This is a genomic window from Devosia aurantiaca (genome assembly GCF_011058215.1).
In the GTDB taxonomy this organism is placed as follows: Bacteria; Pseudomonadota; Alphaproteobacteria; order Rhizobiales; family Devosiaceae; genus Devosia; species Devosia aurantiaca.
Genome location: NZ_JAALFG010000001.1, coordinates 963,052 through 1,019,244, shown reverse-complemented (window position 1 = coordinate 1,019,244; position 56,193 = coordinate 963,052). Strand labels below are relative to the sequence as shown.

General features: G+C 62.6%; 47 protein-coding genes and 9 pseudogenes (2 of these 56 cut by a window edge). 20 read left to right on the top strand and 36 right to left on the bottom strand.

Features of this window, described 5'->3' with window-relative positions; genetic code table 11:
* Together G5575_RS05245 and G5575_RS05240 are read right to left on the bottom strand one after the other, a co-directional pair.
* Nucleotides 1-703: the 5' portion of an SDR family NAD(P)-dependent oxidoreductase gene (locus G5575_RS05245; RefSeq protein WP_164533373.1), read on the bottom strand. It extends 92 nt beyond the left edge of the window; only the first 703 of its 795 coding nucleotides appear in the window; its start codon is at nucleotides 701-703; its stop codon lies beyond the left edge, outside the window.
* A gap of 72 nt (nucleotides 704-775) precedes the next feature.
* Complete coding sequence (locus G5575_RS05240) at nucleotides 776-2,239, bottom strand: glycosyltransferase family 2 protein (RefSeq protein ID WP_235935603.1); 1,464 nt, start codon at nucleotides 2,237-2,239, stop codon at nucleotides 776-778.
* 35 nt (nucleotides 2,240-2,274) lie between these two features.
* On the opposite strand from G5575_RS05240, the gene G5575_RS05235 reads away from it, so the two are divergent.
* Entirely contained in the window at nucleotides 2,275-2,685 is a 411-nt protein-coding gene (locus G5575_RS05235; RefSeq protein ID WP_164533371.1) for a hypothetical protein, read from the top strand.
* Between the two features lie 161 nt (nucleotides 2,686-2,846).
* Here the strand turns inward: G5575_RS05235 and G5575_RS05230 are convergent.
* From G5575_RS05230 to G5575_RS05220, 3 genes and pseudogenes are all read right to left on the bottom strand, one after another.
* Nucleotides 2,847-3,847 (bottom strand): annotated as a pseudogene (locus tag G5575_RS05230) (Hsp33 family molecular chaperone).
* 131 nt (nucleotides 3,848-3,978) lie between these two features.
* Nucleotides 3,979-4,908, bottom strand: a complete 930-nt coding sequence (gene argF / locus G5575_RS05225) for an ornithine carbamoyltransferase (protein WP_164533370.1) — start codon at nucleotides 4,906-4,908, stop codon at nucleotides 3,979-3,981.
* Between the two features lie 122 nt (nucleotides 4,909-5,030).
* Nucleotides 5,031-6,231, bottom strand: a pseudogene (locus tag G5575_RS05220) (acetylornithine transaminase).
* Between the two features lie 374 nt (nucleotides 6,232-6,605).
* Here G5575_RS05220 and G5575_RS05215 point away from each other — a divergent pair.
* Nucleotides 6,606-7,156, top strand: a pseudogene (locus G5575_RS05215) (GcrA family cell cycle regulator).
* A 178-nt stretch (nucleotides 7,157-7,334) separates the two neighbouring features.
* Here the strand turns inward: G5575_RS05215 and G5575_RS05210 are convergent.
* Nucleotides 7,335-8,630, bottom strand: a complete 1,296-nt coding sequence (locus tag G5575_RS05210) for a sensor histidine kinase (protein WP_164533368.1) — start codon at nucleotides 8,628-8,630, stop codon at nucleotides 7,335-7,337.
* A 69-nt stretch (nucleotides 8,631-8,699) separates the two neighbouring features.
* On the opposite strand from G5575_RS05210, the gene ppk2 reads away from it, so the two are divergent.
* Nucleotides 8,700-9,599, top strand: coding sequence for a polyphosphate kinase 2 (gene ppk2, locus G5575_RS05205; RefSeq protein WP_164533367.1), 900 nt, complete (start codon nucleotides 8,700-8,702; stop codon nucleotides 9,597-9,599).
* 181 nt (nucleotides 9,600-9,780) lie between these two features.
* Here the strand turns inward: ppk2 and G5575_RS05200 are convergent, their stop codons facing one another.
* Entirely contained in the window at nucleotides 9,781-11,028 is a 1,248-nt protein-coding gene (locus G5575_RS05200; protein ID WP_164533366.1) for an aminopeptidase, read from the bottom strand.
* A gap of 522 nt (nucleotides 11,029-11,550) precedes the next feature.
* On the opposite strand from G5575_RS05200, the gene G5575_RS05195 reads away from it, so the two are divergent.
* Entirely contained in the window at nucleotides 11,551-13,353 is a 1,803-nt protein-coding gene (locus G5575_RS05195; protein ID WP_164533365.1) for an ABC transporter ATP-binding protein, read from the top strand.
* A gap of 29 nt (nucleotides 13,354-13,382) precedes the next feature.
* On the opposite strand, the gene G5575_RS05190 is transcribed toward G5575_RS05195, so the two are convergent.
* The 3 genes from G5575_RS05190 to G5575_RS05180 form a co-directional block, all read right to left on the bottom strand.
* Nucleotides 13,383-13,559: a hypothetical protein gene (locus G5575_RS05190; RefSeq protein ID WP_164533364.1), complete on the bottom strand. Its 177-nt coding sequence runs from the start codon at nucleotides 13,557-13,559 to the stop codon at nucleotides 13,383-13,385.
* A gap of 49 nt (nucleotides 13,560-13,608) precedes the next feature.
* A complete protein-coding gene (locus tag G5575_RS05185; protein WP_164533363.1) occupies nucleotides 13,609-14,154 on the bottom strand; it encodes a DUF924 family protein in 546 nt (181 codons plus the stop codon).
* A 150-nt stretch (nucleotides 14,155-14,304) separates the two neighbouring features.
* Complete coding sequence (locus G5575_RS05180) at nucleotides 14,305-15,228, bottom strand: VOC family protein (protein WP_164533362.1); 924 nt, start codon at nucleotides 15,226-15,228, stop codon at nucleotides 14,305-14,307.
* Between the two features lie 96 nt (nucleotides 15,229-15,324).
* On the opposite strand from G5575_RS05180, the gene G5575_RS05175 reads away from it, so the two are divergent.
* The 3 genes from G5575_RS05175 (at nucleotide 15,325) to G5575_RS05165 (ending at nucleotide 17,288) form a co-directional block, all read left to right on the top strand.
* Nucleotides 15,325-15,882 (top strand): DNA-3-methyladenine glycosylase, encoded by a 558-nt coding sequence (locus tag G5575_RS05175; RefSeq protein WP_164533361.1) that lies wholly within the window; start codon nucleotides 15,325-15,327, stop codon nucleotides 15,880-15,882.
* Nucleotides 15,883-16,078: 196 nt separating this feature from the next.
* Nucleotides 16,079-16,393 (top strand): plasmid stabilization protein, encoded by a 315-nt coding sequence (locus G5575_RS05170; protein WP_164533360.1) that lies wholly within the window; start codon nucleotides 16,079-16,081, stop codon nucleotides 16,391-16,393.
* Nucleotides 16,394-16,436: 43 nt separating this feature from the next.
* Entirely contained in the window at nucleotides 16,437-17,288 is an 852-nt protein-coding gene (locus tag G5575_RS05165; protein ID WP_164533359.1) for an SDR family oxidoreductase, read from the top strand.
* A 123-nt stretch (nucleotides 17,289-17,411) separates the two neighbouring features.
* On the opposite strand, the gene G5575_RS05160 is transcribed toward G5575_RS05165, so the two are convergent.
* The 7 genes from G5575_RS05160 to G5575_RS05130 all read right to left on the bottom strand — a co-directional run bounded on the left by G5575_RS05160 (nucleotide 17,412) and on the right by G5575_RS05130 (nucleotide 25,874).
* The gene (locus G5575_RS05160) at nucleotides 17,412-19,226 is read right to left on the bottom strand and encodes a beta-N-acetylhexosaminidase (protein ID WP_235935600.1); all 1,815 of its coding nucleotides are present in this window, start codon (nucleotides 19,224-19,226) and stop codon (nucleotides 17,412-17,414) included.
* 308 nt (nucleotides 19,227-19,534) lie between these two features.
* Nucleotides 19,535-20,401, bottom strand: a complete 867-nt coding sequence (locus G5575_RS05155) for a MurR/RpiR family transcriptional regulator (RefSeq protein WP_164533358.1) — start codon at nucleotides 20,399-20,401, stop codon at nucleotides 19,535-19,537.
* Between the two features lie 24 nt (nucleotides 20,402-20,425).
* Nucleotides 20,426-21,502, bottom strand: coding sequence for an ABC transporter ATP-binding protein (locus tag G5575_RS05150; RefSeq protein WP_164533357.1), 1,077 nt, complete (start codon nucleotides 21,500-21,502; stop codon nucleotides 20,426-20,428).
* Between the two features lie 69 nt (nucleotides 21,503-21,571).
* Nucleotides 21,572-22,792: an ABC transporter substrate-binding protein gene (locus G5575_RS05145; protein ID WP_164533356.1), complete on the bottom strand. Its 1,221-nt coding sequence runs from the start codon at nucleotides 22,790-22,792 to the stop codon at nucleotides 21,572-21,574.
* A gap of 93 nt (nucleotides 22,793-22,885) precedes the next feature.
* Nucleotides 22,886-23,728 (bottom strand): carbohydrate ABC transporter permease, encoded by an 843-nt coding sequence (locus tag G5575_RS05140; RefSeq protein ID WP_164533746.1) that lies wholly within the window; start codon nucleotides 23,726-23,728, stop codon nucleotides 22,886-22,888.
* A gap of 92 nt (nucleotides 23,729-23,820) precedes the next feature.
* Entirely contained in the window at nucleotides 23,821-24,708 is an 888-nt protein-coding gene (locus G5575_RS05135) for a carbohydrate ABC transporter permease (protein WP_164533355.1), read from the bottom strand.
* Between the two features lie 11 nt (nucleotides 24,709-24,719).
* Nucleotides 24,720-25,874 (bottom strand): Gfo/Idh/MocA family protein, encoded by a 1,155-nt coding sequence (locus tag G5575_RS05130; protein WP_164533354.1) that lies wholly within the window; start codon nucleotides 25,872-25,874, stop codon nucleotides 24,720-24,722.
* A 344-nt stretch (nucleotides 25,875-26,218) separates the two neighbouring features.
* Between G5575_RS05130 and G5575_RS05125 the strand changes: the two genes are divergently transcribed.
* From G5575_RS05125 to G5575_RS05115, 4 genes are all read left to right on the top strand, one after another.
* Nucleotides 26,219-26,728 (top strand): hypothetical protein, encoded by a 510-nt coding sequence (locus tag G5575_RS05125; protein ID WP_328765853.1) that lies wholly within the window; start codon nucleotides 26,219-26,221, stop codon nucleotides 26,726-26,728.
* A 406-nt stretch (nucleotides 26,729-27,134) separates the two neighbouring features.
* Nucleotides 27,135-27,371: a hypothetical protein gene (locus G5575_RS21525; RefSeq protein WP_328765852.1), complete on the top strand. Its 237-nt coding sequence runs from the start codon at nucleotides 27,135-27,137 to the stop codon at nucleotides 27,369-27,371.
* The gene (locus tag G5575_RS05120; RefSeq protein ID WP_328765851.1) at nucleotides 27,356-28,120 is read left to right on the top strand and encodes an MFS transporter; all 765 of its coding nucleotides are present in this window, start codon (nucleotides 27,356-27,358) and stop codon (nucleotides 28,118-28,120) included. Before G5575_RS21525 ends, G5575_RS05120 begins: the two co-directional genes overlap by 16 nt.
* Nucleotides 28,120-29,553 carry a M81 family metallopeptidase gene (locus tag G5575_RS05115; RefSeq protein WP_164533353.1) on the top strand — a complete coding sequence of 478 codons (1,434 nt, stop codon included), beginning with the start codon at nucleotides 28,120-28,122 and terminating at the stop codon, nucleotides 29,551-29,553. Before G5575_RS05120 ends, G5575_RS05115 begins: the two co-directional genes overlap by 1 nt.
* Here the strand turns inward: G5575_RS05115 and G5575_RS05110 are convergent.
* The 6 genes and pseudogenes from G5575_RS05110 to G5575_RS20080 all read right to left on the bottom strand — a co-directional run bounded on the left by G5575_RS05110 (nucleotide 29,550) and on the right by G5575_RS20080 (nucleotide 35,661).
* A complete protein-coding gene (locus tag G5575_RS05110) occupies nucleotides 29,550-30,263 on the bottom strand; it encodes a copper homeostasis protein CutC (RefSeq protein WP_164533352.1) in 714 nt (237 codons plus the stop codon). The two genes, G5575_RS05115 and G5575_RS05110, sit on opposite strands and share 4 nt — an antisense overlap.
* Nucleotides 30,260-31,157: pseudogene (locus G5575_RS05105) on the bottom strand (ROK family protein). The gene G5575_RS05110 and the pseudogene G5575_RS05105 overlap by 4 nt, the downstream one beginning before the upstream one ends.
* Before the next feature lie 89 nt (nucleotides 31,158-31,246).
* Nucleotides 31,247-31,973, bottom strand: a pseudogene (locus G5575_RS21520) (ATP-binding cassette domain-containing protein).
* Nucleotides 31,970-32,914, bottom strand: coding sequence for an ABC transporter permease (locus tag G5575_RS05095; RefSeq protein ID WP_164533744.1), 945 nt, complete (start codon nucleotides 32,912-32,914; stop codon nucleotides 31,970-31,972). Before G5575_RS05095 ends, G5575_RS21520 begins: the two are co-directional and overlap by 4 nt.
* 221 nt (nucleotides 32,915-33,135) lie before the next feature.
* The gene (locus G5575_RS05090) at nucleotides 33,136-34,092 is read right to left on the bottom strand and encodes a sugar ABC transporter substrate-binding protein (protein ID WP_164533351.1); all 957 of its coding nucleotides are present in this window, start codon (nucleotides 34,090-34,092) and stop codon (nucleotides 33,136-33,138) included.
* Between the two features lie 121 nt (nucleotides 34,093-34,213).
* A pseudogene (locus tag G5575_RS20080) lies at nucleotides 34,214-35,661 on the bottom strand (aldehyde dehydrogenase family protein).
* Between the two features lie 209 nt (nucleotides 35,662-35,870).
* Here G5575_RS20080 and G5575_RS05080 point away from each other — a divergent pair.
* Entirely contained in the window at nucleotides 35,871-36,554 is a 684-nt protein-coding gene (locus G5575_RS05080; RefSeq protein ID WP_235935599.1) for a GntR family transcriptional regulator, read from the top strand.
* Between the two features lie 19 nt (nucleotides 36,555-36,573).
* Nucleotides 36,574-37,328, top strand: a pseudogene (locus G5575_RS05075) (SDR family NAD(P)-dependent oxidoreductase).
* Here the strand turns inward: G5575_RS05075 and G5575_RS05070 are convergent.
* From G5575_RS05070 to coxB, 4 genes are read right to left on the bottom strand one after another with little or no spacing between them, the layout of a single operon-like run.
* Nucleotides 37,325-38,359 carry a c-type cytochrome gene (locus G5575_RS05070; protein WP_164533349.1) on the bottom strand — a complete coding sequence of 345 codons (1,035 nt, stop codon included), beginning with the start codon at nucleotides 38,357-38,359 and terminating at the stop codon, nucleotides 37,325-37,327. The pseudogene G5575_RS05075 and the gene G5575_RS05070 overlap by 4 nt on opposite strands.
* Nucleotides 38,356-38,763, bottom strand: coding sequence for a hypothetical protein (locus tag G5575_RS05065; RefSeq protein WP_164533348.1), 408 nt, complete (start codon nucleotides 38,761-38,763; stop codon nucleotides 38,356-38,358). The genes G5575_RS05070 and G5575_RS05065 overlap by 4 nt, the downstream gene beginning before the upstream one ends.
* Nucleotides 38,760-41,246: a cytochrome c oxidase subunit I gene (gene ctaD / locus G5575_RS05060; protein WP_164533347.1), complete on the bottom strand. Its 2,487-nt coding sequence runs from the start codon at nucleotides 41,244-41,246 to the stop codon at nucleotides 38,760-38,762. Before ctaD ends, G5575_RS05065 begins: the two co-directional genes overlap by 4 nt.
* On the bottom strand, nucleotides 41,243-42,217 hold the full coding sequence (coxB, locus tag G5575_RS05055; protein WP_164533346.1) for a cytochrome c oxidase subunit II: 975 nt from the start codon (nucleotides 42,215-42,217) through the stop codon (nucleotides 41,243-41,245). The genes ctaD and coxB overlap by 4 nt, the downstream gene beginning before the upstream one ends.
* A 73-nt stretch (nucleotides 42,218-42,290) precedes the next feature.
* Here coxB and G5575_RS05050 point away from each other — a divergent pair, with 73 nt between their 5' ends.
* Both G5575_RS05050 and G5575_RS05045 read left to right on the top strand, forming a co-directional pair.
* Entirely contained in the window at nucleotides 42,291-42,746 is a 456-nt protein-coding gene (locus G5575_RS05050) for a cytochrome b (protein ID WP_164533345.1), read from the top strand.
* Nucleotides 42,747-42,847: 101 nt separating this feature from the next.
* Complete coding sequence (locus G5575_RS05045; RefSeq protein WP_164533344.1) at nucleotides 42,848-43,051, top strand: CsbD family protein; 204 nt, start codon at nucleotides 42,848-42,850, stop codon at nucleotides 43,049-43,051.
* A 56-nt stretch (nucleotides 43,052-43,107) separates the two neighbouring features.
* On the opposite strand, the gene G5575_RS22130 is transcribed toward G5575_RS05045, so the two are convergent.
* The 8 genes and pseudogenes from G5575_RS22130 to G5575_RS05010 all read right to left on the bottom strand — a co-directional run bounded on the left by G5575_RS22130 (nucleotide 43,108) and on the right by G5575_RS05010 (nucleotide 50,717).
* Entirely contained in the window at nucleotides 43,108-43,335 is a 228-nt protein-coding gene (locus G5575_RS22130; RefSeq protein WP_235935811.1) for a DUF3459 domain-containing protein, read from the bottom strand.
* 566 nt (nucleotides 43,336-43,901) lie between these two features.
* A complete protein-coding gene (locus G5575_RS05035) occupies nucleotides 43,902-44,867 on the bottom strand; it encodes an alpha-amylase family glycosyl hydrolase (RefSeq protein WP_235935809.1) in 966 nt (321 codons plus the stop codon).
* A 272-nt stretch (nucleotides 44,868-45,139) separates the two neighbouring features.
* A pseudogene (nrdF, locus tag G5575_RS05030) lies at nucleotides 45,140-46,113 on the bottom strand (class 1b ribonucleoside-diphosphate reductase subunit beta).
* Between the two features lie 19 nt (nucleotides 46,114-46,132).
* Entirely contained in the window at nucleotides 46,133-47,782 is a 1,650-nt protein-coding gene (gene nrdE, locus G5575_RS05025; RefSeq protein ID WP_235935598.1) for a class 1b ribonucleoside-diphosphate reductase subunit alpha, read from the bottom strand.
* Nucleotides 47,694-48,299: a ribonucleotide reductase N-terminal alpha domain-containing protein gene (locus tag G5575_RS20070; protein ID WP_235935597.1), complete on the bottom strand. Its 606-nt coding sequence runs from the start codon at nucleotides 48,297-48,299 to the stop codon at nucleotides 47,694-47,696. The genes nrdE and G5575_RS20070 overlap by 89 nt, the downstream gene beginning before the upstream one ends.
* Nucleotides 48,300-48,334: 35 nt before the next feature.
* Nucleotides 48,335-48,556 (bottom strand): glutaredoxin-like protein NrdH, encoded by a 222-nt coding sequence (nrdH, locus tag G5575_RS05020; protein WP_164533341.1) that lies wholly within the window; start codon nucleotides 48,554-48,556, stop codon nucleotides 48,335-48,337.
* A 236-nt stretch (nucleotides 48,557-48,792) separates the two neighbouring features.
* A complete protein-coding gene (locus G5575_RS05015) occupies nucleotides 48,793-49,707 on the bottom strand; it encodes an SDR family oxidoreductase (RefSeq protein ID WP_164533340.1) in 915 nt (304 codons plus the stop codon).
* Nucleotides 49,708-49,808: 101 nt separating this feature from the next.
* The gene (locus G5575_RS05010) at nucleotides 49,809-50,717 is read right to left on the bottom strand and encodes an AraC family transcriptional regulator (RefSeq protein WP_164533339.1); all 909 of its coding nucleotides are present in this window, start codon (nucleotides 50,715-50,717) and stop codon (nucleotides 49,809-49,811) included.
* Nucleotides 50,718-50,860: 143 nt separating this feature from the next.
* On the opposite strand from G5575_RS05010, the gene G5575_RS05005 reads away from it, so the two are divergent.
* The 5 genes and pseudogenes from G5575_RS05005 (at nucleotide 50,861) to G5575_RS04985 (ending at nucleotide 54,963) form a co-directional block, all read left to right on the top strand.
* Nucleotides 50,861-51,475 carry a DNA-3-methyladenine glycosylase I gene (locus tag G5575_RS05005; RefSeq protein WP_164533338.1) on the top strand — a complete coding sequence of 205 codons (615 nt, stop codon included), beginning with the start codon at nucleotides 50,861-50,863 and terminating at the stop codon, nucleotides 51,473-51,475.
* A 57-nt stretch (nucleotides 51,476-51,532) separates the two neighbouring features.
* A pseudogene (gene kaiC / locus G5575_RS05000) lies at nucleotides 51,533-53,211 on the top strand (circadian clock protein KaiC).
* Between the two features lie 23 nt (nucleotides 53,212-53,234).
* Nucleotides 53,235-53,525 (top strand): circadian clock KaiB family protein, encoded by a 291-nt coding sequence (locus G5575_RS04995; RefSeq protein ID WP_164533337.1) that lies wholly within the window; start codon nucleotides 53,235-53,237, stop codon nucleotides 53,523-53,525.
* Nucleotides 53,522-53,962, top strand: a complete 441-nt coding sequence (locus tag G5575_RS20065) for a PAS domain-containing protein (RefSeq protein ID WP_164533336.1) — start codon at nucleotides 53,522-53,524, stop codon at nucleotides 53,960-53,962. Before G5575_RS04995 ends, G5575_RS20065 begins: the two co-directional genes overlap by 4 nt.
* Nucleotides 53,929-54,963: a sensor histidine kinase gene (locus tag G5575_RS04985; protein WP_164533335.1), complete on the top strand. Its 1,035-nt coding sequence runs from the start codon at nucleotides 53,929-53,931 to the stop codon at nucleotides 54,961-54,963. Before G5575_RS20065 ends, G5575_RS04985 begins: the two co-directional genes overlap by 34 nt.
* Before the next feature lie 52 nt (nucleotides 54,964-55,015).
* On the opposite strand, the gene G5575_RS04980 is transcribed toward G5575_RS04985, so the two are convergent.
* Nucleotides 55,016-56,193 carry the 3' portion of a glucose/sorbosone family PQQ-dependent dehydrogenase gene (locus tag G5575_RS04980; RefSeq protein WP_164533334.1) on the bottom strand. The gene runs 739 nt beyond the window's last position, so the window shows 1,178 of its 1,917 coding nt (coding positions 740-1,917); the start codon falls outside the window, past its right edge; it ends in the stop codon at nucleotides 55,016-55,018.

Below are 56,193 nucleotides of genomic sequence, written 5' to 3'. Positions count from 1 at the left end.
TGTTGCCAAAGCCTGCCACTTCATGGGCATCGCCGCGCATCAGCGCATCGTAGCCTTGGCGGGCAACATCGGCGGCACTGTCCTTCTTGCCCTGCCCGACCTTGGTATCGAGCATGTCGGCGGTTTCGAAAAAGTCGGTCTCCGTCGGTCCCGGCATCAGCACACTGATCACCACTTCGGTATCCTTGAGCTCGTTGCGGAGCGCATAGGCGAAGCTATCGATATAGGCTTTGGTGGCGTTGTAGACGGCCTGGAAACTGCCCGGCATGAGGCCGGCGATCGAGCCTGTGATCAGCACCCTTCCGGCATCGAGCTCGCGCATGTCGCGTACGAAGCGCTGCAAGAGATAGGTCGTGCCGGTGACATTGGTGTCGATAACGCGCTGGATGTCCTCAAAATCCTGGTCGAGAAAACCTTTGCCGAGGCCGCGGCCGGCATTGGCGTAAAGCGCATCGACAGTCTGGCCGTTCTGGCGGGCCCGTTCATAGAGCTCGTCGACACCCTCTCGGGTGGAAAGGTCCGCCTGGACGACATCGACTTCGACGCCAAGGTTGCGCAGCTCTTGCGCTGCGGTATGAATCTCGGGGCCATCGGCCGCAATCAAGAGGTTCGAGCCTTCCTGTGCGGCGATACGCGCGAGCTCGAGACCGATGCCGGACGAGGCGCCGGTCACGACCGAGAATGAGGGTTTGGGTTGTTTCATAGGGCAAGCCTCCTGGAGAGGTTGCCAATCCTTCGACCCGGCATGAGTTCCGGGAGGCTTAACGCAACATCGTTACTCGGCCGCAGCAGGGCGGCGGAAACCGCCCAGTCGCCGACGCTTGCTGGCAAGGTGTGGCGTCTTGAACCAATGGAAGGGCCGGAACAAAAATTCACGCAAGGCAAGCAGCGTCGCCCAGGTGATCAGCAGCCAGTAAAGCGGCAGAAGCAGCTGTTGCGCCCAGAAGCGATTGCGGCCGATACGGGCAAGTCCCACCATGTTGACGACCATCGCCGTGCCATGGCCGAGCACCAGCACGAGCAAGCAGGCCAGCCACCAGGGGTTCCAGCTGTCGAAACTGTTGGATTGATCGAACTGCATCCAGACCAGCATTGGAAACATGCCAAGGTGAAGGATCGGCGCCAGAAGCATGGACAAGATTGTGACCTGGAACATGGCAAATCCGGCCGGGCCAAGGTCGGCGTAAAGGCGCCGCGCGCGCCGGTTGTGGACGACAAAGGTCTGCATCCAGCCCTTCATCCAGCGCGTGCGCTGCCCAAGCCAGGGTTTAAACCGAACCGGAGCCTCTTCGAGCGTGACACTGACCGACGTCGCGGTGCGCAGGTTGCGGCGTGCCAGGCGGACGCCGAGATCGGCGTCTTCGGTGACGTTATAGGCATCCCATCCGCCCAGGCGCCGAAGCGTTTCGAGCCGAAAATGGTTGGAAGTGCCGCCCAGCGGCATCACCGTACCCCAGCGCGCGAAGGCGGGCAGCAGCACGGCGAAAAGACCGGCATATTCACCGGCGAAAAGCGCCGGCAGCGGCCCCTGATCGGCATTGTCGATGCAGAGCCGCGCCTGGATGCATTCGACCTCGGGCGAGCGGCGAAACTGGGCTGCGACGCTGCGCAGCTGCTTGGGGTCGGGACGATCCTCAGCATCGTAGACGACGACGAATTCACCGCGGCAAAGGGGAGCGCAAAGCCCAAGGCCTTGGGCTTGGTGCGCGGCAGTGCATCTGGCACGACGACGAGGCTCATGCGCGCATCGCCCAAGTGCCGTTCCACGGCAGCGATGGTTTCGGGCGAGCGGCTCTCGACCACGAAGATGATTTCGAGCTTTTCGGGTGGATAGTCGAGCCGACCCAGATGCTGACTCAGCTGGTCGACCATATTGGCCTCGTCGCGCAGCGGCACCAGCACAGAATATTGGGCAAGGTCGCTGTCCTCTTCGCGCGTGAGCCTGAAGCTTGGCTGCGCCGGCACCATTAAGGCGGCAAAGCGCATTGCGGTGGGCAAGAGCATGATCACCATCCAAACGGGCAGAAGCCAGAGATTTCCCGAGAGCGGCGCAAGCATCAGCGCCAGGCTGAGAACAAGGAGGCCTGCCGCAAAGAGCCAGCGCAATGGCAGGATAAGGTCGAGCTGGGCTGCGGCATAAGGCCAGAACCGCGCCAACGTCTGGCGAGCGCCATCGATCAGCGCGGCTTCTGAGTTGGAGACGAGATAGGCGCGCAACGAGCCGGGCGGGACGAGGCATACGCGGTTGCGGATGCCATTGTCTGCCATGCGCGCTTGCCGCAGGCGCAAGATGCCGAAAAAGTCCGGCGCCGCAAAGGCGACGTCCTTGTCGATGACCTTGAGCCGGCACATGCGAACTTCGGCCAGCATTTCGATGCGCGGCGCAGCCGTATCAGACGGTGGAAGAGCAGGCACCTTGTCGAAAAAGGCAAGGTCTGCCCATTCGGCGGCCCGCCGCATGGCCTCGCCCTGGCTGATGCCGAGATAAAGACAGGCCCAGTGCAAGGGATCAGCTTCGCGTTCGAGCGCCTGATCGAGTGCGGCCCGAGCTTCCCCAGAGGTCGTGGGGTGGCCCATGATGGCCTGCATCAGCAGCGCTGCGTCACCCGACATATCGAGGCGCCAGGCAGCGGTCACATTGCGGCAGATCAGTTCCCGCAGTGGCCTGACAATACCCAACTATAGGTAAAAATACCGGGTATCGACTTTCTATATAGGTATAAAGTGCAGGTAATACATTCATTCCGGCGCGCCCCACTTGCCGATTGAATGCTTATACTGTGCAGCGCCAAGTCTTGGCTGGCAAGCTGCGGCGCCAGAGATTCTGACGCCGCCATTGCTTTAGGTTAATTCTGCGAGCCGAACTGATGTGGGTTGAAGCGGTACGCCGTGGAGCAGAATTCGCACACGACTTCGATCTCGCCGTCGACCGCCATCTCCTCACGATCCTCATCGGTAAAGGAAGTAGCGAGCATGTCCTCGATGCGCTCGGCAGAGCAGGTGCAACGCTCTTCGAGAGGCTGCGGCGGGAAAACCCGCACGCCGGTCTCGTGGAAGAGCCGGAACAGCAAGCGCTCGGGGAAAGATCGGGATCAGCCAATTCGAGATCGGCCACCGTGCCCAAGAGTGCCTTGCTCTCAGACCAGCCGTCGGCTTCGACGAAGTCTGGGTCGGCGGTTTCCGGATTGTCGTAATTGCCGTCACCCGGCAGATCCGCCATCACCGAAATGCCGTTAGCCGGCAAGTGCTGGATCAGCATGCCACCAGCGCGCCAACGTGGACGATGGTCGCCGCGCGTGGTCATCTGCGCCACGGCCAGCCGTACCTGGGTCGGAATCTGCTCGGACTGCATGAAATAGGTATGCGCCACTTGTTCCAGCGAATTGCCTTCCAGTGCGACGATGCCCTGATAGCGTTCGGTATGGGATCCCTGGTCGATGGTCATGGCCAGATGCCCCTTGCCGAGCAGCTCGGCAGGGCTGGTCTTGCCCTGTTCGGAGGCCTTGAGCAGCGCGTCATGGTCATAGCGGGCATAGCCGCGCATGCCATCGGGCGCGTCGAAGTCGACAACGATCAGGTTCACCGGCCCGTCGGTCTGGGTCTGGAGAATGAAACGGCCTTCGAACTTGAGCGACGAGCCGATCAGCGCCGACAGCACCACGGCTTCGCCGAGGAGGCGCGCCACCGGCAGCGGGTAATCGTGCCGGCTGAGGATGGTATCGAGGGCCTCGCCCAGCCGGACGACGCGGCCGCGGGTGTCGAGCTTGTCGAGGGTGAAGGGCACGACGGCGTCGTCGCCCGATTCCGGACGGTCGAGGCCCAGGGAGGACAGGAGGTTCTCGGTCATATTGGTTTCCGGAGTCATGGTCGGTCTTTCGCAAGGCTAAGCCTTCGCGCGCCGACATCCAACCCATACGCACAAGCCGCCTCCGGAGATCTTCGCCTCGGCAAAGACCGCTCCGGCGGCGGCGCATGCAATCAGTTCGCGTCTACACCAAAGGCCCAGCACAGAATGGCTTTTTGGGCATGGAGGCGGTTTTCGGCCTCGTCGAACACTACCGACTGGGGACCGTCGATCACTTCGTCGGTCACCTCATCGCCGCGATGGGCGGGCAGGCAGTGCATGAACAAGGCGTCTTTGTTCGCCAAGGCCATTAGAGTGGTGTTGACCTGATAGGGTTTCAAGACCCGGCGGCGCTCGGCGGCATCGACGTCGCCCATAGACACCCAGGTGTCGGTGATGACGAGGTCGACACCCTCGACGGCCTCGCGCGGATCCTCGATCAGCCTGACCGCCGAACCGGCGCGGCGGATGTCGTCCATCAGGTCCTTTTCGGGGCTATATTCTTCGGGCGTCGCGATGGTCAGCTCGCATTCAAAGAGCTCGGCCGCGTTGACCCAGGAATGGAGCACGTTGTTGCTGTCGCCAACCCAGGCGATCTTGGCGCCCTTTATGGGGCCTCGGTGTTCCTCGAAGGTCAAGAGATCGGCCATGATCTGGCAGGGATGCGCCCGGCGGGTGAGGCCGTTGATCACCGGCACGGTAGCGCCTGCCGCCAGTTCCAGCAGATCCTGGTGCGACAGGATGCGGATCATGATGGCATCGACATAACGGCTCATCACCTTGGCCGTATCTTCCAGCGTTTCCTCGCGCGAAAGCTGCATGTCCTGACCGGACAGCATGATGGTTTGCCCGCCCAGCTGGCGCATGGCGACATCGAAGCTGACGCGGGTGCGGGTAGACTGGCGCTCGAAGATCATGGCCAGCACCTTGTCGTTGAGGAGCTGGGGGCGGTCGCCATCCTTGAGGCGCGCCTTGAGCGCGCTTGCCTGGTTCAGCATGCCGCGCAGTTCGGCCTGGGTGAAATCGTCGATCGAAAGAAAATGCCTTGGGGTGCCGGTCGTCATGGGCCGGGTTCCTTTGTAACGCTGTGCGTGAGGAGGGCTGAACCGTCACCATGCATGATGACGGCTAACAATTGATGTCAGAAGCCTCGGCGGCGCCCAAAGTGGTAGAAGGTCAAGAACATTCAGGAGCCCGTCGCCGGCGCGGCGTTGACGGCGTCGATCGCGTCGAAGGCGGCGCCGATCTTGGTCATGGCCTCTTCGATATCGGCTTCGGTGACGATCAGCGGCGGCAGGAGGCGCAGGACGTTTTCGCCGGCGCCAATGGTGAGGAGCTGATGATCGTCGCGCAGGCGGGTGACCATGTCGCGCACCGGGGTCGCGATCTTAATGCCGGCAAGAAGGCCTTTGCCGCGCAGTTCGAGCACGTGGTCGGGGTACTTTTGCGCCAGCTGCTGGAGGTGCCAGGCGAGGCGCTGGCCCATCGTATTGACCTGGTCGAGGAAGCCGGGCGCAAGGATGCGATCGAGCACGGCATTGCCGATCGCGGTCGCCAGCGGATTGCCGCCATAGGTCGAGCCATGGGTGCCCGGCACCATGGAGGCCGCAACATCGCCCTTGGCAAGGCAGGCGCCCAGCGGGAAGCCGCCGCCGATGGCCTTGGCAACCGCGACGATATCCGGGGTGATGCCGCTCCATTCATGGGCAAAAAAGCGCCCGGTGCGGCCAAAACCGCACTGCACTTCGTCAAGAATAAGCAGCATGCCGTGCTCGTCGCAAAGGGCGCGCAGGCCCTGCATGAACTCGGCGCTCATGGCGGTGACGCCGCCTTCGCCTTGAACGGGCTCGATCAGGATAGCGCAGGTCTGCGGGGTGATCAGCGCGCGAACGGCATCGAGGTCACCGGGCTTGGTGTGCTTGAAGCCGGGCGCCGCTGGGCCGAAGCCTTCGAGGTAATCGGGATTGCCGCCAGCCGCGATCGTGCCGAGCGTGCGGCCATGGAAAGCGCCGGTGAAGGCGATGATGTCGCTGCGATCCGTTTCGCCCTTGGCCCAGAAATAATGGCGCGCCGTCTTGATGGCGCATTCGAGCGCTTCGGCGCCGGAGTTGGTAAAGAACACGGCATCGGCAAAGGTCGCATCGACCAGTCGCTGGCCAAGCCGTTCCTGCTCGGGAATGGTGAAGGTATTTGCCGTGTGCCAGACCTTTTCCGCCGCGGCCTTGAGGGCACTGACCAGATGCGGATCGCCATGCCCAAGGGCGTTGACGGCGACGCCGGCGTGGAAGTCGAGAAATTCTCGGCCGTGCTGGTCATACAGGCGCATACCCTCGCCCCGCTCGAAAGGCGAGATCGGACCGGGCATAAGTGCCGTAGAGCGCAGACATGGCAAAATCCTCTTTAAACAGGCGATTGATCGGGAGCGTGGCAAAGACGCCACAAAAAGCAAAAACGCGCCGGTTCGGCAGCGCGTTTGGCCACGAGAATTAGGCGAAAATCGCGAGCTAAGTCAATCCGATCCGGGCAAGTCCCTGAAATGACTCATGGTTTGTTAAGGCAAAATTAACCAAGGAATAAACGGGGAAAATCACCCCGACTCTTGATCCCGATTCCAGCGATGTCGTAATCTCCTCCTCGTTGGGGACACGATATCTCGTGTGGCGGACCCGCTCAACATACGAGCAGTAGAGTTGCAGGCTGACAGCCACTTGTCGGCACAATGAAGGATTCTGTTTTGACGATGGTTTCAGGAACACAATCGCTGGGTTGGACTGACGAGCGCGTCGAACTTTTGAAAAAGCTCTGGATGGAAGGGCTGAGCGCCAGCCAGATCGCCAGCGAACTGGGTGACGGCGTGACTCGCAATGCGGCGTGATCGGCAAGGTGCATCGCCTCAAGCTTTCCGCCCGTGCCAAGCCGACCAACACGGCGCCGCGCAGCCGGCCGGCGCCACGTCCGGCACCGCGCCGCGTCGCCAGCCCGGTTTCCTCCGGCATCCCGTCGCATTTGAGCCAGAAGCCGCGTCCGGCGCAGACCATGTCGCGCCCGCAGGTGATGGGCGCCACCGCCCTCGCCATGACGCCGGAACTGCAGACCGAAGTTTATGTTGCGCCGCAGACGGCAGAGCTCTTCATCCCCGAAGACAAGCGCCTGAGCCTGCTGCAGCTCAACGAGCAGACCTGCAAGTGGCCGATCGGCGATCCGTTGACCAAGGACTTTTATTTCTGCGGCGGCCACGCCCAGGAATCCGGTCCCTATTGCGAGTTCCACTCGCGCAAGGCCTATCACCAGCTGGACAAAAAGCGCCGCTGAGGCGGGGTTTTATGGAATGAGCAAAAGGGCGCTTCGGGCGCCCTTTTTGTTTTGCTGATATACTCACCCCACGATGTCATCCCCGCGAAGGCGGGGATCCATCCTGAGATTTCAGGATGGGCCCCGGATCAAGCCCGGGGTGACAGCCGGTGGCTATGAAGAGTTACGATGCCAATAGCTAAGGCAGCAGCACATCCACCCGCAGCCCTTCGCCGGGGCGCGAGCGGATGGACATTTGACCGCGATGGCGCTGGACGATGTGCTTGACGATGGCGAGGCCAAGGCCCGTGCCCTTCTTCTTGCGGCTGGCTTCGGCGTCTATGCGGTAGAAGCGCTCGGTCATGCGCGGCACGTGTTCGGGCTCGACGCCGGGCCCATGATCGACGACGCTCACCTGATAGCGCAGGCCCGGCCGGTCGACCTCGCTCAGCGTTACTTCCACGCTTTTGCCGGTGGCACCGTATTTGATGGCGTTGTCGACGAGGTTTTCGAAGACTTCGTAGAGCTGGCCACGATCGCCGGTCACCAGAACAGGTCCGGTGGGCAGGGTGAGCACCACGTCGAGCTCGGCCGCCTTGGCCTGGGTCTGCAACCCCTCGCGCACTTCGCGCAGAAGGCCAGCCAGGTCCACCGAGCCGGTCGGGCGCACATGCTGGTGCATTTCGATGCGCGATAGGCTCAGGAGATCGTCGATGAGGCGGCTCATGCGGTCGGCCTGATTGCGCATGATGCCCAAGAATTTTTCGCGCGCCGCGGCATCCTTGGCGGCAGGCCCGAGCAGGGTATCAATGAAGCCGATCAGCGAGGCCAGGGGCGTACGCAGCTCATGGCTGGCATTGGCGACGAAGTCGGTGCGCAGCGCATCCATGCGCCTGAGTTCGGTGAGGCCCTGAACCGTCACCAAGAGGCGGCGATGGTCTTCGGCTTCCCAATCGGTCCTGGGGCAATGAAGCGGCGACACCGTCACCTTGTCCCAGGTCTCGGCCGGCACGGTTTCATGGAGCTCGAAGGTGCGCAGCTCGCCGGTGCGCAGCGAGGCTTCGATGGCGCTCACCAGTTCCGGATTGCGCAGCACCAGCGTCATTACCTTGCCTTCGACAAGACCAGGATATTGGCGCGTTGCGGCCTGGTTGCGATGCAGCACGGCACCGCGCCGGTCCAGAACGAGTGCAGGCTCCGCGAGTGCCTCTACGAAGGCTTCGGTTTCGAAGGTGTCGGCGGCAGGCGCGGGCAACTCAACCGTTTCCGTGACCGTTACGACCGGCAAGGGCAGCATGGCCAGAAAGCCGACCATCACAAGGATACCGAGGATGGCGATATCGGGCCGCAAGGCGCCGAAAAGGACAAAGCCGATGACCACGCCGGCAAGGGCCGCAAGCAGCGGACCATAGCCGATCAGCCGGGTCAAAAGGGCAGGCAGGGCGCCAAGCGGCTGGGCCGGAGGAATATCGTCCATGTCGTCCGGTCGGTTCATTGCTGTAGGGGCACCGCTTGCACGGCAAACCGCTTCATAGCACCCTCATTGTGACAACGGAGAGACAGTGTGACCGACCCCTATGATGGCTTCGACATAAACGATCCCGACCTGCCCAAGGCCATCAAGAAAGCGGCCTTCACTTCGGGCGGTTTTCCTTATGACGAAAAGCTCGACAATGACGAGTATGACACGCAGATGTATGCGCTGCAAAAGCAGCTCGTGCTGCATCAGGCGCATATGGCCAAGGCGGGCACGCGGACCATCATCCTGTTCGAGGGCCGGGACGCCGCCGGCAAGGGCGGCACGATCGAGCGGTTTTTGGAAAACCTCAACCGGCGTTATAATTTCTCCGTCGCCCTCGCCAAGCCGACCGAGCGCGAACAAATGCAATGGTATTTCCAGCGCTATATCGACTGGCTGCCCTCCGGCGGGGAAATGGTGCTGTTCGACCGCTCCTGGTACAATCGCGCCGTGGTCGAGCCGGTAATGGGCTTTTGCACGCCGGAGCAAACCGAGCTCTTCCTCGAAGAAGCGCCCGAGTTTGAGAAACGCCTCACCCGCGACGGCATAAAGCTCTTCAAGTTCTGGCTCTCGATCGGCCGCGAAATGCAGATCAAGCGCTTCCACGACCGCCGCCATGACCCGCTGAAAGGCTGGAAGCTCTCACCGGTCGACATCAAGGCATTGGGCAAGTGGGACGAGTATTCGCAAGCGCGCGACCGCATGTTCCGGCTGACCGATACCCAACACGCGCCCTGGACGGTTATTCGCGCCAACGACAAGAACCGGCTGCGTTTGAACGCCATTCGCGTGGTGCTGCATGCGCTTGATTATGAGGGCAAGGATTTAGGGGAAATCGGCAAGATCGATCCCAAGATCGTCATGACGGGGAAGGAATTTTTGGGGGTTAAGGGGAGTAGCGGCTTGCCCGCGACCCAGGGAGACACCCCTTCCGAGCGCCGCTAGGCTCCTACGTCGCCAAGATCTGCTTGCCCTCCCCTCTGAGGGGGAAGGTGGGCATCGCGAGTGTTGCAGCTACTTTTCAAGCGCACCGGCTTTACCCTCCCCCTCAGAGGGGAGGGGACCGTAGCTTAGCCGAAGGCTTAGCGAAGGTAGGGAGGGGGTGAAGAAAGCCCAAGCGCTAGCCTCAAACGCTGAACGCCCATTCGCCCTTGCGCATCACGGGCTCGGTGCTGCCATCGGCGTGGACGCCGTCGATGTCGACCTGGTCCGAGCCGATCATCCAGTCGATGTGGATCAGGCTCTTGTTGCCGCCCTGGGCGTAGATCTGGTCGGGGGTCAGTTCCTTGCCGCCTTCGAAGCAGTCGGCGTAGCACTGGCCCATGGCGATGTGGCAGCTGGCGTTTTCGTCGTAGAGCGTGTTGTAAAAGAGGATGCCCGAGGCCGAGATCGGCGAGGAATGGGGCACAAGGGCCACTTCGCCGAGGCGGCGAGCGCCTTCGTCGGTGTCGAGCACCTTGTTGAACACTTCCTGGCCCTTGGTCGCCTTGAGCTCGACCAGGCGACCTTCTTCGAAGCGGGCCTGGATGTTTTCGATCAGCGTGCCGTTGTGCGAGAGCGGCTTGGTCGCCGCGACCGTGCCTTCAACGCGGAGGCGATGCGGCGTGGTGAACACTTCCTCGGTCGGGATATTGGGGTTGCAGGTAACGCCATTCTTGGCCTCCGAGGCGCCGCCTTTCCAGCGGTGACCATCGGCGAGACCGACGCTGAGATCAGTGCCCGGTCCGCTATATTTGAGCGAGGCGAACTTCTTGCCGTTGAGCCAGGTCCAGCGCGCCTTAAGGTTTGCATTATGCTGCTGCCAGGCGGCGATCGGGTCGGCCTGGTCGACGCGCGATGCTGCAAAGATGGCGTGGGCGAGTTTGCCGATCGCGACATCCTCGGGGTCGTTGGGGAAGACCAGCTTGGCCCAATTGGGCGTCGGGTAGGAAACGATGTTCCAGTTGATGTCGAAGCCGGTGATCAGCTCCAGCGCCGGGCGATAGGCGGCCGAATTGGCGCGGTTGGCGCGCGACACCTTTTCAGGGTCTTCGTTGGCCAGCATCATCGGATTGTCGCCCGAGATCGCGAGGCGCGCGGCATTGTTCTTGTAGGCCTCCGCCATTCCCGAATAAAGCCAGCCGGCGGCGCGGTCGAAGCTCGCATCCTTGGCATAGCGGAAGCGAGCGAGCGTCGTTTCCTCGTCCGAATAAATGGTCGTCACGAGCCCGGCGCCAGCCTTATAGGCATGCTCGGTGATGCGACGCACCAGGGGCGCGGCGGTCATCGGGGCGGTGATGATGAGGTCCTGGCCCTCGGCCAGCTGCAGGCCGACCTTGATGGCGACTTCGCCGAGCTTGTCGAGTTTACTCTGGTCGATGGGAGAATTGCTCAAGGGAAACGCCTTCTTGGTCTTGAATCGGTGGGGCAAAGCCTAGCGCCCTGCCCCGCCCGGCGCCACCCCGGCAATAATCGCAAAATTGGTTGATCAGGATCAAGCGGACGCCTGTCCATCGGCGCGACATCTCCATCCAGCAACAGGAGATATCGCCATGCTTTTCATCGCCGCCATTCTTGCCGTTTTCGCCGCCTTCGGTGTTGCCTTGAGCTACGCCAACTTTGCCACGCGGGAGATTGCTGCCCCCGGGGCGCGGCCTCTTCACTAGCGCACAAGAAAACTTCCGATTGGCAACGGCGAACGGTTTGGCTACAAACCGTTCGCCGCTTCATTTTCAAGCATAGGGAGGCGTCTGATGGCAGCAGTGATGAACCCTCCCACATGTGGCACGCGACGCTAGCGCGTCTCGCCCGGGCTCCTTAGCCACTTTCTCCCCTCGCTCCGCCCGCAGCCTTTCTCGCTGTGGCACCCCGTTTCCCAAAAGGAACCGCTGCCGGACAACGGCACCGGAATGCCATCATGAGTCAAAAGAAACTCTTTCAGGCCAATGCCTTCCGCACCGTGCTGGGCTTTACCTTCCGCCACTGGGCCAAGCAGCCGCTGCGCGCCTCGCTGATCGCGGCCCTGGTGCTGGCGGCAACGCTTGCCGAAGCGTTCAGCCCGATCTTTGCCGGCCGCCTGGTCGATGCCGTTGCCTCCGGAAGCGGCGACGATGTTGCCAACTGGGTGCCGGCCGTCACCGCCTTCTTCACCATGACGGCGCTTTACCTGTCGTCCGTGCTGCTGCGGCAGTTCGTTTATTTCAACATCATTGCCTTCACCCTCAAGGTCATGAACGACGTCATCACCGACGCTTTTCACCGGGTGCAGCGCTTTTCGACGGACTGGCACGCCAATAGCTTTGCCGGCTCCACGGTGCGCAAGATCACGCGCGGCTCTGGTGCCATCGATCTCCTCAACGACACCTTGCTAGTCGCGCTCCTGCCATCGCTGGTCATGCTGGTCGGGGCAAGCGTCATCCTCGGCCTCTTCTGGCCGGTCATGGGCTTGGTCGTCGGGCTCGGCTCGGTGCTTTATGTCGGCGTCACCGCATGGCTGTCGACCAGCTTCGTCGCCCCGGCGGGCGCTTTGGCCAATACATGGGACACGCGCATGGGTGGCGCGCTGGCCGATGCGGTGAGCTGCAATTCGGTGGTCAAGGCCTTTGGTGCCGAAACGCGCGAAGAGACAATTCTCAGCCGCGTCGTCGGCAAGTGGCGGAAGCGGACGCGGCGCGTGTGGCAGCGGGGCACGCTCAATGGCGGGGCGCAGGGCCTGATGATGGCCCTAATGCAGGCAGCCATTTTGGGTACGGCGCTGCTGCTGTGGCAGCGCGGCGCGGCGACGCCGGGCGACATCACCTTTGTCCTTACCATGTTCTTCGTGCTGCAGGGGCACCTGCGCGATGTCGGCATGCATATCCGCAATCTGCAGCGCTCGGTCAACGATATGGAGGAACTGGTGGCGCTCGACAGCCAGAGCCTTGGCATCGAGGACAGGCCGGGTGCGCCGGCGATCCGGATCGGAGCGGGCGCGATCGCCTTCGATCACGTCACCTTCCAGTACGGATCGCATGCGACGCCTCTCTACCGCGACTTTTCGGTGCGCATCGCTCCCGGCGAGCGGGTTGGTCTTGTCGGCCATTCCGGCTCGGGCAAGACGACCTTCGTCAAGCTGATCCAGCGGCTCTACGACATCAACAAGGGTGCCATCACCATCGACGGGCAGAACATTGCCGATGTGCAGCAATCGAGCCTGCGCGGCCAAATCGCCATCGTGCAGCAGGAGCCGATCCTCTTTCACCGCACCCTGGCCGACAACATCGCCTATGGCCGGCCCGGTGCGAGCCGCGCGGAGATCGAGGAGGCGGCCCGCCAGGCCAATGCGCATGACTTTATTGAAAGCCTGCCTAAGGGCTACGAGACCATGGTGGGCGAACGGGGCGTCAAGCTTTCAGGCGGCGAGCGGCAGCGTGTTGCCATCGCCCGGGCCTTCCTGGCCGATGCGCCGATCCTGATCCTCGATGAGGCGACGTCGAGCCTCGACAGCGAAAGCGAGGTACTGATCCAGCAGGCGATGGAACGGCTGATGGATGGCCGCACGACGCTGGTGATCGCCCACCGGCTCTCGACCGTGCGGGCTCTTGATAGGTTGCTGGTGTTCGACAAGGGTAAGATCGTCGAGGAAGGCAGCCATGAAACCCTGATCCGGCTTCAGGGCGGAATCTATCGTCGCCTGTTCGAACGCCAGGCGCTCGAACTGACCAAGGGTCTTGTTGCGTGAATGGAGAAGGCGCCCGAGGGCGCCTTCTCTCAGGTCGCGTCGCGATCTTCCTGCCGGTAGATTTCCTTGGTCGCGCGCTCGGTCACTACCTTTTCGGTGACCGTGCGATTGCGATTGCGCAGGAGCCCATAGATCATGGCTGATGCCAGAACGATGACGCCGATCGTAACCAAAACTGCCCAGATGGACTGTCCGCCATATTCCATGGTGTGTCTCCTTTGGGGGAAGAACGGCGGCACCGAACAAGAGTTGCGATCAAAAGACGCGGTCGCCCGCTTCTTCCATGTAGGCGAGCTCTTCGGGCGTGCTGGTCCGGCCGAGCGCCGCGTTGCGTTTGGGAAAGCGGCCGAAGCGGGCGATGGTGTCGCGGTGCTTGCGCATGAAGTCGAGCTGGTCGGCATTGCCATGGGCTTCAAAGAGCCTGACGCCCTCGGCCTGGATTACGAGGGACTCGGCGTGCATGAAGGGCATGTAGATGAACGCGGCCTGTTCGCGCGCCACAGCATCGTCGGCGCCGGTGGCAATGGCTTCCTGCGCCAGTACCAGCGCCATCTTGTCCTGCGCGAAAGCTTCGGCACTGCCGCGATGGAGTTGGCGGGAGAATTGGTCGAGCACGATGATTTCGGCCAGCCGCCCTTCCGGCGTTTCCCGCCACGCCCAGGCTTCGCCACGCGCCACGGCGGGGTGGAGGTCGGTGAAGCGCTCGGCAAGCGCTGTGTCGAAATCAGGCTTGCCGCCGAACCAGTCGTCCTGGCCGTGTTCGATGAACCAGAACTGAAGGACGTCTGCGTAGGGCTGCATGCCGATCTCCGGTTGGATTTAAGCCCTTGAACCATGCCCGACCCCGGTTGTCACCCCGGCCTTGAGCCGGGGCCCATCCCGAGATCTCAAGATGGGCCCCGGGTCAGGCCTGGGGTGACAGCCGGTGGGTGAGGCAACAAAGAGCTCGATTTACGCAGCCAGCTCTAAACGAATGCGATTGCCAAAAGGATCGGCTGTTTCGAGCGCATTGCCGACGATCTCGAGCGGCGCACCGGCCGTGCGCAGGCGTTCCTGCAGTGCTGCAAAACTTTCATCATCAGGAAGCGTGATGGTGAACCAGCGGAGACCAGCCGCGCCTGCGGGTGGCAGGGCAGCATTGGGCCCGGACCAGATGTTGAAGGCGAGCGTATGCGGCATGTAGTTAAGCCCGACATCGCCCATGCCAAAGCTTTCGATGAGGAGGAAGCCGGCAAAGCCGAGCACGTCGCGATAAAAGTCCATGGCCCTGTGCAGATCGCCGACATGGACATGCACATGGCCGATGCGCGTTCCTGCCGGCATGCGCGGGGCAAGCACCGGGTTAGTGCCGAGTTCACCCAGCAAACCATCGAGATCGATGGGCTCGCGGCCCGAATGCGGCTTGCCTTGGGTCGTCACGGCATAGGTCTGGCCCTTGTCGGGATCGCCCAGCGTGCCGCGCCAGGGCGTTTCGAAGGTGATCTCGATGCCGTTGCCGTCAAGATCCCAGAGGTAGATGGCTTCCGACACGAGGTGATCGGTCGGCGAGATGCGCACATTGCGTTGCAGCGCACGAACAGCCATCTGCGCAAGGTCGGCACGGGCGGGCACGTGGATGGCGACATGATAAAGCCCGATGGTGCGCGGCACGACCGGCCGCGTCGCGCCGGTTTCGAGCACGATCAGCGGCACGCCGCCGGCACCCATGACCAGGGCATTGCCCTGTTCTTCGAGAAGGTCCAGGCCGACCACATCCTGCCAGATGGCCAGCGCCTTGGCGCGTTCGGTGACGGCAAGATGGACCGGCCCGAGCTTGGTGGTCAGCGGCAGGATGGGAAGGGAGCGGACATTGGTCTGGACGGATGTGTCGATCATTGATGCCTCCATGGGCTGTTGACCCTATTTAGTCACGCCGCCCGCGCGATAGTAAGAGAACCGACCACGAAGACTTTGTTCGTTGAACCAAGACCAATGCCAGAAACTTTGCCCAAAGTCTTTTTCGACCGTCCAGTGCTCGATGTTTCGCGCGAGCTGATCGGCGCGACCCTGTCGTTCGGCGGCGCTGGTGGACGGATCGTCGAGGTCGAAGCCTATGACGAGAGCGACCCGGCCTCGCACAGTTTCCGCGGGCCCTCCCCGCGCAACGCGGTGATGTTCGGTGCGCCGGGGCACGCCTATGTCTACAAGATCTACGGCATCCACTTCTGTCTCAACTTCGTTTGCCAGCCCGGCAGCGCGGTCCTCGTTCGCGCCCTTGAGCCGACGCATGGCATTGCGCAAATGACGGAGCGGCGCGGCGGCTTGCCCGACCGGCAGCTCTGCTCAGGTCCGGGAAAACTGGCGCAGGCGCTCGGTATCGACCTCAAGCAAAACGGCTTGCCGCTCGACGAGGCGCCCTTTGCGCTTCTTGCTGCCGATACCGTGCCGGAGATCGCGACCGGCCCCCGTATCGGCATCACCAAGGGCGTCGACACGCCGTGGCGCTTTGCCCTGCATGGCTCGCGCTATCTCAGCAAACCCATCGTGTGAGCGCGGCAGCTTAAACTTTTTCGCAACCCGCGGCGCCTTGAGCCATTGCAGCTCCCAGAGACCGGTACGCGTCAACCGGACATGGTGGCATATGGAACGGAGATGGTTTTTCCGGTTTCCCGCTCCGGCCAACGAATTGGCAGCCGAGTCATTATCCCACCCGTACCGGTCTCATCTCATCCATGGAGTTCACGCCATGCCACAGGGTGACAAATCCGCCTATACCGACAAGCAGAAGCGCAAGGCCGAGCATATCGAAGAAAGCTATGAGGCCAAGGGCGTCGGCAAGGAAGAAGCCGAGCGCCGAGCTTGGGCAACCGTAAACAAGGACGATGGCGGCGGCAAGAAATCGGGTTCCGGCCGTGGCAAGGATACAGGCCACCCCGCTGCCCACAAGGGCGGTGAAAAGGGCGGCAGGGCTTCCTCCAGCCGCTCGGCCGCAGATCGCTCCGCATCCGCCAAGAAGGCGGCGGCGACGCGAAAGCGCAATGCCGAGCATCACGCACACTGATCTGCGGCCCTCGCCTCGCGGGGGCTTTTTTATGAGGACCGTCATGAGCGACCAGATCAATCCGCCCCAGGTGCAGGATCACCAGCCCGGCCGCGAAACCGAAATGCACCCCAAGCCGCAATATATGCCGCGCTATCCTGGCAGCGGCCGACTCAAGGACAAGGTGGCCATCGTAACCGGTGGCGATAGCGGCATCGGCCGCGCCGTCGCCGTGCTGTTTGCGCGCGAAGGCGCCGAAGTGGCCCTGGTCTATCTCGAAGAAACCGAGGACGCCGCCATAACTGCTGATGCCATCAAGGCCGAGGGCAAGCAGGCGCTGCTCTTGCGCGGCGATGTCGGCGACAAGACCTTTTGCGACAATGTCGTGGGCCAGGTGATCGAGCAGTTCGGCAAGCTTGATGTGCTCGTCAACAATGCCGCCGAACAGCACCCAAAAAAGGACGTCGAGGAGATCACGCCGCAACAGCTGCGCGAAACCTTCGAGACCAACCTTTTCGGCTATTTCTACATGGCTCAGGCCGCCCTGCCCTACCTTGGGGAAGGCTCGGCCATCGTCAACACGACCTCGGTCACCGCCTATCGCGGCTCGCCGGAACTGGTGGACTATGCCTCGACCAAGGGCGCCATCGTTGCCTTTACCCGCTCACTGTCCGGCCAGCTCGCCGAAAAGGGCATCCGCGTCAATGCCGTCGCCCCAGGCCCGATCTGGACCCCGCTGATCCCGGCGACCTTTGATGCCGAAAAGGTCGCCGAGTTCGGTGCCTCACAGCCGCTGAAGCGGCCCGGACAACCCAATGAGGTCGCGCCGAGTTATCTGTTCCTGGCGTGTGAAGATGCGAGCTACATAACGGGACAGGTGCTGCACCCGAATGGGGGCGAGATCATCAACGGGTAGGTTCGATGGAGACCCCCACCTAGCCTCCCCCCTGAGAAGGGGGAGGAACCTATCCAGTTTGCGACGCCAGCTCGGCAAACTCGGCAGCGCCCCTCCCCTTCTGCAGGGGAGGTTGGGTGGGGGTCACTCCGCGGCCCAATTTCCATACATAATCGGCATCAGGCCCACGAGCGCCTTAAACCGTTCCCAGCTCTTGCGCTCCGGTACGGTCCAGCCGGCTTCGGCGATCGCCGAAAGCCTCGGGAAAACCAGGCGATCGAAAATGGCGCGGTCGGTCATCGATTCCGACCAGATGCAGCTCTGGATGCCGAGGAGGTGCTTCAGTCCTTCTTCAGAAAACCCGTCGCGGGCTTCGAACTCATAGGTTTCCTGCGGGCCGGACCAGCCGGCCCAGCCGGCACCGGGCTCGGCCCAGCTCACGCCATTGGCCATGTCGAGATAATAGCGTTGGCCGGGCGAGACGACGATGTCGAAGCCGCGTTCGGCGAGGGCGGCATTGATCTCAACATTGCGCCAGCCGATGACATAGGAATTGCTCTTGTCCACGGCATCGCCATGGGCCGCTTCTTCCCAGCCGCCGGTCACGGCACCCTTCCCGGCTATATACTTGTGCACGCGGCGGATGAACTCGGCCTGGATCAAGGCCGTGGGCGAGCCCTCGATTTCGTCGGCGCCATGGTGGTTGCCGAGCTGGTTGAACTGCGCCTCATGCTTCTTGCGCAGCTCTGGCCCGCCCATCCGTTCGATCATGTCGAGCGCCAGCGGCGAGCCGGACCAGGCGGCAAGCGGCACTTCGTCGGCGCCGAGATGGAAGACGCCGGCCGGGAAGAGGTCGAGCACTTCGTCGACGATGTTGTTGACGAAGTCGTAGACCGGCTCGTGGGCAGGGTTGAGACTGTTGTTGGGGAAACCCTGGACCGACTGGTATTCGCCCTTTTCGGCCGGATCACGCAGATGCGGCAGCGCCTGCAAAGCCGCATAGAAGTGGCCCGGCATGTCGATCTCGGGGATGATGCTGATGCCCAGGCTTTCGCCCAGCGCGACGATCTCGCGCACCGTCTTCTTGCTGTAAAACCCGCCCGTCGCCTGCGGGCCAGAGCCCAGGAGCGGCGGCAGCGCCTTGCCATGGCCACGCCAGGCGGCGATTTCGGTCAGCTGCGGATAGGCATCGATCTCGAGGCGCCAGGCCTCGTCCTCGGTCAGGTGCCAGTGGAACTTGTTCATCTTGTTCCAGGCCATGATGCGGATCAGGCGGCTGACCTCGGCGCCGGTGTAAAACTGACGCGCCACGTCGAGATGCGAACCACGGAACTTAAAGCCGGGCTCGTCGCTGATCGTGCCGCCCGTCGGAAAGGTGAACGTGCCCGGATATTGCCGCGCGCCGCGCAGCATATGGCCCAGGGTCACGAGACCATAAAAGAGGCCGGAATAGCCGGTCGCCGAAACGGTCGCGCTATTCTCCTCGAAGCTGAGCTCATAGGCTTCCTCGCCAAGCCCGGCTTTTTCCACCACATGCACCGGCATGCCCGCTTCCGAGGCCGGGCGCACGATGGCTTCGACCGGAAAGAGCTCGGCGGTCAGATTTGCAAAAGCCTGCCCAGCGCGTGTCGCCAGCGGCCCCTTGGCGTGAAGCTCGAAACCGACCGGCGCGATCCGGCTGCCGGTTGTTGCAACATGCCTCGGCCAGGGAATGATGGAATGGGCCACCGGCGCCGTGGCCGGCACCGGAAACTTGGCTGCGCCCTTCAGAAGCGGCGAGTTGTGGCCCTTGCCCTGCGTCGGCGTGGTCTGGATCGATACGACGCTGCCGTCTTCGAGCACGACATAAGCGGCATTGGCGCCATCGCTCCAATGCCGCAGGCCATAGGACAGGCCACGCGCCGTCGCCGTCCAAGTTTGGCCCGGCTGCAGTACGAAACCGTCGGGCGGCGCAATCATCGTGTGGTTGGAAAGGCGCTTGAGCAGCTTGCCGTTTTCGAGAGTGGCGGTCGGGTCGATGCGGGCGGGACCCGAAAAGCCGAGCTGGAAATTGGAGACCGGCGTGTCGCCGGTATTGGTCAGCTCCAGGCCATAGCCGAGCGGCTCGCTATCGGTTGCGGGGACCAGGTGGTGACGAGAGAGAAAGAGGGCATTTTTTCACTTCTTAGTAGACCTCATCCTGAGCTTGTCGAAGGACGAGGTCGTGGCAGGATTTCGTGGCTGCGACCTCGTGGTTCGACTGGCTCACCATGAGGTCTAGGGCGAGTTCAATCCCCCAGCGGCTGAGCGTCGTCGCCGTCGCGATTGACGACGAGCTGGTGCTTGATGCGCCGCATGCTGGCGATGGCCTGTGGGCCAAGGCGCGTGGCAACGGTCTGGGCAAGGACGTCGACCGTGGCGAGGAAGGCATAGCGGCCGGGGGTCGGCCGCAGGATGTCGGAATTTTCGTGCCAGTTGACCGGCAGAAGAATGTCGCATTGGTGCGAGACCATGGAGCCCGAGCGCGTCGCAACGATCCGGGTGAGCCCATATTCGCCGGCTACGGTCAGCGTCTTGGCCAATTGCGCATTGTTGCCCGAAAGCGAAAAGGCGACGATGACGGTCCCTGCGGGGGCCGCGGCGACGCGCATGAGCTGCAACTGGTGATCGTCGGTCGAGGCGACCTTGAGGCCGAGCCGGAACAGCCTTGCCTCGACTTCACCCGCCATCATCGACGAGGCGCCGCCGGAGCCGAAGGCTAGGACGAAATTGGATTTGACCACGCTTTCGGCCGCGCGTTCGACAGCCTGGAAATCGAGATTGTCGAAGGTCTCGTAGATGATCGACTGGATGCCGTTGACCACGCCCTGGGCGATTTCCGGCACGCTGGTCGGGCCGGCAGTCGGGGCGAAGTAACGCTGGCCGACAAAGCGGGACTGGGCCAGACGTACCTTGAAATCGGCATAGCTGTCGCAGCCGAGCCGCCGGCAGAAACGCGTCACCGTCGGCGGCGACACATCGGCCTGTGAGGCCAGATCGACAATGCTCATCTTGAGCACGCTATCGACATCGGCAAGGACGATCTCGGTCAGCGCCCGTTCGGAGCGCGTGAAGGCGTCCTTTTCGGTCTGCAAGAGGCCGACTATGTCTGCCATTGCCTCTCCTCCGGCCAGCACGCCTTAGTAGACGGCAAGGCCCTTGCTGTCGAAGAGGTGGGCGGAGGCGATAGGGAAGCTGAGCTCGATCGGCTTGCCATCGACGAGATCGGGATTGCCTTCGAAGAGCCCGGTAAACGCCTCGCCGCCGGGAAGCGTCGCATAGGTAATCGAGTGAATGCCCAGCTGTTCGACGATATTGGGCGTGATCGTCAGCGTGAACTGGCCGGCGCCGAGCTTGAGATGCTCGGGGCGAATGCCCAGGGTCACGTCCTGGCCGGCGACGGAAGTGCTGGTGCGCGGCAATTCGATGATGCCAAGCTGGCCGAGATCGACCACGACGGTGCTGCCATTGGCTGCGCGCACGCGGCCATTGATGAAGTTCATCTTGGGCGAGCCGATGAAGCCGGCAACGAAGATATTGTCGGGGCGATGATAAAGATCGAGCGGCGAGCCAACCTGGGCGATGGTGCCGGCATCGAGCACCACGATCTTGTCGGCCATGGTCATGGCTTCGACTTGGTCATGGGTGACGTAGATCATGGTCGAGCCGAGCCGCTTGTGCAGTTCCATGAGCTCGATGCGCATTTCGGAGCGGAGCGCCGCGTCGAGGTTGGAGAGCGGCTCGTCGAAGAGGAAAATCTTGGGCTGGCGGACGATGGCGCGGCCGATGGCGACGCGCTGGCGCTGGCCGCCGGACAGCTGGCCGGGGCGATGCTGGAGGCGCGACTCGAGCTGCAGCACCTTGGCCGCCGCGCCGACACGCTTGTCCACTTCGGGCTGCGGCAGCTTTTCGACGCGCAGTGGGAAAGCGATGTTTTCGTAGACGCTCATATGGGGGTAGAGCGCGTAGCTCTGGAACACCATGGCGATGCCGCGCTGCACCGGGGGCAGATCGTTGACGACCTTGCCGCTGATGGCGATCTCGCCTTCGCTCACATCCTCGAGCCCGGCGATCATGCGCAAGAGCGTGGACTTACCGCAGCCGGAGGGGCCGACGAACACGACGAATTCGCCTTCGCTGACCTCAAGGTCGATGCCCTTGATGATGCGCGCATCATTGAAGCTTTTTTCGAGATGCTTGAGGCTGAGCTGCGACATGGCACGCGGTCTCCGGAAAAGATTGGGGCGCCGCCGCCCCGAAGGGCGACGGCTAAGTCTGGGAGGACTTTACTTGTACTGCTCGAGTTCGCCGGCGGCCTTGGTGAGGGCAGCAGCGGGTTCGGCAGCGCCGGTGACGACGGACTGAACCATTTCGATCATGACATTCTGGAAGCCGATATAGTCGGTCAGGAGCGGCTCGGGACCCCCGAATTCGATGCCGTCGATGAAGGGCTTCCAATAGGCGTTCTCGGCAACCAGCGTATCGACGCCAGCGGACGGACGGAGCGGGGTGAGGCCACCTTCGCTCAGTTCATATTCGAGCTGGTTGTCGGGCGAGGTCAGGAACTTGCCGAACTCGATGACCTTGTCTTCCTGGCCCGTGCCCTTGAAGACGGCGAGCGAGTCGGTGATCAGCAGCGTACCCGGGCCTTCGGCGGACGGGCCGGTCGGCAGCGGGGCAACGCCCCAGTTGATGCCGGCTTCGGTGCCGCGGCCGGCGCAGCTGACCGAGCAGTGCATCATGGCAACGCCGCCGTCGAGCCAGATGGCGCGGACTTCGTTCTGCTCGTAAGCGGTCGGACCTTCTTCGGAGTAAGGAACGATGTCCTTGAAGGCGGTCAGGGCAGCGAGGTTTTCCGGCGAGTCGAGGACGATGTTGCCATCGGCGTCGATGACCTGGCCGTTGTTGGTGTAGATCCAGTGCAGGAACCAGTGCATGGTGCCGTCAAAGGTCTTGGCGATCATGCCGAAGCCGGCAGCATCGGTGTTTTCGGTGATCTGCTTGGCGAAAGCGATCTCTTCTTCCCAGGTCTTGGGCGGGGTTTCCGGGTCAAGGCCGGCTTCTTCGAAGAGGTCCTTGTTCCAGAACAGGGCCTTGGTCGAGAAGGCGACGGGGATGCCCCACTGGGTGCCGTCGAACGTCACGGTTTCCGGCACGTAGTTGTAGTAAGCGGCCTTTTCTTCATCGGTCATCGGCACCGGAACGATGAGGTCGTTCTGGGCAAACTGCTTGAGCGTGCGCGAACCGACATAGGCGATGTCAACTGGCGTGCCGGCAACGGCGAGCGTCGTCACCTTGTCCTGGCACTGGCCCCAGCCGACGAGCTCGGGAGCAACCGGGTAGTCGGGGTTTGCAGCGGTCCACTCTTCGAAGAGGCGGGTATAGACCGGGGTCACGACGTCGCCGCAAAGGATGATGTTGATTTCTTCGGCCTGGGCCATGCCTGCCAGCCCGGTGGTGCCGGACAGGGCGACAAGTGACGCCAGGAAGATGCGCTTGGTATTCATGTTGATTTAGTCTCCCTTGTGATGCGGCTCTTTCGAGACCGCTTTTCCCTCAGCCCTGCCCCCTCGGGCACGGCGTCCGAAACTGGTATTGCGCTACTGTTTGACCGCCCCGGCGGTGAGGCCGGCCACGAGGTAGCGTTGCAAGAAAACGATGACGACCATTACCGGCAGGATGCCGACGAAGCTTGCCGCCATGAGCTCGTTCCACTGCACTTCCTGCTTGCCGAAGAAGGCGAAGAGCCCGACCGGCAGCGGCATGAACTCGCTCTTGGAGTTGAAGGTCAGTGCGAAGATGAACTGCTGTGCGTAGGCACCGATAAAGGTCATGATGGCGACCACGACGATGCCGGGCATGGCGAGCGGCAAGATGACGCGACGCAGCGTATAGAGCCGGCTGGCACCGTCGACCCATGCAGCTTCGTCGAGCTCGCGCGGAATGCGCAGCATATAGGTGCGCAGGAGCCAGATCGAGGACGGGATCAGAAAGGCCGCGCCTGGCACGATCATGGCGAAGTAAGTGTTGAGGAGACCGAGGCCCCGCATCAGGCGGAACAACGGGATCAGGAGCACGGCGCCCGAGAACATGTTGACGGCGAGGAACATGCCCAAGAGCAGCCCGGCGCCGGCGAAGTTGAAGCGGGCAAAGGCATAGGCTGCGGGCACCACGACGGCGACGACGATCAGCGTCACGATGGTGGAGATGAAGAACGAGTTGAAGATGTAGAGGCCCAACAGGGGAACCGAGTTCCACATGTTAAAATATGCGTCGAAGGAGCCGTTCTTGGGGATGAAGCTGTAGGGGGTCGAGAACAGCTGCGCCAAAGGCTTTAGCGATACGAGAAAGCCTTCGATGAACGGCGCCAGCACGAAGAACAGGAACACGGCGATGCCGGCGTAAAGCGCCACCACTTCATACCATTGGTAGCGGTCGATCATGGCGCGTGTCGAGCGCGCCTTGACCTTGCGCTGCGGCTTGACCAGCGCGGGGCTATCGACGGCGGCGACTTCGGTGGTGCGGGCGACGTCACTCATTTGGCTTCTCCCTGGCCGAGACGGCGCACGGCGCGGAAATAAACGAGGCAGAAGATCGAAACGAAGATGCAGATCACCACGGCGCGGGCGGCGCCCTCGCCATATTTGCGGCTGCCCATGGCGGTCTTGTAGGTATCGATGATCATCGTCGTGGTCTGGCCGGAGGGTCCGCCATTGGTCAGAATGTAGATGATATCGAAGCTGTTGAAGGTGGCGATGAGCGAAAGGAGGCTCATGGTGATGATGGCCGGCAGCATCAGCGGCAGGGTGATGCGGCGGAAGCGATAGAAGCGGCCGGCACCATCGGTCCAGGCGGCTTCATGTAGGTCCTTGGGGATCGATTGCATGGCAGCGAGGAAATAGATCGTCACCATCGGCACGCCGATCCAGACGTCGGTGACGATGGTGGCCCAGAAGGCAGTATGGCCATAGGCGAGCCAGGCGACCGGCCCATTGGTGATGCCGAAGTTCTGCAGCAGGCCGGAAATCATGCCGAAATTGCCGTTATACATCCATGCCCACATGTAGATGCCGATGGCCATGGGTACGATCCAGGGCGGCATGGTGAGGATGCGGAAAACGGTCTGCCCGGGAATGGCGGCATTGAGCAGCACGGCGCCGCACATGCCGATGATCATCTTGATGGAGACCGAAAAGAAGGTCCAGACCAGGGTGCGGATGATGATTTCGGTAAAATTGCCGGCGCCGAAGATGCGCTGGTAGTTGGCCCAGCCGACCCAGTCATAGGTGGGACGCAACTGCGCATTGGTGAAGCTCAACACCACCGTGTCGAACAGCGGATAGGCAACGATGATCGATATGTAGATGAGGGCCGGAGCCAGCAGAGCGAAAGCAAAGATTGTGGCGCTGCGCGTGCTGGTCATCGGCGTTCTCCCTAATTGCCTCGACCTAGCGCAGCGTCGAAGCGCTGCCAGATCGGGGTCATGTCGACGACGCTCTTGCTGTTCATCGCCTCGTCCATCGATAGCGCCAGAAGTCCGGCTTCAAGCGCATCCACAACGGACACCGGCAGCGGCATGCCTTCAAGCATGTGCTTGAGGATATCCTCCGCCATCTGCTCGTCGGCACCGTAATGGACGGAAATTTCTGAACCGGTATAGGTCTTGTCCGCGAGGCGCTCGGAAGTGCGGCTGTCGGTGACCTTGAAATAGTTGCGGACGAAATCGCCTTCGGCCATCCCCTTGGCGCCGATCACGGCAAAGCGCCGGAAATCGTCGGGCACGTTGAGATTGGTGTGAAAGGTCAGCGCCGAGCCGTTCTCGTACTGCACGATCGCAGTCTGGTAATCGATGATGTCGCCGTCGCTGTCGAAGACCTTTTCCGTGCCTTCCCAGCCGCTGGGCTTGCGGTGATAGACTTCGAGATCGTTGGCGCCCTGCCCTTGCGGGGCGTTTTCGGGCGTAAAGCTCTTGCGTCCGCCAAAGCTTGCGACATAGCGCGGACGGCACCCCATGACCCCGTTGTAAAGGTCGAGGTCGTGGCAGCACTTTTCGAGCATGAAGCTGCCCGAATATTTGCCGTACCGCCGCCAGTCGCGCATGAAGAAGGCGCCATGGTAGGGCGGAATGGTTTCAGAGGCCTCGATCGAGGTCACGTCGCCGATCTGTCCCTCGGCCTGTGCCTTGCGCAGGTCGACATAAAGCGGCGCATAGCGCAGCACGAGGCCGACCATGACATTGTCGGAGCCGTATTGGGCGATGAGTTCGGCAAGCGCCATGGTGTCTTCGACCGAGGTCACAACCGGCTTTTCGGCAAAGATCTTCATGCCGCGCTTAAGGCCAATGCGCAGATGCTCGAGGTGAAGGTGATTGGGGGAGCCGACCATCAGGAGGTCGAGCTTGCCCCCGTCGATCAGCGCTTCAAGATCGGGGTAGGATTGCCCGACCGAAATGCCGTGTTCCTGCACATAGGAAAGGCCAGCAGGATTGGGATCGACATAGCCGACGATTTCAAAGTCGCTCCGGGCAGCGGAGAAGACCCGCGCCAGGTAGCCCAACCGAAATCCAAGGCCAATAATGCCTACCCGCATAGTCCTGACGTTCCCTGCTTGTCTGCCTCCAGCCTCTTCTTGGGCCAGTTTCAGCTGTAAACAATTTTCAAGACTAGGCGCCTTGTTGAAACAATGTCAACATAGATTAGCGCCGATGACAATACCAATTTAAGCCACTTTTTGCTGTGCCCAAAGCGGCATCACACTGCTGAAAATCTGCACTATACCGCCAATTTGCAGAAGGGATGGGTGTGGACAAGATTTGCGAAAAAGCGCAGCATGTTGCAATTGGTATCCATCTGGCATCAACTTGCTGATGACAGCAGGATGACCACTCTGAAAAAATTCAACAGAAATGACGGACGTGCCGCAGGCGCGTCCGCATGTGGACCGAACCGATGAGCCTATCGACCAATCCCTTCCCCAACGATGCCGATCGATCGGCAATCTGGACCATGCTGGTGCCGCGCGACATCAAGGCTTTCGTCAATGCCGACTGGTCGATGGTGGAAGGCGACTTCGTTGCCGACGACTTTATGGGCATCAACGGCAACAAGAAAGACAATCCTGACGGCTGGACGATCAGTTATCCGACATTGGCCGATTACCGCGACGAATGGGTCCGCCAGGCGCGCGAAGGCCAGTCCGTGGTCTATGCCGAAGACCAGGAGGCGGGCATTCACCGGGCCACCAGCCTGACCGAAATCGAGATCACCGGCGAGCGCGCCGTCGCGCACAAGAAGTTCGATGGCGAGATCAAGCTCGCCGATGGCGGCGTCGACCGGCTCAATTGGCAGACGCTCTACTTCTGCCGCAAGGTCGACGGCCAGTGGAAGCTGACGGGGTTCGTCGGTTACTTGCCGTATCCGATGGGCTCGACGACGTCCCGCTAGGGCAAATTGCTCCAGTGGAGCAATTTTGAGGCGGCGAGGCCATGAGAGCTACGCTCGAATGGCGTGCGCGCCCCCTCATCCGCCCTTCGGGCACCTTCTCCCGCGAGGGGAGAAGGGGCACTGCGGGTAGGGCGCTACCGGTTGCCCTTCTCCCCTGCGGGAGAAGGTGGCTCGCGTGAGCGAGACGGACGAGGGGTTTCTTCAAGGATCATGATGCTTTCACCGACCCGCCTCGTCATGCTGGTGTTCTTTCTCCAGCCGATCGCCTTCGGCTCCTGGCTGCCGCGTATTCCCGAAGTCCAGGCGGCGCTGGGGCTTGGTCCGGCTTCGCTGGCACTGGCCTTGTTGGGCCTGCCCTGCGGCACGCTTGTCACCCTGCCCTTTGCCGGTCCGCTGGTGGGCCGGATTGGCGCGCGCCGCCATCATTGTCGGCTTCATCCTTTATTCTTTCGCCATCAGCCTGCCGGTGCTCGCTCCAGATCCGATCCTCTTGTTCGTGGCGCTGATGTGCGTCGGCTCGGCCATGTCCTTTGTCGAGCTGGGCCTTAACGTCGAGGCCGATCTCGTCGAAAAAGCCAGCGGCAAGCTGATCATGAACACGGCGCACGGTTGTTGGTCGCTGGGATCATGGCGGGCAGTTTGATCGGCTCGGGTTTTGCCGCCATCGACCTCATGCCCGCCATTGCCGTGCCGCTGGTCGCGATACTGGTGCTGCCCCTGGCGCTGCTCAACGGCTATGCGCTGCCCAAACTTTCAGACGCGCCCCATGCCGGAGAGGAAAAGCGTTCGGCCTGGTCGCTGCCCAGCCCCGCACTCCTCGGCATTTGCCTCTTCGTTTTCGGCATCACCATGACCGAAGGCGCCATGGCCGACTGGTCCGCCATTTTCCTCCGAGATGCGCTCGATGCGGAAGGCGGGTTTGTCGGGCTCGGCTATTCTGTGTTCGCCTTCATGGTCGCGGCCGGCCGCTTTGGTGGCGATACGCTGAAGCGCCGTCTGGGCGGCGTCGCCACCGCGCGGCTCTGCGGAGCGCTGGCCGTGGTCGGCGGCATCGTGCTTTACCTTGCGCCGAGCGTCGAAGTGGCGCTGCTAGGCTTTGGCGTTATCGGCGTCGGCGTTTCGGTCGGCTTCCCCCTGGCCGTGACCGCTGCTGCGGGACTGGGCGATCGCGCCGCTTCTGCCAATGTCGCCGTACTCTCCTTTGTGGCGCTGACCGGCTTTCTGATCGGACCGCCGTTGATCGGCTTTATCGCCGAGCATAGCGGCATCCGCTTCGGCATTGCCTGCGTGATCCCGGTCCTGCTGATCAGCCTGTTCCTTACCGGGCGGCTCGCGCCCCGAGCCACCACTGCCCCTGCCCATCCCCAAGCCGATGTTCCCGGAGTGCTCTAATGCGCATCGCCGTTGCCGGACTGCATATCGAATGCAGCACCTATAATCCCGTGCTCAATCGCGAGGCCGATTTCCGCGTGCTGCGCGGTCCGGCCATGCTCAAGGATCAGTATTTCGATTTCCTGACGCACTTTCCGGCCGAATTCATCACCGTGCTGCATGCCCGCGCCATTGCCGGCGGGCCGGTGGAGCGCGGCATATACGAGACGTGGAAGGCGGAAATCCTGGCAGGAATCAAGGCTGCCGGCGCGCTGGACGGCGTCTACCTTCCCATGCATGGCGCCATGTTCGTCGAAGGCCTGTTCGATGCGGAGGGCGACTTCATCGCCGCCGTGCGCCAGACGGTCGGGCCCGACGTGCTGATCTCGGCCAGCTACGATCTTCATGGCAATGTCAGCCAGCGCATTGTCGACGCACTCGACATGTTTTCGACCTATCGCACGGCGCCCCATATCGACGTGCAGGACACGATGCGCCGCTCGGTCACCATGCTGGTCCGTGCCCTGCGCTCGGGCAAAAAACCGCTTGTCGCCTGGGCCCCGGTTCCGGTGCTTCTGCCGGGTGAACGTACCTCCACCCAGGACGAGCCGGCGCGGTCCTTCTACACGCAAATCCACGAGATCGAAGAGCCGACCGGCATCTGGGATGCTTCCTTCCAGGTCGGCTATGTCTGGGCCGACGAGCCCCGCGCCACCGCCTGCGCCGTGGTCACCGGCACCGACCGCGCCGCCATGACGGCAGCAGCCACCAGGCTGGCGCAAGGCTATTGGGACGTGCGCGAAAAATTCGTGTTCGGCATGGAGACCGGCTCGATCGAGGACTGCGTCGACCAGGCGATCGCCAGCGCGACCCACCCCGTCGTGCTTGCCGAATCCGGGGACAACCCCACCGGCGGCGGCGTTGGCGATCGTGCCGAGGTGCTGGCGGCGCTGATCGCCCGCGACGCACAGGGCGTGATCTTTGCCGGCATCACCGATAAGGCCGCGACCGAAGCCGCCTATGCTGCAGGCATTGGCGCGACGGTGTCGCTTCATATCGGCGCCAGCCTCGATCCTTCCAGCACACCGGTCGATGCGAACGCCGAAGTGGTGTTCTTGCTCGAAACCGCCGAGCCACGGCTGCGCGAAGCGGTGGTGCGTATTGGCGGCATCGAGCTTGTGCTCACCGCCCGGCGCCGCCCCTTCCACAATATCGTCGATTTCACCCGGCTCGGCCTCGACCCGCATGCGGCCAGGATCATCGCGGTCAAGTCGGGGTATCTCTCGCCCGAACTCGGACCGATCGCCAATCCCGGCATCATGGCCCTGTCGCCCGGCGTCGTCGACCAGTTCGTCGAGCGCACCGAGCGCAAGCATACGCCGCGGCCGAGCTTTCCATTCGATCGCGATTTCGCCTTCACGCCAGTGGTAAAGTGGTCGGCCCGCGCCAGCTAGATTTTGGCAGCCTCGACCAGCGCGCGAACCATTGTCATGCTGGTGCTGCGGCGGCCTGGGCTTGCGAACACAAGGCGTGCTGCGGCGGCGCTCGCCGGTTCTGCCGCCACGGCACAGGCGCCGTGAAGCGCGGCGAGCGGCACGCGGGCAAGAATATCGGGCGCCGATGATCCGTTGACGCCGGAGCCGGCCATGATGGTGATCCGACCAGCGGCAACGCGATGCGCCAGGGCTATATCGTCGATGCCCCCGAGCGCCGTGTGCTTGCGACCCGATGTCAGGATGGTGTCGAAGCCGAGCGCTATCGCCTGCTCCACCGCCTCCGCCATGTCCGGCACGAGGTCGATGGCGCGATGGAGCGTTGCCTTCATCCCGGTGGCGGCCTGGCGCAGGTGACCCAGCGTTTCCACGTCGAGCCGGCCATCGGCCAGGCTTGCACCCAGCACGACCCCTTCGAGCCCCGCTGCCCGGACGGCGGCGATCTCGGCGATCATGGTTTCGATATCGGCCTCGCCGAAGACGAAGTCGCCGGGCCGCGGCCGGATCATGGCGCGCACCGGAACCGGTGCCTTTGCGGCTAGCGTCAGCAGGCCTGGGCTCGGCGTCAGTCCGCCCAGTTCCAGCACCGAGCAGAGTTCGACCCGGCTGGCGCCACCTTCGATGGCGGCTGCAAGGCCTGCCGCATCGTCGACGCAGATTTCGACGATCATGCGAGACCCTCCGAAAAGCCGAGGCTGGCGGCGCCGATCAGTCCGGCATCGACGGTGAGCTGCGCAGGCACGACCAGTGGCCGATCGATGCGGCGCAGGATGCGCGCCCGCACCGCTGCATCCAGCCGCGCGATCAGGACGGGTGCATTGCCCATGCCGCCGCCGACCGGGATGATGTCGGGCCCGACGATATTGATTACCAGCGCCAGCGGCTGCGCCACCAGCTCGACATAGAGATCGACCGTCTGTGCGGCTGCGCCGTCGCCGCTTTCCCAGGCCGCAACGATTGCCGTGCTGGCGAGGTCGGCGCCATGCAGTAGCCGGTGCAATCGCTCGATGCCGCGAGCGGCGCCGACCGTATCGAGGCAACCGCTGAGGCCACAGCCACAGGCGAAATGCGGTACGTCGAAGGGCGGCACGCTGACCTTGGTGGCGACGATGGTCCCGTGCCCCCCACTCGCCCCCGAGCCCACCGGCACCGCGATGGAGCTTGCCATCGACGACGATGCCGCCGCCAACGCCGGTGCCGAGAATGGCGCCGAAGACGACCCGGTGCCCCTGCCCCGCACCGGCATAAGCTTCGGCAAGGACAAAACAATCGGCGTCATTGGCGACGAGCACTTGCCGGCCGAGCGCCGCACCAAGCTCTGCCGCTAAGAACCGCCCATCGACGCAGGGAATATTGGCGACCGTCGCCAAACCGCTTTCGGGATCGACCACGCCGGTGATGGAGATCGCCAGCGGTCCGTCCGGCGCCAGTTCGCCGATGGCGGCGACGAAGGCGTCAAAATCGTCTCGCGGCGTCGGCACGCGGCCGAGCGGCACGAGGTCGCCCAGCCCCCTCGCCCGCGCTGCCTTGATGGTCGTGCCGCCGATATCGAAACAGGTGATCATAGGAGGCTTCTACAAGCCCCGGCGGCAAAGCAAAAGGGAGTGCCCGCAGGAGCACTCCCTCTCATGCGGCAGCGAGGATCCGCCGCCGATCAGGTGAGGATGACGTGCTGAGTCAGTTCCTCGATGGTTGAATCCGCCTTGGCGACATCGAGCACCTTGGTGCCGTGGCTCATGATCACGAAGCGGTCGCAGACCTGGTAGGCGTGGTAGAGATTGTGCGTAACGAGAACGCTCGAAACGCCCTCGGCCTTGAGCTTGAGCACCTGGCCCAGAAGCGCTTCGGTCTCGCGCACGGAAAGGGCCGACGTCGGCTCGTCGAGCAGCAGGACGCGGCGTTTGAAGAAGACGGCGCGGGCGATGGCGACGGCCTGTTTCTGCCCGCCCGAGAGATCGCCGACGAGTTTGTCCGGCGAGTCGATGCCCGAAATGTGCACGGCGCTTTCGAGCACCTGCATGGAGATCTCGCGCATGCGCTTGAGATCGAGCATGCCGAAGCGGTTGGTGAGTTCGCGGCCGAGGAAGATGTTGCGCGAGATCGAGAGCGAGTCCACGAGCGGTGTTCTGGTAGATGGTCTCGATCCCGGCATCTGCCGAGTCCAGCCTGCAGGTGAAATCCTGCTTCACGCCGTCGACCGAGATATAGCCCGAGCTCGGACGGTGGATGCCGGAGATCATGTTGACCGTGGTCGACTTGCCGGCCCCGTTGTCGCCGAGGAGGCCGACGACTTCGCTATGACCAACTTCGAAGCTGAGATCGGTCAGGGCTTTCAGCGGCCCAAAGGTCTTGTTGATGTTGTGCAGCGCCAGGAGGCTCATTCGCGTGCTCCTCCGCGGTTAAGGCCGTGATTGAAGATGGATGCGGCGACGATCAGCGCAGCAATGAACATGTCGAGGTAAAAGCCTGGGGCCCGCATCAGCAGCAGCACGTCGGTAATGGTGAAGATCAGCATGACGCCGAGGAAAACGCCGAGGATCGAGCCGCGGCCGCCGCGTAGGGACAGTCCGCCGATGACGCAGGCGGCGATGGCCTGCAGCTCGAGGCCCGCACCCTGGCCCGGCTGCACAGAGCCGACGCGGGTGGTGGCCAAGATGCCGGCAAAGGCTGCCATGGCGCCGGCAATGGCGAAGGCAATGATCTTGATGCGGCCGGTATTGACGCCGATGGCGGTGGCCGCCGAGCGGTTGCCGCCGGTGGCAAAGACATGATTGCCGAAGCGATGGCGGTGCATCAGGAGGTAAAAGAGCACGCAAAGAGCCACGAACCAGATGAAGGCCGCGTTGATGCCGAGGACGGTGCCGCCGAATATGGCGGCAAAGACCGGGTTGGGATCGAAACGCACCTGCACCGCGCCATTTATCAGAAGCACGGCGCCGCGCCAGAACAACAGGCCGCCGAGCGTCACGATAAAGCTCGGCAGGTTGAAGCGCAGGGTCAGCGCGCCATTGAGGACGCCAATGGCGGCGCCGATCAGGAGCCCGATCGGAGCGGCGATAAAAGCATCGACGCCGTTGCCGACCAGCATGGCCATGACCACGGCGGTGAGCGTATAGACCGAGCCGATCGAGAGATCGAATTCGCCAGCGATCATCAGCACGCCGGCGCCGAGCGCGAGGCAGCCGAGCACCGGCACGGATCGCATCATGATGCCCATATTGGCGGACGACAGGTAGCGGAAGTCGTCCGGGAACAAGAGGCCGGCAAGGATGCAGCCAAGCTGCACCAGGATAAAGACCAGCAGGATCGCCCCGGCCGGCATGGAAAGAAGTTGGTGCAGCCACTCGCCGGTCGAACGCCGAGGCGCCCCGGCTTGAGCATGGGTCAAAACGGTCACGATGGTATCCAATCGTCTGAGACAGGCACTTGGCCGAGGCACCCCCACCCGACCTCCCCCTTCAGGAGGGGGAGGAGCTCGATCTCAGGTCTTGGCTGGATCAGACTCCTCCCCCGACTTACGGGGAGGCTGGGTGGGGGACGCTTCTACCGGTACGAGCCGATCAGCGGCTTGACGGCGCCGATGCGGTCCTGGTCGAGAAAGGCGCCCTGGCCGGTGTCGACATCGGTCGGCGTCAGGCCATAGCGGGCGGCCATAGCGATCATGGCGATCGGGTAGTAGCCCTGGAGGTAGGGCTGCTGGTCCATGGTCGCGAACATGGCGCCGCTCTCGACCGCATCGGCAATTTCTACCGCCAGGTCGAAGCCGCCGAACGGCACTTCGACACCGGCATCCCTGATGGCGCCGGCGCCAACCGTCGAAGTCACCGACCCGGTGCCGAACACGGCCTTGATATTGGGATTGGCAATCAGCGCCTGCGCCATGATGTTCTGCGCTTCGGCGGGATCGAGCCCGGCACGCACGGTTTCGACGGTGATGCCGGCCTCGCCCATGGCCCGCTCGATGCCGCCGCCGCGTGCGACGGCGAAGCTGGCTTCGGGAATTTCGCGCGGGTTGAACACCACGTCGCCTTCCTTGAGGTCGAAGGCTTCGATCATGCGCTTGCCCAGCTCGTAGCCGGAGGCTTCTTCGTCCATGCCGACATAGGCCTGGCGGCAATTGCCGTCGGCGCCTTCGAGATCGTCATTGTTGAAGCCGATGACGATGATGCCGGCATCCACGGCATTGCAGATACTGTCGTCGAAGGCGTCGGAGCTCGAGATGGCCACGGCAATACCGTTGACGCCGGTTGCGACGGCGCTATCGATCAGGTCGTTCTGGCGTACCGGATCGTTGTTGGCATATTGGACGTCGAGATCGACGTTGAAGGCGGCAGCGGCGTCCTGCGCGCCTTTCACCACCGGATTGAAGAACTGCACGGATGGATCGAGGTAGATGATCATGGTCGCCGAAACCGGCTCCTGATCCTGGGCCAGCGTTGCAACCGGGGCGGCGAGCGCGCAGCCGGCCAGCAAGGCCGCAGTGGTTTTGGTCAGCTTCATGGTGTTAATCCTCCCTTTGGATCGTGCGGGCCTCCTCTGACCCGCTCCGGACGGCGCTTCCGACCAAGAAAACCACCGTCCAATTCCCTCCCGATGGTTCCGGCTCTTGCCCTTTTTGGGCTTAGTGCTGGAACCACGGTTGTGGCCGCCCAAGGGTCATGTGCAGACCCTTGAACTGCGAATATTCGTCAAAGCCATAGCGGCCCAGCTCGCGGCCGGTGCCGCTCTTCTTGTAGCCGCCGATCGGCATTTCGGCGGTGCCGTCGATCACCGAGTTGATCCAGAAGCGGCCGGCCTTGACGCGGCGCGTGGTCTGGATGGCAGTTTCGAGATCGCGCGACCAGACGCTGGCGGAAAGCCCATAGGGCGTACCGTTTGCCAGCGCCACGGCCTCCTCCGGCGTGTCGAAGCCGATGGTCGAGAGCACCGGCCCAAAGATTTCTTCCTGGGCGATGGCCATCTGCGGCGTCACTTTGTCAAAAACGGTGGGGGCGATGAAATTGCCCTTGTCGACCGCGATCTGGTCGCCGCCGAGCAAGAGTTCGGCGCCTTCGGCAATGCCCTTTGCGATGTAGCTCGCGACCTTTTCGGCGTGTTGTTCGGTGACCATGGCGCCGAACTTGCCCTGGCCCAGCGGATCGCCGAAGGGCAGGCGCTTGGAAAGGTCGAGCAGCCGATCGAGCAAAGCCGGGCGGATGGAATTGTGGACGATCAAGCGGCTGCCCGAAATGCAGCACTGGCCGGCATTGTGATAAACGCCATAGGCGATGCCATCGGCGGCGGCCTTGAGATCGGCATCGGCAAAGACGATCTGCGGCCCCTTGCCACCAAGCTCGAGCCCGACTCGCTTGACCGTCGGCGCAGCGAGCGCTGCAAGATGGGTGCCGACGCGCACCGAGCCGGTGAAGGCCAGCACATCGACGCGCGGATCTTCGGCCAGCATCTGCCCGGCGGCGGGACCGGTGCCGGTGATGACGTTGAACACACCGGCCGGGAGTCCTGCTTCAAGCGCGATCTGGGCCAGGCGAATGGTCGTGCCGGAGGTGAATTCGGAGGGCTTCACCACCACGGTGCAGCCCGCGCCCAGCGCCCACGGCACGCGTTCGGAGACGATGATAAAGGGGAAATTCCAGGGCGTGATGATGCCGACGACGCCGGCCGGCTCGCGCAGCACGAGGCCGAGGCGATTGTCGCCAATGGCGTTGTGCGAGTCGCCCTCAAGGCCCCGCGCCATGCCGGCCGCATAGGTCCAGAGGTCGGCGCAATAGCCGATTTCCCCGTCGCCTGCGCAATTGGCTTGCCGGTTTCGAGGCATTCTATGAGGCCCAGTTCGTCCTGATGCTCCAGGATGCCGGCGGCGACGCGATGGAGGATGGTCGAGCGTTCGGCGCCGCTCATGCGTGCCCAGGGACCGTCGTCGAACGCGCGTCGCGCGGCGGCGATGGCGCGGTCGGCGTCTTCGGTGGAGCCGGCGGGCCATGTACCCACCACCTTGCCGCGGTGGCCGGGGCTTTCGCGCGAAATGGTCTCGCCCGACGCCGCGTCCACCTCCTGCCCGTCGATCAGCATGCGATAGCTGCGTTGCGCCGAAAGCCGCGGATCACTAAGGTTGGGGCTCAGAAAATTGCTTTGGAAGCGCGGCTGTACGTTCATCGATCCGGTGAGCCGCAGCCCACCCTCCCTGAGGCAAGAAGGACGCTTGAACGCATCCTGTATGGAATTGTATGGTACCGTATGGCGCTTTGACGATGTCGTCAATGGCGGAGGCGAGTTGTCGTATGAATGTGGAAATGGCCATTGCCGAAAGTGGCGAAAGCGCCGCGGCGACCATCGAAAAGGACCTGCGGCGGCAGATCGTCGAACTCGATCTTTTGCCCGGCACGCGGCTCTCCGAGCAGGACATCGCCAGCCGGCTCGGCGTTTCGCGGCAACCGGTGCGCGAGGCGCTGATCAAGCTCGCCAATTCCCGACTCATCGAAATTCGCCCGCATCGCGGCACGGTTGTGGCCCGCATTTCGGCGCGCGAGATGACCGAGGCGCTGTTCGTGCGCCAATCGGTCGAGATTTCCGTGGTTGCCCGTGCCGCGCAGAATTTTGACCCCTGGCAGCGCAAGCGCATCGATAGCCTCCTCGCCGAGCAGGAGGCCGACGCGGCAAAGCTCGACCATGCTGGGTTTCGCGAGCACGACGAGGCGTTCCACATCGCCATTGCCAAGGGCGCCGGCGTCGGCATTGCCTGGATCGCCATTGCCGACATGAAGTCGCATATGGACCGGGTGTGCAATCTCACCATGCGCGACGAGGCCGACATGAAGCGCCGCGTCGGCGAACACCATGCCATTATGGCCGCCATCGATGCGCGGGACGTGGACGCCGCGCAGGAGGCAATGGCCAAGCATCTGGGCAGCATTCTCGACGAATTGCCGGAGCTTGAAACCCGGCACACTGCCCTTTTTGTCTGACCTCGGCCGGAGTTAGTTCGTGAGCGGCCCTGCCCTTTATCCAAGCCTTCAAGACGTCCCCGTCGTCATTTCCGGCGGAGCCTCCGGCATCGGCGAAGCCATGGTTCGGCAATTCAGGGCGCAGGGCGCGCGCGTCGGCTTCGTCGACATCCAGGACGCGCGTGGCCGGGCTCTGGCGGAGGAAGTCGGTGCGCGCTTTATCGCTTGCGACATCACCGACATCGCTGCCTACCAAGCCGCCATCGCCGGCTTTGCCGAAGCCCATGGCGACGCCCTGGTTCTGATCAACAATGCCGCGCATGACGAACGGCACGACTGGTCCGCGGTGACGCCCGAGGACTGGGACGGGCGCATGGCGACCAATCTCAAGCACGGCTTCTTCGCCATGCAGGCCGTCGCCCCCGGCATGATCCGCGCCGGCCGCGGCTCGATCATCAATATGGGCTCGATCCGTGGATGATCGGCGTGCCGCGCCTGCCGGTCTACGAAACCGCCAAGGCGGCAGCGCACGGCCTCACCCGGTCCATGGCGCGCGAACTGGGCCGCCACAATATCCGGGTCAACACCCTTGTGCCCGGCTGGGTGATGACCGAGCGCCAGCTCAGCCATTGGGTAGACGCCGATGCCGAAAAGCTGATCGAAACCAGCCAGGCGCTGCCCGGCAGGGTCTATCCCGACGACGTCGCCAGGATGGCGCTGTTTCTGGCCGCCGACGACAGCCGGATGATTTCGGCGCAGCACTTCATCGTCGATGGCGGCTGGGCCAACGCTTAGTCGCCAAAATACTCCGCCACAGCGCGCAGCTCTTCCGGTTCGAGGCGGTGCGGGCCTTCTTCGAGCTTGTCCTCGACGGCTTTCGCCATAACCTTGGCAAAGCGCCCGCCGCGTTCGTCGCCATGTTTCTGGAAGAGCTCAAGCTGGGTCACGAGATAGTCCACCGGCTGTCCGTCCAGTTTGGGATAGCCAGGCCGACCCTTGTCGCCATGGCAGGAAAGGCAGGCGGGCACGTCGCGTTCCGTCAGGCCAAGGGTCGCGATGCGCTCGCCCAATTCCGAACCGCCCATCGGCAGCTCGACGCCACGGCCAAAATACGTTGCGAGCTCGGCAATCTCCCCGTCGGTCAGCTGTCGTGCGGCGGCCATCATCGTGCCGCTCTGGCGCGAGCCATCGCGGAAGGCGTTAAGCGCATCGGCCAGATATTGCGGGCTCTGGATATCGAGCCGCGGGAAGGCGCCATCGCGGCCCTGCCCGTCCGATCCATGGCAGCTGGCGCAGGATCCGGGTTCGGCGCCAGCATAGGCCAGATCCGCATAAGTCGGCGCATCCATGGTCGGCAGAAGCCGCAAGAACGCGACCATGGCCCAGATCTCATCGTCGCGCAAAGCGGTCGGCCAGCCGGGCATGGCCGTGTGGCGGATGCCGTATTTGACCGTTTGGAACAGGCGGGCATCCGGACGCCAGGCGGCAAGCCGCGGCGGCTCGGGCGACAGGTCCTCGGCAAAGCGCGCCGGTGCCGCTTCGGGGCTGCCGTGGCAATTGGCACAGACCAGCTCATAATGTCCCGCCCCGCGCGCCACCATTGCGGGATCCGCAAGATCGGGCACAGCGGTCAGGGCAGAACGCAGCGCGATCGACTGCCGTGCCGATGTCTGGCGATACCAGTCCACCAACGCATTGCTGCCCGGCACGGCGCTGCTGTCGAGCACGCCGGTCAGGGGCAGCGCAACGAGGAATGCCATGCCGCAGGCCGCGCCAATGGCCAACGGCTTCACCCGACCAAAGATCTCCCGCAAACGCCCGTTCATCGGCAGCTCGAAAGGTAGAGCATGGGGATGGTGACATAGATCACGGCCACCGCCGAAAGAACGCAGAGCATTAGCGCCACATGGCTCAGGAAGCGGTGCCGCTCCTCGGGCGTATCGTGCTCGTATTCGAAATCGTTGTCGGTGAGGCTCCTGCCCCGCACGCGCCAAAGGCGGAAGGTTGAGGCACCGATGCCCACAAGGGCAACTGCCGTGGCGCCCAGTACAAGGAGCCTTATGTCGCCGAGATCGGCATCGCGCCCCAGTTTCTGGCAATAGATGGCGGCGCCGACATAGCAGACGAGAAAATGCGCGGCCCAGATGAAGGGCGCGATGATGACGCTCCAAAGGTCGGTGCCCGACCCAGTTTCGCGTTCCACTTCCTTGACGGCATTGTCTTCGGTCATGTGAGCATCGGGAAAAAGCCGATCACGAGGCAGGTGACGACGCCCATGATCGCGGCAAAGTGCCAGTAGAGCGTGACGTTCCAGATATCGGCGTCGTAGCGGGGCGTCATCTTGCCGTGGAGCGAGCGGGCAAAGCAGTAGCCTTGCATCAGAACGCCGGTTGCCAGATGCGCGACGACCCAGATGGCCAGCGTCCAGACGATGGCGGGGTAGGAATGGGTCGTTGGGTCGAGCCCCGATGTCCAGGGTCCGGCCAGAACGGCAAGGCACGCAACCAAGGCCGCGATGCCGCCGGCCACGAGCAAGAACCTTGCTTGTCCGGGATGCCCCGCAGCATTGACCAGGCGCGAGGCAAAGGTCAGTCCCCAGCTCAGCATCACCGCCATGCCGGCCATTACCGGCCAGACCCAGCCGGGTCCGGTGACGCCCGGTGGCGGAAAGTCGGGGTGGATGGTCCAGAAGAAAAAGTAGCCGAAGAGCAGCGCCAGGAAGGCAGTGAAATCGCCGGTCATGGTGATGAACATGGCCCACCAGCCGGACGAGCGCACGCCCGAGACATAGAGCGGTAGCATCAGGCCGCCACCGGCATCCTTGCTTTCCTTTTCGGGGATTTCAGCCGTGCCGGTCCAGAGCCAACGCAGCGTCGCCCAGAGAAAAAGGGCAAAGCCTAGGGCGGTGGGGATCCACCATTTGAAGGTCATGAAGATGAAGACGGCACCCAGCCCGATCGCCGCGATCATCGGCAGCCAGCCGGGCTTGGCGACACGCAGGATCTGGATCGGCTTGGCATCAAGTACGCTCGTCACCAGCGTTTCGCGCTTGCCCTCCTCGGCGCTGGCCAGGAGGCCCTCGCCGGCGTCGAGCTTGCGGGTAAAGTCCTTATCGTCCCATAGCGGATAGCGGCTATCGATGTGGGGGATCGAGCGCAGGCCGTAATTGTCGCCGAAGCGCGCCGCCCATTCGAGCGTTCCGGCTTTCCAGACATTGCGCGGCGCATCGGGCTCCTGTCGTCGCGGCCGAACGCAGTCCCAGACCAGGATCAGGAAGCCGGCGGCAAAGACGAAGGCGCCGACGGTCGAGAGCAAGTTGAGCTCCGACCAGCCGCGTTCGGCGCCATAGGTAAAGACGCGGCGCGGCATGCCGAGCATGCCGGTCAGGTGCATGGGCAGGAAGGAAATGTTGAAGCCGGCAAACATCAGCCAAAAGCTCCAGATGCCGAGCTTTCGGGACAGCGTTTTGCCGCGCACCATGGGGTAGTAATAAACGATGCCCGCCATCACCGGGAACAGCATGCCGCCGATCAGCGTGTAGTGGAGATGGGCGACGATGAAGTAGCTGTCGTGGACCTGGAAATCGAAGGGCGCGACGGCCACCATCACCCCGGTCAGCCCGCCGAGCACGAAGATCGCTAGCGCGCCAAGGCAGAACAGCATCGGCACCGAACGGACGACGCTGCCCAGCATCACCGTCGAGATGAAGGCAAAGATCTGGATGCCGGTGGGGATGGCTACCGCTTCCGACGCTGCCGAGAAAAAGCCGAGCGAGATCGAGGGTAGCCCGGTGGTGAACATGTGGTGCACCCAGAGCCCGAAGCTCAGGAAGCCCGTGCCCAGCGCCGAAAGCACGATCCAGGAATAGCCGGCGATCGGCCGCTGCGCGAAGGTCGGCACGATCATGGCGAGGAGCGCGATGGCCGGCAGGAAGATGATGTAGACTTCCGGATGCCCAAAAATCCAGAACAGGTGCTGCCAGAGGATGGGGTCGCCGCCGCGAGTGACGTCGAAGAACGGCCAGTCTAGCAGGCGTTCAAGTTCGAACAGCAGGTCGCCGGCAATCAGCGGCGGGAAGGCGAAAAGGATCATGCCGCCTACGACCAGCACATACCAGCCGTAGAGCGGGGTGAGGTTGATATGCATGCCGGGCGCCCGGCACTTGAGCACGCCGACGATCAACTCCACGGCCGCCGCGATCGAGGCGACCTCGATAAAACTCAGGCCCAGGAGCCAAATGTCGGCACCAATCCCCGATTGTTCGGTCGAGAGCGGCGGATACATGAACCATCCGGCGTCGGGCGCCGAGTTGAAAAAGATCGAGCCGCAGACAAAGACGCCGCCGATCAGGAAGCACCAATAGCCGAAGGCCGAGAGACGCGGAAACGGCAGGTCGCGCGCGCCCAGCATGCCGGGCAGGATCAGGATCGCCACGGCCTCAAAGATCGGCACGGCAAAGAGGAACATCATCACCGTGCCGTGGAGCGTGAAGACCTGGTTATAGGTCTCTGCCTCGACCAGGGTGTTTTCCGGCACGGCCAGCTGCGTGCGGATGATCAGCGCCAGGACGCCGCCGAACAGCATGAAGGCAAAGGCGGTCGCGGTGTACCAGAGCCCCACGACCGTGTTGTTGACGTCGGACCAATAGCGCCAGCCCTTGGGCGACTCCCATACGGCGGCCAGCTGCTGTTCTTCGGCTTGCCGGTCGGTCATCTGAGCTCCAGGAGATAGGATACGAGCGCGTCACGCTCGCTTTGCCCTAAGCTATCATAGCCGGGCATACGCACATCGGGCTTGATGTGGTCGGGATCGAGCAACCAGGCCGCAAGGTTTTCCGCGCTGATCGGCAGCGTGCCGGCCGCCATGGTGCGGCGGCTGGCAAAATGGGTCAGGTCCGGCCCAACGCGCCCGGCAGCCTCGGTGCCGCGTATCGCGTGGCAGGCACCGCAGCCGGTGGCGAGAAAAAGGTCGTTGCTGGCTGCAGCCGGCGCGGCTTCGCGCGCGAGGCGTGCATCGAAATCGGCTTGGGCTTCGACGATTACAGGAAAGGCCATCAGCGCATGCGAGGGGCCGCAGAATTCGGCGCAGACACCGCGATAGACACCCGCCTCGGTCGGCTTCAAGCGCCAAAGATTGGTGCGTCCGGGAATCACATCGATCTTGCCGCCCAGGGTCGGGATCCAGAAGGAATGGATCACGTCCGTGGAGTTGAGGACGAATTCCGCCGTTTGGCCCTGTGGTAGAAAGAGTTCGTTGGCCGTATCCACCATGCTGCCATCGGGCTGTTCATAGGCGATGCGCCACCAATATTGCTCGGCGGTGACATGCACGCGCAGGTCCGGCGCATCGGCGCGCACCCAATCGGGCAGTAGCGCCAGCCCAAAGACGAGGAGCGCTGCCAGCGTCACCGTGGGAAATGCCACGCCGCCGAGTAGAATAAAGCGATCGGCGAATTTTTCGGACTTGGGGCGCTTCTTGCCCAGCACGGCATAGACCGTCGTGCCCATGACGATGATCCAGATGATCGCGGCGCCGATGGCCATGGCCCAGAACAGGGAATTGACCGCTGCCGCGTCCTCGCCGGCCGGATGCAGCATGCTCTGTTCGGTGTTGCAGGCGGCGAGCGTCGCCGCGCTGACGAGCAGAGCCGAAACCTTCGCGATAGTGGTGGCGCCCCGCCTCATGTGCCCCCGCACGTATAGTCCATGCGGGAACGCCAGAACCTCTCGAGAGTTCCTGCGTCACAGGGGAAAGATCATGCGCCATCCAGACGGTTATTCGCGCCTGCAGATCACGCTGCATTGGCTCATCGCGGCCTTGATCGTCATCCAGCTTACCGTCAACGCGGACATGCAGGAGGCCTTTGCCGAGCGTCTCGCAACCGGCGCACTCCCGCCCGACAGTGGCGCGATCTTTCACATGGTCATCGGCATAACCATCCTGGCGCTGGCGCTGCTTCGGCTGGTGATCCGCCTCGCGCGCGGCGTGCCGGAGGCGCCAAAAGACAACTCGCCGCTGGTCAACCTCCTCAGCCACGCCACCCATCTGCTGCTTTATGGCTTCATGGTCCTGATGCCGCTGACCGGCGCCCTCGCCTGGTTTTTCGGCATCGAATGGTCAGCCACGCTGCACGAACTGGGCCGCCTCGTGCTCATCCCGGCAATCTTTCTTTCATGTCGCCGGCGTGGTCGTCGAGGAACTGGTGCTGCGTAACCCAATCTTGAGGCGGATGTTGCGACCCGAGCCGAACTGAAGGCGGAACCACAGCCCTCTTAGCACGTTGAATTAACATACGTTATAGAGGAGACATCCAAATGGACTGGAACCGCGTCGAAGGCAACTGGAAGCAGGTCTCGGGCAAGGTCAAGGAACAGTGGGGCAAACTCACCGACAACGACCTGACCGAAATCAACGGTCGCCGCGAGCAGCTCGAAGGCAAGCTTCAGGAGCACTACGGCAAGACCAAGGACGACACCCGCAAGGATGTCGATGATTGGTACGATCGCCAGACCTGGTAAGCCCTAGGCTTTATCAAAAGAGCCCCGCTTCACGGCGGGGCTTTTTGTTGTTGCGATCAGCTGGTGCTTTGCTTGAGCGAGAATACCACGCTCAAACCATCCAGCGTGTCGCCACTGGCCGAGCCTTCGAGCCAGAGGTGGTCTTCGCCCCAGACGCCGACACCCTCAAACGACTTGGTGCCGACATTGGCCACCATGCTGAGCTCGGACCCGTCGCCAAGCGTCCACCACACCCGCACCACCTTTTCGGACAGTAACTGGTAGTGGCCGCTTTCGCCGCTCATGCCGGCGAGGCGCGGGACGATGTCCTTGCGCCGCACCGAGAGCAGCCGGCGATAAAGCCAATGCTGGCGCTTGCTGTCCTCGTTGTCGCCCCAGTTCCAGTCCAGCTTGGAGGCGTTAAAGGTTGCTTCCGCCATGGGGTCGGGCGGGACGTCGCCTTCGCGATGCGGGAACTTTTCAAGCTCCTTGAGCCGGCCTTCGCGGATCGGATCGGCGAGGTCTTCGCCGACGTCGGAGAAGAACAGGAAGGGTTGCCTGGTCCCCCATTCCTCGCCCATGAACAGCATCGGCACCTGTGGCGACAGCAGGGTGATCGCGGCCCACATGCTGATCGCGGCCGGCGAGGCCAGGACCGTCGGCCGCTCGCCGAACGGCCGGTTGCCGATCTGATCGTGGTTCTGCTGGAAGGCGATAAAGGCGCTTGCCGGCAGGAAGGTGCTGGGTTCGCCCCGGTGGCGGCCAACATGCTCCATATACTCGCCCTGCCAGGCGAGACCCTCGGCAAGGGAACGGCCGATCAAGTCGGTGCGCCCGACGTAATCGGCATAATACCACTGGCTTTCGCCGGTCAGCGCGACATGGAGCCCGTGGTGGATGTCGTCGCTCCACTGCCCGTTATAGAGCCAGGGCGCGCCATCGTCGCGGCGCTCAAGCCAGCCCGCCTCGTTCTTTTCGTTTTCGACCACGAGATGCACGTGCCGGCCATCGGTGGCGGCGCGGATCTGCTCGGCCAGTTCCTGCAGCATGTGGCGGAAGCCGGCGTCGCGGATTTCGTGCACCGCGTCGAGCCGTAGCCCGTCGAGATGGAATTCATTGAGCCAGTAGCGGGCATTGGCAAAAAGAATTCGCGCACCATGGTCGAGCCGGCATCATCGAAATTAACCGCAGAGCCCCAGGGCGTCTCATAGTGTTCGGTGGTGAGAGGCGCATAGACCGCTAGGTAATTTCCCTTGGGCCCGAAATGGTTGTAGACCACGTCGAGAAAGACGCTGAGACCCTTGGCATGGGCCAGGTCGACCAGCGCCTTGAGGTCCTCCGGCCGGCCATAGCTTGAGTCCGGCGCAAAGAGCTGGGCACCGTCATAGCCCCAGTTCCAGCGGCCAGGAAAATCGGCGATCGGCATGATCTCGATGGCGGTGACGCCGAGCTCGACCAGATGATCGAGCTTGTCCATCGCGGCGCGGAACGTGCCTTCCTGCGTGAAGGTGCCGATATGGAGCTCGTAGAGCACCAGCTCTTCCCACTCATGCCCACGCCAGCCGATATCGGTCCAGCCGAAAGCCAGCGGATCAATGATCTCGCTGGGCCCATCCACATCCTCGGGCTGGAAGCGCGTGGCCGGATCGGGCACTTCGGCGCCGTCATCGAGCACGAAGCGATAACGCATTCCGGCCCGCGCGGCGTCCACTTCCACTTCATACCAACCGCGCGCCAGCTTCCCCATGGGCACGACGAGGTCGAGGTCGTAGATCTTGAGCGCGACAAAGTTCGAATTGGGCGCCCAGAGCCGAAAGCGGACGCCTTCGGCCAGCATCTGCGTTCCGAATTTCATCCGCTGTTCGCGCTGCAGCAGGCGAGGAGTCGTCGTCAAGGCGTGCATTGGTCACCAATGGCTGGGGAGGTGCCCAAGGTGAAGGCACCGGCGCGAAGGTGCATTCACAATTCTTAAGCTCTTTGTCAGGTTCCAGCCGTGCTGCCCTGCGCTGAGCGTTTAAACCCGCACGAATGCTCAAGCAATCGGCGCTGTCGTCACAAAGGAAAAAGCCCGGATCGCTCCGGGCTTTTCCATATGGCATGCTTCGGGTCTCAGAAGTCCCAGTCTTCGTCCTGGGTCGAGACGGCCTTGCCGATGACGTAGCTCGAGCCGGAGCCCGAGAAAAGTCGTGGTTCTCGTCGGCATTGGGCGACAGCGCCGATAGGATGGCCGCGTTGACCTTGCAGGCCTCTGGCGGAAAGAGGGCCTCGTAGCCGAGGTTCATCAGCGCCTTGTTGGCATTGTAGTGGAGGAAGTTCTTGACGTCTTCCGAGAGGCCGACGCCATCATAGAGGTCTTCGGTGTAACGGGCTTCGTTGTCATAGAGCTCAAGAAGGAAATCGAAGGCGAAATCCTTGATTTCCTGCTTCTTGGCTTCCGGCAGGCGCTCGATTTCGCGCTGGAACTTGTAGCCGATGTAGTAGCCGTGCACGGCCTCGTCCTTGATGATGAGGCGGATGAGGTCGGCGGTGTTGGTGAGCTTGGCGCGGCTCGACCAATACATGGGCAGGTAGAAGCCCGAATAGAACAGGAAGCTCTCGAGGAAGACCGAGGCGACCTTTTTCTTGAGCGGATCGCCGCTCTCATATTGGGCGAGGATCAGCTGCGCCTTGCGCTGCAGGAACTCGTTTTCCTCCGACCAGCGATAGGCGTCGTCAACGTCCGGCGTCAGGCAGAGGGTCGAAAAGATCGAGGAATAGGAGCGGGCATGCACCGCTTCCATGAAGGAAATGTTGGAGAGCACCGCTTCTTCATGCGGGGTCTGCGCATCGGCCATCAGCCGCACCGAACCGACGCCATTCTGTATGGTGTCGAGGAGGGTAAGGCCGGTGAAGACGCGAATGGTGAGCTGCTGCTCTTCCGGCTTCAGCGTCGCCCAGCTCGGGATGTCGTTCGATAGCGGCACCTTTTCGGGCAGCCAGAAGTTCGAGGTCAGGCGGTTCCAGACCTCGATATCCTTGTCGTCCTGGATGCGGTTCCAGTTGATGGCCCGAACGCGGCTGATCGGATTGGCGTGCATGTTCATCGGTCGAAAAGCCTTCTTGTCAGAGCGCGCAGGAGACACAGCCCTGAACCTCGGTCCCCTCGAGGGCCATCTGGCGCAGGCGGATGTAGTAGATGGTCTTGATACCCTTCTTCCAGGCGTAGATCTGCGCCTTGTTGATATCGCGGGTCGTTGCGGTATCGCGGAAGAAGAGGGTCAGCGACAAGCCCTGGTCGACGTGCTGGGTCGCCGCCGCATAGGTGTCGATTATCTTTTCGGGGCCGATCTCATAGGCATCCTGGTAATAGTCCAGATTGTCATTGGTCATGAAGGCGGCGGGGTAATACACGCGGCCGATCTTGCCTTCCTTGCGGATCTCGATCTTGGAAACGATCGGGTGGATCGAGGAGGTCGAGTGGTTGATGTAGGAGATCGAGCCGGTCGGCGGCACGGCCTGCAGGTTCTGGTTGTAAAGGCCGGTCATCTGCACCTTGGCCTTCAAGTCCTTCCAGTCTTCCTGGGTCGGAATGTGGATGCCGGCATCTTCGAAGATCTTGGCGACCTTTTCGGTGGCAGGCAGCCATTCGCGGTCGGTGTACTTATCGAAATAGGTGCCATCGGCATATTTGGACGAACCAAAGCCCTTGAAGGTCTCGCCGCGTTCGGTGGCGATCAGGTTCGAGGCGCGGATGGCGTGGTAGGTCACCGTCAGGAAGTAGATATTGGTGAAGTCGACGCCTTCGTCGGAGCCGTAGAAGATGCGCTCGCGGGCCAGATAGCCGTGAAGATTCATCTGCCCCAGGCCAATGGCGTGGCTCTCGTTGTTGCCCTTGGCGACCGATGGCACGGACGAGATATTGCTCATGTCCGAAACGGCGGTCAGCGCGCGGATCGAGGTCTCGATGGTCTTGCCGAAATCGGCGGAGTCCATGGCCATGGCGATGTTGAGCGAGCCGAGGTTGCAGGAAATGTCCTTGCCCATGTGCTCATAGCTGAGGTCCTCGTTATAGACCGAGGCGTCGCTAACCTGGAGGATTTCCGAGCAGAGGTTGGACATGGTGATACGGCCCTTGATCGGGTTGGCCTTGTTCACCGTGTCTTCGAACATGATGTAGGGGTAGCCGCTTTCGAACTGGATCTCGGCGATCACCTGGAAGAATTCGCGCGCCTTGATCTTCTTTTTCTTGATGCGCTTGTCGGCCACCATCTCGCGGTACTTTTCGGTGACCGAAATCTCGGTCATCGGCACGCCATAGACGCGCTCCACGTCATAGGGTGAAAAGAGGTACATGTCCTCGTTGTCGCGGGCGAGCTCGAAAGTGATGTCCGGAATAACGACGCCGAGCGACAGCGTCTTGATGCGGACCTTTTCGTCGGCATTTTCGCGCTTGGTGTCGAGGAAGCGCATGATGTCGGGATGGTGGGCATGCAGATAGACCGCACCCGCACCCTGCCGCGCACCGAGCTGGTTGGCATAGGAGAAGCTGTCTTCAAGCAGCTTCATCACCGGCAACACGCCAGATGACTGGTTTTCGATCTGCTTGATGGGCGCGCCCATTTCGCGGACATTGGTGAGGCTCAGGGCCACGCCGCCGCCGCGCTTGGAAAGCTGCAACGCTGAGTTAATGGCGCGGCCCGATCGATTCCATGTTGTCTTCGACGCGCAGGAGGAAGCACGAGACGAGCTCGCCGCGCTGCTTCTTGCCGGCATTGAGGAAAGTCGGGGTCGCCGGCTGGAACCGGCCGGCCATGATCTCGTCGACGAGGTCGCGGGCGAGCTTTTCATCACCGCGGGCCAGCGTCATCGCCACCATGCAGACGCGATCTTCGTAGCGCTCAAGGTAGCGCTTCCCGTCGAAGGTCTTGAGCGTATAGGACGTGTAATACTTGAAGGCGCCGAGGAACGTGGGGAAGCGGAACTTCTTGTCATAGGCGTGATCGTAAAGATCACGCACGAAGTTGAAGCTATACTGGTCGAGCACGTTCTGCTCGTAATAGCCTTCCTCGACGAGATAAGTCAGCTTCTCGCGCAGGTTATGGAAGAAGACGGTGTTCTGGTTGACATGCTGCAGGAAGTACTGGTGTGCAGCCTGCTTGTCCTTGTCGAACTGAATACGCCCCTGCTCATCATAAAGATTAAGCATGGCATTGAGCGCATGGAAATCCGGGGCGTCATCCGCGGAATTATCCTGACCCATGATCGGCCGTTCGAGTGCGAGCGTATCCAAATCCGTTCCGTCCTTCTGGCGAGAGGAATATGCGCTTAGGCGAGAGCGCCGATCATGTCGGGGCGGAAGCCGGCCCAGTGCTGGTCGCCGGCAACAACGACGGGGACCTGGCGATAGCCAAGCTCTTCGACGCGGGCATAGGCATCGGCGTCTTCGGAAATGTCGACGACCGTATAATCGACGCCCTTGCGGTCAAGCGCGCGAGTCGTGGCGGTGCACTGAACGCAGGCCGGCTTGCTGTAAACGGTGATGGTCATCGGGTAAGTCCTTGCAGTCATTGGCAGACGCCAGATTGGTCTAGACCGGGGAAACGCTTGCTGTGACGCAAAGTTGCTCCGTACACCACATATAGTAGGATAACCTCCAAAATCGTCAACATAGTGACACAAGCGGCGGAAAGCTTTTGCCTCTTGCCTCCCGGGAGGCACGAATAAAACCGGGCGATTCGGGCCTGTGTCCAAAAGTGGTTTTCCACCGTTCGCGCAAGAAGCCCTCAGGCGAAGGTTACGCCGGTCAGCTCTTCGGAAATCTTCCAGAGCTTGGCCGCCGTAGCCGGATTGGTGGCGCGTTCGGGCGCCTTTTCCAGCGTCGGATAACCGCGTGTGCCGCCCAGGCGATCGGGCCCGTAGCTGGCGCCGCTGACAGCGCCCGGGTCGGTCGCCGCATAAAGCGTCGGCAAGGCGCCCTGCCAGACCGGCTGGAACAGGAAGGGCATAAACCGCCGGATCAATCCGGATGCACTCAAACTTCCCGCCTGGTTGGGGATAAGCTCGGTACGCGACACGCCGGGATGAGCCGCAATACTCTTGATGCCCCAGCCCGCCGCCTGGCTGCGCCGGTCGAGTTCAATGGCAAAGATCACGCAGGCGAGCTTGGACTGGCTATAGACATTCATGGCCCTGTAGCCGCGCTCGGCCTGGAGATCGTCGAAGTCGATGGCGCCACTGCGCGCAGCAACACTCCCGAGGCTAACCACGCGCGGCTGGTTGCCGCGCTTGAGCAGCGGCAGCAGGCGCCCGGTCAGCGCAAAATGGCCGAGGTAATTGGTGCCCAGCTGCAGCTCGAATCCGTCGCTGGTGGTCTTGCGCTCAGGCGGGGTCATAACGCCGGCATTGTTGATCAGGATGTCGAGGCTCGGCAGGTCCCTCGCCAGCTCGTCGGCAAAGCGGGTAATGGAGGCGAGATTGCCCAGATCGACGAGGCCGAAGCGCACATCGGCGCCGGGCACGGCTTGCTTGATGCGCCTTACCGCCTCGGCCCCTTTTTGCGGGCTGCGGCCGGCGATGATGACGCGCGCACCGGCACGGGCCAGGCCCAGCGCATCCTCATAGCCAAGCCCACCGGTTCCCGTCACCACGGCAGTGCGCCCGGCCTGGCTCGGGATGTCTTTTGCGGTCCATTTCGTCATGGTCGTATCCTTGCTGTTGGTGACAGCAAGATGCGGCCGAGGCCTCCAAACGGCCATGCCAGAAGCGGCGCAAAACTTGCCTAATCCTCCAAAGCAGATGCTCAGGCCAGCATCGGCTCCGGGCTCCAGGCGCGCAGCTTGGTGCTGTCGCGCTTGGGCGCCGTCCCGAAGGCGCGCGAATATTCGCGGCTGAACTGGGATACGCTTTCATAGCCGACGCGATAGGCGGCATCGGACACAGTAAACGCATCCGACATCATCAGCCGCCGGGCCTCGAGCAGCCGCAGCTGCTTTTGGTATTGCAGCGGCGTCATCGAGGTCAGTGCCTTGAAATGCTGATGGAACGAGGAATTGCTCATTCCCGCCGCCGACGCCAGAAGCTCGACCGGCAACGCCTTGCTATACTGCTCGCGCAGCATCTTGATGGCCTTGGCAATGCGCGTGAGATGGGTTTCGGGCAAGGCCAGCCGGCAGATTTCGCGGCCATGCGGCCCGGTCAGCAGCCAGAAATAGATCTCGCGCTGGATCGCCGGATACAGCACCGGGATCGCCTGCGGCGTCTCCGCCAACCGCACCAGCCGAGCGATTGTTTCGGCCAAGGCCGTCGAGATATCCTCGACGAACATCGCAGGCGCCTCGCCCGCGGGCAGGGCCGGCGGGGTGTCGAGATGTTCGAGCACATCGCGCAGCACGGCCGGGTCGAAATCTATGGTGACGCCGATGAAGGGCTCGTCGGCGCTTGCCGCAACGATGCGGCCGGTGGCCGGCATGTCCATGCTGACCACCAGCGCCTGCATAGTCCCATAATCGAGCTGCTGGTCGCCATAAAGAAACTGCTTGCCGCCCTGCACGACGACACAGAGGGAGGGCCGGTAAAGTGCGTGATTGGCCTCGACCTCATGGAAGGAGCGCAGGACGTGAACGCCGGCCATCGGCATCGGGAAATAGCCCTCGCCGCCGCCTTGGGACGCGACAAAGGCGGAAACGGCGTCCAGAAGCGCTGCGGACATGTGGTTCTCCCGAACGGACGATCGGGCAAAGCTTACACCCGCACCGACCAGGGTGAAAAGCCGAAGCGGCGGATCTCTTTTTTGTGCTGACAGCCTATGTCAAAGCTGCCGTCCATAACGGACTTTTGCGAAGGAGAGGCGAGATGAGCACGATCGAAGGACCCGATGGAAAGCCCCGCTGCGCCTGGTGCGCTGGGGCGCCGGAATTCGTGCCCTATCACGACCACGAATGGGGCTTTCCGGTTTCCGACGATCGCAGGCTTTTTGAAAAGCTCAGCCTTGAAGCCTTTCAGTCCGGCCTCAGCTGGCGCACGATCCTCAACAAGCGCGACGCGTTCCGAGCCGGTTTTGCCAATTTCGAGATCGCCAGGGTCGCAGCCTTTACCGAGGCCGATGTCGATCGCCTCCTCCAGGACGCCGGCATTGTTCGCCATCGCGGCAAGATCGAAGCGGTGATCAACAATGCCGCACGCGCCCAGGAGCTGATCGCCGAAGCGGGATCCCTCGCCGCCTTTGTCTGGCGCTACGAAGCCAAGGAAACAGCTCCGCCACAGAGCCGGTCGACATCGCCGGAGTCCGAAGCTCTGTCGAAGGCGCTCAAGAAGCGGGGTTGGCGCTTTGTCGGCCCGACAACCGTCTTTGCATTCATGCAAGCCATGGGCCTCGTCAATGATCATGCCCAAGGCTGCGTCATCCACGCCCGGGCCGCCGAGGCCCGCAAGGGCTTTGTCCCTCCAGCCAGCGCCCACACGCTTTAGGCTGGCGAGAACACTGGTTCTGCCCTAGGGATAGTTGATCCTCATCAAGAGCCAAGCATGGTCCAGCCTACCGGTATCTCCAAATCCCTCACCGGCATTTCCGGTTTCGACGATCTCACCCTTGGCGGCCTGCCGACCGGCCGGCCCACCCTGGTCTGCGGCTCGGCCGGTTGCGGCAAGACGCTTTTTGCCACGACGTTTCTGATCCATGGTGCGCGCGACCTTGGCGAGCCCGGCGTTTTCGTCACCTTCGAAGAGCGCCCCAGCGACATTGCTGCCAATGTCGCCTCGCTCGGCTTCGACGTCGAGGCACTTGTTGCCGCCGACAAGCTCAGCTTCGAGCATATCGAGATCGACCCCAACGAACTCGCCGAAATCGGCGACTACGATCTTGAGGGCCTGTTTCTTCGCCTTGAGCTCGCCATCGACAGCATCGGCGCCAAACGCGTCGTCCTCGACACCATCGAGAGCCTGTTCTCGGCCTTTTCCAACCCAGCCATCCTGCGCGCCGAAATCCGCCGCCTCTTCGATTGGCTCAAAGACCGGGGCATGACCACGGTCATCACCGCCGAGCGTGGCGATGGCACGCTGACTCGTCAGGGCCTCGAAGAATATGTCTCGGACTGCGTGATCCTCCTCGATCACCGTGCCGAAAACCAGATTTCCACCCGCCGCATGCGCATCGTCAAATATCGCGGCACCGCGCATGGCACCAACGAATACCCGTTCCTGATCGACGAAGACGGCTTTTCGGTGCTGCCGGTGTCTTCGCTCGGCCTCGATCACCTGGTCTTTGACGAGCATATCGCTTCGGGTGTGCCCGATCTTGATGCCATGCTGTCGAAGGGCGGCTTCCACCGCGGCTCCTCGATCCTGGTTTCGGGAGTTGCCGGCTCCGGCAAGTCCTCGCTCGCGGCAAGCTTCATTGGTGCTTCGGCCGAACGCGGCGAACGATCGATCTACTTTTCCTTCGAGGAATCCGAGGGACAGACTGTGCGCAACATGCGCTCCATCGGCATCGATCTGGCGCCGATGCTCAAGCAAAAGCTCGTTCGCCATGTCGCGGCGCGGCCCACCTTCTATAGCCTCGAAATGCATCTTGCGGTCATGATCCGCGAGATCCAGCGCTTCGACCCCAGCTCGTCGTGCTCGACCCGATCTCGGCATTCATGGAAAGCGGTGACCGGCTCGAAGTGCAGTCCATGCTGCTGCGCATGGTCGATTTCCTCAAGAGCCGCGGCATTACGGCCGTCTTCACCCATCTGACGCATAGCCAGACGGGCAATGTGGAAACCGATGTCGGCCTTTCCTCGCTTATGGACGCCTGGGTGCTGATGCTCAATCGCGAGATCAACGGCGAATTCAATCGCGAACTTTACCTGCTCAAGGCCCGCGGCATGGCCCATTCCAATCAGGTCCGCGAATTCATCATGAGCAAGGACGGCATTACGCTGCTGCCGCCGCATCTGGGCGAAAACGGCGCCCTCACCGGCTCGGCGCGCCGCAGCGAAGAAGCACGCATGCGACGCGAGGAAGCGGAGCGTCTTGGGCAGGTCGAGCGTTTACGCCTGCAGATCGAAACGCGCCGCCGCAAGGCGCAGGCGCAGATCGAGGCGCTGACCGCCGAACTCGAAGCCGATGCGGCGGAATTGCAGACTGTTCTTGGACGAGAAGCAGCGTATCAGAAGCAAGCCGACACCGACCGGGCAGAGATGGAAGCAAGCCGACGCGCCTGAGCTCGACCCCTAGAGACAAGATCATGACCACCGAAAGCTCCAATGCTCGCAAGCTGACCCTTTATGTTGCGGGACAAACGCCCAAATCCCTGACCGCAATCGCCAACCTCAAGAAGATCACCGAGGAGCATATGCCGGGGCAGTACGAGATCGAGGTGATCGATCTGCGCGAGAACCCAAAACTGGCCAAGGAGCATTCGATCGTCGCCATCCCGACCTTGGTGCGCTCGCTGCCGGTTCCGATCCGCCGCATCATCGGCGATCTCTCCGATGTCGAAAAAGTTCTGGTAAGCCTCAAGGTGCAGGGCGAATGACGCCCGACGACATTGCCGAACTGCGCCTGCGGCTTGAAGAAGCCGAGCAGACGCTTGCCGCCATTCGCGATGGCCAGGTCGACGCCCTCGTGATCGAGACGCCGGACGCTGCAGAAATCTTCACCATCGAGGGTGAGGGCCAATCCTATCGCGCCTTCATGGAAGCGATGGATGTCGGTGCCGCAGCGGTCGACGACCGCGGACACATTCTTTACGTCAACGCCAACTTGGCGGCGACGCTCGGCTCTCCTCTCAATTCCCTGCAAGGCCTGCGCTTCGGCGACGTCATCGCGCCATCGGTTGCCGGTTCGATCGAAAGCGTTTTTCGCGCGGCGAAAACAGCGTCGAGATCGCGCTCAGCCACCATGGCCGCGACAACCATTACCTGGTTTCCGCCAAGCCTATGCGCCTTGGCACCACGGCCGGCTATGCCGTGACCTTCACCGATGTCACCGAGCGGGTCCAGGCGGAACTGGCGCTGCAAAGCGAGCGCGCCGCCCGCGCCGTGATTGCCTCAGCCAACGAGGCCGTGCTGGTCTGCGACCGCAACGGCGTCATCACCCATGGCAACCTCGCTGCGCAAAATCTTTATGCCGGCGATCCGGTCGGCCGCAAATTCGAAGATATCGTGCCCCTGACCTTTCCCGGCGCCACGGGCATGGTGCAAGCCGCCGATATCGTCCAGATGGCGATCGACGGTTCTGCCGTGCAGGGCATCGAGGCACACGCGCCCAATGCGCCCCGCGTCAAGGACTACCAGATTTCCGCCGCGCCGCTGCAGGTCGGTGAAGACGCTGTCAGCGGCTGCGTCATCACCATGGTCGACATGAGCCAGCGCAAGGCCGCCGAACGGCAGCAATTGCTTTTGATGCGCGAACTCGATCACCGCGTGAAGAACACGCTGGCCCTCGTGCTTTCGATCGCTGGCCGCACCCTTCACCACGAAGATACGCTCGAAGGCTTCCAGAAGGCCTTTACCGGTCGCATCCAGGCGCTTGCGGCAACGCATAATCTCCTCGCCGACAATTCCTGGACCGACCTCACCATTGCCGATGTGGTGCAGGCCGAGCTTGCCCCTCATGGTGGCGGCATCGGACGCATCCGTATCGAAGGCTTGGAGCGCAATATTGCGCCGCGCGCGGCCATCGCCCTCGGCCTCGTCATTCACGAGCTTGCCACCAACGCTGCCAAATACGGGTCGCTTTCGACCCGCGACGGCCGCATCGATGTGCGCACGACCGGCGTCGACAACGAAACCTTCCGCATCGAATGGCGTGAGTCCGGCGGTCCGACAGTTGCCGTGCCGACCCGCAAGGGCTTTGGTCAGAACGTCATTGCCCGCAGCCTGCAATATACGCCGAGCGGCGGCGCGGAGATCGAATACGCGCCCGAAGGCGTAATCTGTCGCATTGCCCTGCCGGTCGAAGACCTGCGCTAGACCGAAAAAGGCGGCGGCCCGCGGGCCGCCTCTTTTCTTTAAGTGTCCAAGCTCAGCGCTCGGCCGCGGCTTCTTCCACCGTCAGCACGCCATAGTCATTTCCCCAGGAGTTGCGGATATAGGTGCCGATTTCGGCAACTTCCTCGTCGCTCATGTCGGCACCGACCGGCGGCATATAGCCAAGGCCATGGATGATAGTCGAGGCGACATGGCTGGCATCGGCCAGGTTGGGATTGTTGGCGAGCACGGCACCCGCGCCACCCTGGCCATTGACGCCATGGCAGCCCGAGCAGGATGCGACGAACTTGGGCTGGCCGGCCGCAACCAGCGTTGCAAGATCAGCTTCGCCGCCCGCAGCCGCCGGCGCTTCGCTGACCGGCGTGTCGGCAGCCGGCGCATCGCTTGCGGCCGGGGCTTCCGTTGCCGCCGGAGCGTCCGTGCCAGGGGTCGCGCCCTGGTTCGCCGGGTTTTCCCATTCTGCCGGACCGCCCGCGCTCTCGCTGGTACCGCCTGCCTGAGCCTCGTTGCCTTCACCCGCAACCGCCAACGAGCTTCCTTCCTCGCCACCATAGGTGAACTTGAGGATCGCACCGGGATTGTGCAGAACGCTGGTGGTGAGATCCGTGCCGTAAAGCTGCGACACCGAGCCGAAGGCGTCGGTCGCAAGGTAAACGGTCTTGCCGTCTTCCGAGATCAGCACATCGCGGTAGCGGTTCTGCGTGCCGAGCCAGGCGACGGGCAGGCCATCGGCCTCGGTACCGTCTTCGCTCAGCGGCTGAACATAGAGCACGCCATGCTTGAGCGTGGGCAGCAGGATCGAGTTCTGCCATTCGGGGATCGCATCGCCCCCATAGTAAAGAACCGAGGACGGCGCCACCGTAGGGTTGCAGATGAAGCCGCATTGCTGGTCGAACGGGAAGTCGCTGGCGACGGTGAAATAGGTCGCCAGTGGATCGATCATTTCGCCTTCGAACTCGGATTCCTGCGTTACCGGCACGCCTTCCGGTGGCGGCGTCGTGGCACGCTCGACGCCTTCGGGCGCCTCGCTCCAGTTGATGTAGGAATAGCCCATGTCGTCGATATAGCCGGCGACCAGCGGCCAGCCGTAATTGCCGCCGGGCTGGATGATGTTGAGTTCGTCATCGCTCGATGGGCCATGCTCGGCTTCATAAAGTATGCCGTTCGAGCCGAACGAGAGGCCCTGCGGATTGCGGTGGCCGTAGCTGAAGA

Bases quoted from the DNA above. Each gene is read 5' to 3' on its own strand.
- G5575_RS05240 (WP_235935603.1), bottom strand. From the start codon at position 2,239: ATGCCTCGTCCCGCCCGGCTCGTTGCGCGCCTATCTCGTCTCCAACTC.
- argF (WP_164533370.1), bottom strand. From the start codon at position 4,908: ATGACGACCGGCACCCCAAGGCATTTTCTTTCGATCGACGATTTCACC.
- G5575_RS05210 (WP_164533368.1), bottom strand. From the start codon at position 8,630: ATGAACCGACCGGACGACATGGACGATATTCCTCCGGCCCAGCCGCTT.
- G5575_RS05195 (WP_164533365.1), top strand. From the start codon at position 11,551: ATGAGTCAAAAGAAACTCTTTCAGGCCAATGCCTTCCGCACCGTGCTG.
- G5575_RS05190 (WP_164533364.1), bottom strand. From the start codon at position 13,559: ATGGAATATGGCGGACAGTCCATCTGGGCAGTTTTGGTTACGATCGGC.
- G5575_RS05185 (WP_164533363.1), bottom strand. From the start codon at position 14,154: ATGCAGCCCTACGCAGACGTCCTTCAGTTCTGGTTCATCGAACACGGC.
- G5575_RS05180 (WP_164533362.1), bottom strand. From the start codon at position 15,228: ATGATCGACACATCCGTCCAGACCAATGTCCGCTCCCTTCCCATCCTG.
- G5575_RS05175 (WP_164533361.1), top strand. From the start codon at position 15,325: ATGCCAGAAACTTTGCCCAAAGTCTTTTTCGACCGTCCAGTGCTCGAT.
- G5575_RS05170 (WP_164533360.1), top strand. From the start codon at position 16,079: ATGCCACAGGGTGACAAATCCGCCTATACCGACAAGCAGAAGCGCAAG.
- G5575_RS05165 (WP_164533359.1), top strand. From the start codon at position 16,437: ATGAGCGACCAGATCAATCCGCCCCAGGTGCAGGATCACCAGCCCGGC.
- G5575_RS05160 (WP_235935600.1), bottom strand. From the start codon at position 19,226: ATGATTGCGCCGCCCGACGGTTTCGTACTGCAGCCGGGCCAAACTTGG.
- G5575_RS05155 (WP_164533358.1), bottom strand. From the start codon at position 20,401: ATGGCAGACATAGTCGGCCTCTTGCAGACCGAAAAGGACGCCTTCACG.
- G5575_RS05150 (WP_164533357.1), bottom strand. From the start codon at position 21,502: ATGTCGCAGCTCAGCCTCAAGCATCTCGAAAAAAGCTTCAATGATGCG.
- G5575_RS05145 (WP_164533356.1), bottom strand. From the start codon at position 22,792: ATGAATACCAAGCGCATCTTCCTGGCGTCACTTGTCGCCCTGTCCGGC.
- G5575_RS05140 (WP_164533746.1), bottom strand. From the start codon at position 23,728: ATGATCGACCGCTACCAATGGTATGAAGTGGTGGCGCTTTACGCCGGC.
- G5575_RS05135 (WP_164533355.1), bottom strand. From the start codon at position 24,708: ATGACCAGCACGCGCAGCGCCACAATCTTTGCTTTCGCTCTGCTGGCT.
- G5575_RS05130 (WP_164533354.1), bottom strand. From the start codon at position 25,874: ATGCGGGTAGGCATTATTGGCCTTGGATTTCGGTTGGGCTACCTGGCG.
- G5575_RS05125 (WP_328765853.1), top strand. From the start codon at position 26,219: ATGTGGACCGAACCGATGAGCCTATCGACCAATCCCTTCCCCAACGAT.
- G5575_RS05120 (WP_328765851.1), top strand. From the start codon at position 27,356: ATGGCGGGCAGTTTGATCGGCTCGGGTTTTGCCGCCATCGACCTCATG.
- G5575_RS05115 (WP_164533353.1), top strand. From the start codon at position 28,120: ATGCGCATCGCCGTTGCCGGACTGCATATCGAATGCAGCACCTATAAT.
- G5575_RS05110 (WP_164533352.1), bottom strand. From the start codon at position 30,263: ATGATCGTCGAAATCTGCGTCGACGATGCGGCAGGCCTTGCAGCCGCC.
- G5575_RS05095 (WP_164533744.1), bottom strand. From the start codon at position 32,914: ATGCCGGCCGGGGCGATCCTGCTGGTCTTTATCCTGGTGCAGCTTGGC.
- G5575_RS05090 (WP_164533351.1), bottom strand. From the start codon at position 34,092: ATGAAGCTGACCAAAACCACTGCGGCCTTGCTGGCCGGCTGCGCGCTC.
- G5575_RS05080 (WP_235935599.1), top strand. From the start codon at position 35,871: ATGAATGTGGAAATGGCCATTGCCGAAAGTGGCGAAAGCGCCGCGGCG.
- G5575_RS05070 (WP_164533349.1), bottom strand. From the start codon at position 38,359: ATGAACGGGCGTTTGCGGGAGATCTTTGGTCGGGTGAAGCCGTTGGCC.
- G5575_RS05065 (WP_164533348.1), bottom strand. From the start codon at position 38,763: ATGACCGAAGACAATGCCGTCAAGGAAGTGGAACGCGAAACTGGGTCG.
- ctaD (WP_164533347.1), bottom strand. From the start codon at position 41,246: ATGACCGACCGGCAAGCCGAAGAACAGCAGCTGGCCGCCGTATGGGAG.
- coxB (WP_164533346.1), bottom strand. From the start codon at position 42,217: ATGAGGCGGGGCGCCACCACTATCGCGAAGGTTTCGGCTCTGCTCGTC.
- G5575_RS05050 (WP_164533345.1), top strand. From the start codon at position 42,291: ATGCGCCATCCAGACGGTTATTCGCGCCTGCAGATCACGCTGCATTGG.
- G5575_RS05045 (WP_164533344.1), top strand. From the start codon at position 42,848: ATGGACTGGAACCGCGTCGAAGGCAACTGGAAGCAGGTCTCGGGCAAG.
- G5575_RS22130 (WP_235935811.1), bottom strand. From the start codon at position 43,335: ATGAGCGGCGAAAGCGGCCACTACCAGTTACTGTCCGAAAAGGTGGTG.
- G5575_RS05035 (WP_235935809.1), bottom strand. From the start codon at position 44,867: ATGCTGGCCGAAGGCGTCCGCTTTCGGCTCTGGGCGCCCAATTCGAAC.
- nrdE (WP_235935598.1), bottom strand. From the start codon at position 47,782: ATGCCGGCAAGAAGCAGCGCGGCGAGCTCGTCTCGTGCTTCCTCCTGC.
- nrdH (WP_164533341.1), bottom strand. From the start codon at position 48,556: ATGACCATCACCGTTTACAGCAAGCCGGCCTGCGTTCAGTGCACCGCC.
- G5575_RS05015 (WP_164533340.1), bottom strand. From the start codon at position 49,707: ATGACGAAATGGACCGCAAAAGACATCCCGAGCCAGGCCGGGCGCACT.
- G5575_RS05010 (WP_164533339.1), bottom strand. From the start codon at position 50,717: ATGTCCGCAGCGCTTCTGGACGCCGTTTCCGCCTTTGTCGCGTCCCAA.
- G5575_RS05005 (WP_164533338.1), top strand. From the start codon at position 50,861: ATGAGCACGATCGAAGGACCCGATGGAAAGCCCCGCTGCGCCTGGTGC.
- G5575_RS04995 (WP_164533337.1), top strand. From the start codon at position 53,235: ATGACCACCGAAAGCTCCAATGCTCGCAAGCTGACCCTTTATGTTGCG.
- G5575_RS20065 (WP_164533336.1), top strand. From the start codon at position 53,522: ATGACGCCCGACGACATTGCCGAACTGCGCCTGCGGCTTGAAGAAGCC.
- G5575_RS04985 (WP_164533335.1), top strand. From the start codon at position 53,929: ATGCGCCTTGGCACCACGGCCGGCTATGCCGTGACCTTCACCGATGTC.